Annotated in this window: 48 protein-coding genes (1 of these 48 only partly in view); 14 read left to right on the forward strand and 34 right to left on the reverse strand. The window is 63.8% G+C overall.

The genetic code is table 11. The annotated features are described in order from the left end of the window. Nucleotides 1–52 precede the first annotated feature (52 nt). The 3 genes from VN934_10015 to VN934_10025 are packed head-to-tail and all read right to left on the reverse strand — an operon-like array spanning nt 53 to nt 1,986. The gene (locus VN934_10015) at nt 53–481 is read right to left on the reverse strand and encodes a BlaI/MecI/CopY family transcriptional regulator (protein HXM19122.1); all 429 of its coding nucleotides are present in this window, start codon (nt 479–481) and stop codon (nt 53–55) included. A gap of 24 nt (nt 482–505) precedes the next feature. Continuing rightward, nucleotides 506–1,105, reverse strand: a complete 600-nt coding sequence (locus tag VN934_10020) for a hypothetical protein (GenBank protein ID HXM19123.1) — start codon at nt 1,103–1,105, stop codon at nt 506–508. A gap of 17 nt (nt 1,106–1,122) precedes the next feature. After that, on the reverse strand, nt 1,123–1,986 hold the full coding sequence (locus VN934_10025; protein HXM19124.1) for a hypothetical protein: 864 nt from the start codon (nt 1,984–1,986) through the stop codon (nt 1,123–1,125). Between the two features lie 62 nt (nt 1,987–2,048). On the opposite strand from VN934_10025, the gene VN934_10030 reads away from it, so the two are divergent. Continuing rightward, nucleotides 2,049–5,159, forward strand: a complete 3,111-nt coding sequence (locus tag VN934_10030; protein HXM19125.1) for an ATP-dependent DNA helicase — start codon at nt 2,049–2,051, stop codon at nt 5,157–5,159. Next, a complete protein-coding gene (locus tag VN934_10035) occupies nt 5,160–8,333 on the forward strand; it encodes an ATP-dependent DNA helicase (GenBank protein ID HXM19126.1) in 3,174 nt (1,057 codons plus the stop codon). It begins immediately after the preceding gene. Here VN934_10035 and VN934_10040 read toward each other — a convergent pair. The 8 genes from VN934_10040 to VN934_10075 all read right to left on the reverse strand — a co-directional run bounded on the left by VN934_10040 (nt 8,326) and on the right by VN934_10075 (nt 15,796). Then, the gene (locus VN934_10040; protein HXM19127.1) at nt 8,326–9,327 is read right to left on the reverse strand and encodes a DUF2891 domain-containing protein; all 1,002 of its coding nucleotides are present in this window, start codon (nt 9,325–9,327) and stop codon (nt 8,326–8,328) included. The two genes, VN934_10035 and VN934_10040, sit on opposite strands and share 8 nt — an antisense overlap. Nucleotides 9,328–9,338: 11 nt before the next feature. Further along, complete coding sequence (locus VN934_10045) at nt 9,339–9,752, reverse strand: hypothetical protein (protein HXM19128.1); 414 nt, start codon at nt 9,750–9,752, stop codon at nt 9,339–9,341. 45 nt (nt 9,753–9,797) lie between these two features. Beyond that, nucleotides 9,798–11,144: a cyclopropane-fatty-acyl-phospholipid synthase family protein gene (locus VN934_10050; GenBank protein ID HXM19129.1), complete on the reverse strand. Its 1,347-nt coding sequence runs from the start codon at nt 11,142–11,144 to the stop codon at nt 9,798–9,800. A gap of 29 nt (nt 11,145–11,173) precedes the next feature. After that, nucleotides 11,174–12,031, reverse strand: coding sequence for a fatty acid desaturase (locus tag VN934_10055; protein ID HXM19130.1), 858 nt, complete (start codon nt 12,029–12,031; stop codon nt 11,174–11,176). 112 nt (nt 12,032–12,143) lie between these two features. Further along, on the reverse strand, nt 12,144–12,599 hold the full coding sequence (locus VN934_10060) for a cupin domain-containing protein (protein HXM19131.1): 456 nt from the start codon (nt 12,597–12,599) through the stop codon (nt 12,144–12,146). Beyond that, complete coding sequence (locus tag VN934_10065) at nt 12,596–13,651, reverse strand: zinc-binding dehydrogenase (protein ID HXM19132.1); 1,056 nt, start codon at nt 13,649–13,651, stop codon at nt 12,596–12,598. The genes VN934_10060 and VN934_10065 overlap by 4 nt, the downstream gene beginning before the upstream one ends. 184 nt (nt 13,652–13,835) lie before the next feature. After that, nucleotides 13,836–14,882, reverse strand: a complete 1,047-nt coding sequence (locus VN934_10070) for an alcohol dehydrogenase catalytic domain-containing protein (GenBank protein ID HXM19133.1) — start codon at nt 14,880–14,882, stop codon at nt 13,836–13,838. A 23-nt stretch (nt 14,883–14,905) separates the two neighbouring features. Continuing rightward, nucleotides 14,906–15,796, reverse strand: a complete 891-nt coding sequence (locus tag VN934_10075) for an NAD(P)-dependent oxidoreductase (protein ID HXM19134.1) — start codon at nt 15,794–15,796, stop codon at nt 14,906–14,908. 144 nt (nt 15,797–15,940) lie between these two features. Here VN934_10075 and VN934_10080 point away from each other — a divergent pair, with 144 nt between their 5' ends. Further along, on the forward strand, nt 15,941–16,372 hold the full coding sequence (locus VN934_10080; GenBank protein HXM19135.1) for a hypothetical protein: 432 nt from the start codon (nt 15,941–15,943) through the stop codon (nt 16,370–16,372). Here VN934_10080 and VN934_10085 read toward each other — a convergent pair. Both VN934_10085 and VN934_10090 read right to left on the reverse strand, forming a co-directional pair. Continuing rightward, complete coding sequence (locus VN934_10085; GenBank protein ID HXM19136.1) at nt 16,369–16,974, reverse strand: TMEM175 family protein; 606 nt, start codon at nt 16,972–16,974, stop codon at nt 16,369–16,371. The genes VN934_10080 and VN934_10085 overlap by 4 nt on opposite strands. A 7-nt stretch (nt 16,975–16,981) precedes the next feature. Then, on the reverse strand, nt 16,982–19,276 hold the full coding sequence (locus VN934_10090) for a TonB-dependent receptor (GenBank protein HXM19137.1): 2,295 nt from the start codon (nt 19,274–19,276) through the stop codon (nt 16,982–16,984). A gap of 84 nt (nt 19,277–19,360) precedes the next feature. Between VN934_10090 and VN934_10095 the strand changes: the two genes are divergently transcribed. Next, nucleotides 19,361–20,260, forward strand: a complete 900-nt coding sequence (locus tag VN934_10095) for a DMT family transporter (protein ID HXM19138.1) — start codon at nt 19,361–19,363, stop codon at nt 20,258–20,260. A 42-nt stretch (nt 20,261–20,302) separates the two neighbouring features. Here VN934_10095 and VN934_10100 read toward each other — a convergent pair whose 3' ends face one another. Both VN934_10100 and dacB read right to left on the reverse strand, forming a co-directional pair. After that, the gene (locus VN934_10100; protein HXM19139.1) at nt 20,303–21,988 is read right to left on the reverse strand and encodes a hypothetical protein; all 1,686 of its coding nucleotides are present in this window, start codon (nt 21,986–21,988) and stop codon (nt 20,303–20,305) included. Nucleotides 21,989–22,052: 64 nt separating this feature from the next. Next, nucleotides 22,053–23,570, reverse strand: a complete 1,518-nt coding sequence (gene dacB, locus VN934_10105; protein ID HXM19140.1) for a D-alanyl-D-alanine carboxypeptidase/D-alanyl-D-alanine-endopeptidase — start codon at nt 23,568–23,570, stop codon at nt 22,053–22,055. 50 nt (nt 23,571–23,620) lie between these two features. Here dacB and pbpC point away from each other — a divergent pair, with 50 nt between their 5' ends. Both pbpC and VN934_10115 read left to right on the forward strand, forming a co-directional pair. After that, entirely contained in the window at nt 23,621–25,936 is a 2,316-nt protein-coding gene (gene pbpC, locus VN934_10110; GenBank protein ID HXM19141.1) for a penicillin-binding protein 1C, read from the forward strand. 560 nt (nt 25,937–26,496) lie between these two features. Then, complete coding sequence (locus tag VN934_10115) at nt 26,497–26,763, forward strand: hypothetical protein (protein ID HXM19142.1); 267 nt, start codon at nt 26,497–26,499, stop codon at nt 26,761–26,763. 14 nt (nt 26,764–26,777) lie between these two features. Here the strand turns inward: VN934_10115 and VN934_10120 are convergent, their stop codons facing one another. The 6 genes from VN934_10120 to VN934_10145 all read right to left on the reverse strand — a co-directional run bounded on the left by VN934_10120 (nt 26,778) and on the right by VN934_10145 (nt 39,471). Continuing rightward, complete coding sequence (locus VN934_10120) at nt 26,778–29,786, reverse strand: hypothetical protein (protein HXM19143.1); 3,009 nt, start codon at nt 29,784–29,786, stop codon at nt 26,778–26,780. Between the two features lie 101 nt (nt 29,787–29,887). Then, on the reverse strand, nt 29,888–35,635 hold the full coding sequence (locus VN934_10125; GenBank protein HXM19144.1) for an Ig-like domain-containing protein: 5,748 nt from the start codon (nt 35,633–35,635) through the stop codon (nt 29,888–29,890). A 147-nt stretch (nt 35,636–35,782) separates the two neighbouring features. Continuing rightward, nucleotides 35,783–37,210: a class II fumarate hydratase gene (locus VN934_10130; protein ID HXM19145.1), complete on the reverse strand. Its 1,428-nt coding sequence runs from the start codon at nt 37,208–37,210 to the stop codon at nt 35,783–35,785. Between the two features lie 151 nt (nt 37,211–37,361). After that, nucleotides 37,362–37,904: a hypothetical protein gene (locus VN934_10135; protein HXM19146.1), complete on the reverse strand. Its 543-nt coding sequence runs from the start codon at nt 37,902–37,904 to the stop codon at nt 37,362–37,364. A 98-nt stretch (nt 37,905–38,002) separates the two neighbouring features. Further along, the gene (locus VN934_10140; protein ID HXM19147.1) at nt 38,003–38,584 is read right to left on the reverse strand and encodes a hypothetical protein; all 582 of its coding nucleotides are present in this window, start codon (nt 38,582–38,584) and stop codon (nt 38,003–38,005) included. Then, nucleotides 38,581–39,471: a proline dehydrogenase family protein gene (locus VN934_10145; protein ID HXM19148.1), complete on the reverse strand. Its 891-nt coding sequence runs from the start codon at nt 39,469–39,471 to the stop codon at nt 38,581–38,583. The genes VN934_10140 and VN934_10145 overlap by 4 nt, the downstream gene beginning before the upstream one ends. A gap of 44 nt (nt 39,472–39,515) precedes the next feature. On the opposite strand from VN934_10145, the gene VN934_10150 reads away from it, so the two are divergent. Beyond that, nucleotides 39,516–41,438: a GMC family oxidoreductase gene (locus VN934_10150; protein ID HXM19149.1), complete on the forward strand. Its 1,923-nt coding sequence runs from the start codon at nt 39,516–39,518 to the stop codon at nt 41,436–41,438. A 38-nt stretch (nt 41,439–41,476) separates the two neighbouring features. Here VN934_10150 and VN934_10155 read toward each other — a convergent pair whose 3' ends face one another. From VN934_10155 to VN934_10170, 4 genes are all read right to left on the reverse strand, one after another. After that, entirely contained in the window at nt 41,477–42,025 is a 549-nt protein-coding gene (locus VN934_10155; GenBank protein ID HXM19150.1) for a hypothetical protein, read from the reverse strand. Between the two features lie 56 nt (nt 42,026–42,081). Next, nucleotides 42,082–42,462 (reverse strand): VOC family protein, encoded by a 381-nt coding sequence (locus VN934_10160; GenBank protein HXM19151.1) that lies wholly within the window; start codon nt 42,460–42,462, stop codon nt 42,082–42,084. A gap of 148 nt (nt 42,463–42,610) precedes the next feature. Continuing rightward, nucleotides 42,611–43,060 carry a hypothetical protein gene (locus VN934_10165; GenBank protein ID HXM19152.1) on the reverse strand — a complete coding sequence of 150 codons (450 nt, stop codon included), beginning with the start codon at nt 43,058–43,060 and terminating at the stop codon, nt 42,611–42,613. 12 nt (nt 43,061–43,072) lie between these two features. Continuing rightward, on the reverse strand, nt 43,073–43,750 hold the full coding sequence (locus tag VN934_10170; GenBank protein HXM19153.1) for a hypothetical protein: 678 nt from the start codon (nt 43,748–43,750) through the stop codon (nt 43,073–43,075). Nucleotides 43,751–43,752: 2 nt separating this feature from the next. On the opposite strand from VN934_10170, the gene VN934_10175 reads away from it, so the two are divergent. Further along, the gene (locus VN934_10175) at nt 43,753–45,867 is read left to right on the forward strand and encodes a hypothetical protein (GenBank protein HXM19154.1); all 2,115 of its coding nucleotides are present in this window, start codon (nt 43,753–43,755) and stop codon (nt 45,865–45,867) included. On the opposite strand, the gene VN934_10180 is transcribed toward VN934_10175, so the two are convergent. Genes VN934_10180 through VN934_10190 form a run of 3 tightly spaced genes read right to left on the reverse strand, consistent with a single transcriptional unit; the run spans nt 45,864 to nt 47,531 of the window. After that, nucleotides 45,864–46,301 (reverse strand): VOC family protein, encoded by a 438-nt coding sequence (locus VN934_10180; protein HXM19155.1) that lies wholly within the window; start codon nt 46,299–46,301, stop codon nt 45,864–45,866. The two genes, VN934_10175 and VN934_10180, sit on opposite strands and share 4 nt — an antisense overlap. Nucleotides 46,302–46,327: 26 nt before the next feature. Next, nucleotides 46,328–47,200, reverse strand: a complete 873-nt coding sequence (locus VN934_10185) for a hypothetical protein (protein ID HXM19156.1) — start codon at nt 47,198–47,200, stop codon at nt 46,328–46,330. A 19-nt stretch (nt 47,201–47,219) separates the two neighbouring features. Continuing rightward, the gene (locus VN934_10190; protein HXM19157.1) at nt 47,220–47,531 is read right to left on the reverse strand and encodes a cupredoxin family copper-binding protein; all 312 of its coding nucleotides are present in this window, start codon (nt 47,529–47,531) and stop codon (nt 47,220–47,222) included. A gap of 158 nt (nt 47,532–47,689) precedes the next feature. Here VN934_10190 and VN934_10195 point away from each other — a divergent pair, with 158 nt between their 5' ends. After that, on the forward strand, nt 47,690–49,309 hold the full coding sequence (locus VN934_10195; GenBank protein ID HXM19158.1) for a peptide ABC transporter substrate-binding protein: 1,620 nt from the start codon (nt 47,690–47,692) through the stop codon (nt 49,307–49,309). 102 nt (nt 49,310–49,411) lie between these two features. Here the strand turns inward: VN934_10195 and VN934_10200 are convergent, their stop codons facing one another. The 3 genes from VN934_10200 to VN934_10210 form a co-directional block, all read right to left on the reverse strand. Then, nucleotides 49,412–49,690 carry a hypothetical protein gene (locus VN934_10200; protein ID HXM19159.1) on the reverse strand — a complete coding sequence of 93 codons (279 nt, stop codon included), beginning with the start codon at nt 49,688–49,690 and terminating at the stop codon, nt 49,412–49,414. A 54-nt stretch (nt 49,691–49,744) separates the two neighbouring features. After that, nucleotides 49,745–50,155, reverse strand: coding sequence for a hypothetical protein (locus tag VN934_10205; GenBank protein HXM19160.1), 411 nt, complete (start codon nt 50,153–50,155; stop codon nt 49,745–49,747). Between the two features lie 317 nt (nt 50,156–50,472). Then, nucleotides 50,473–51,846 (reverse strand): TIGR01777 family oxidoreductase, encoded by a 1,374-nt coding sequence (locus tag VN934_10210; protein ID HXM19161.1) that lies wholly within the window; start codon nt 51,844–51,846, stop codon nt 50,473–50,475. 67 nt (nt 51,847–51,913) lie between these two features. Between VN934_10210 and VN934_10215 the strand changes: the two genes are divergently transcribed. Together VN934_10215 and VN934_10220 are read left to right on the forward strand one after the other, a co-directional pair. Continuing rightward, entirely contained in the window at nt 51,914–52,435 is a 522-nt protein-coding gene (locus VN934_10215) for a YbhB/YbcL family Raf kinase inhibitor-like protein (protein HXM19162.1), read from the forward strand. A 46-nt stretch (nt 52,436–52,481) separates the two neighbouring features. Beyond that, nucleotides 52,482–53,600 (forward strand): DUF4214 domain-containing protein, encoded by a 1,119-nt coding sequence (locus VN934_10220; GenBank protein HXM19163.1) that lies wholly within the window; start codon nt 52,482–52,484, stop codon nt 53,598–53,600. Here the strand turns inward: VN934_10220 and VN934_10225 are convergent. The 3 genes from VN934_10225 to VN934_10235 all read right to left on the reverse strand — a co-directional run bounded on the left by VN934_10225 (nt 53,565) and on the right by VN934_10235 (nt 54,979). Continuing rightward, nucleotides 53,565–54,080, reverse strand: coding sequence for a DoxX family membrane protein (locus VN934_10225; protein HXM19164.1), 516 nt, complete (start codon nt 54,078–54,080; stop codon nt 53,565–53,567). The two genes, VN934_10220 and VN934_10225, sit on opposite strands and share 36 nt — an antisense overlap. 147 nt (nt 54,081–54,227) lie before the next feature. Then, the gene (locus tag VN934_10230; GenBank protein HXM19165.1) at nt 54,228–54,611 is read right to left on the reverse strand and encodes a VOC family protein; all 384 of its coding nucleotides are present in this window, start codon (nt 54,609–54,611) and stop codon (nt 54,228–54,230) included. Between the two features lie 38 nt (nt 54,612–54,649). Next, on the reverse strand, nt 54,650–54,979 hold the full coding sequence (locus VN934_10235; protein ID HXM19166.1) for an STAS domain-containing protein: 330 nt from the start codon (nt 54,977–54,979) through the stop codon (nt 54,650–54,652). 111 nt (nt 54,980–55,090) lie between these two features. On the opposite strand from VN934_10235, the gene VN934_10240 reads away from it, so the two are divergent. The 3 genes from VN934_10240 to VN934_10250 all read left to right on the forward strand — a co-directional run. Next, nucleotides 55,091–55,768, forward strand: a complete 678-nt coding sequence (locus VN934_10240) for a helix-turn-helix domain-containing protein (GenBank protein HXM19167.1) — start codon at nt 55,091–55,093, stop codon at nt 55,766–55,768. A 118-nt stretch (nt 55,769–55,886) separates the two neighbouring features. After that, nucleotides 55,887–56,606 (forward strand): ABC transporter ATP-binding protein, encoded by a 720-nt coding sequence (locus tag VN934_10245; protein ID HXM19168.1) that lies wholly within the window; start codon nt 55,887–55,889, stop codon nt 56,604–56,606. Continuing rightward, nucleotides 56,603–57,671, forward strand: partial view of a putative ABC exporter domain-containing protein gene (locus VN934_10250; protein HXM19169.1) — the 5' portion only. It continues 557 nt past the right edge of the window; the window shows 1,069 of its 1,626 coding nt (coding positions 1–1,069); its start codon is at nt 56,603–56,605; the stop codon falls past the right edge of the window. The genes VN934_10245 and VN934_10250 overlap by 4 nt, the downstream gene beginning before the upstream one ends.

Genomic DNA, 57,671 nt, shown 5'->3' on the forward strand with positions numbered 1-57,671 from the left:
CGATCCCAGCAGCGTGCCCGATCTCAAACAGTCATTGAAAAAGCTCGCCGTCTCATGCATGTGAACGGCGGCCCTTCTTGCGATTTGACAGCAGCGCTTCAAACTCGGCAACGGCGGCGGGATCCGCTGCAAGTTCCTCTGCCATGTGCGCCAGCAATGGGTTGCGGTATTCGCGCATGAGGCTGGTGACGACGCCGCTCACGAGCTCGTTCTCGAACTGGACGCGCGTCAGGCGGGGCTCGAATTGATTAGCGCGACCAGCAGAGCGCTTAGAGAGATACTTTTTGAAGGCCAGATTGGTGAGGATCGTCTTTACGGTCGAGTACGCAGCCGCATTGCCGCGCCGTTCGAGCGCCTCCACGATCTCTGATACGGTGGCCGGGCGGCCGACAGACCAAAGACACTCCATGACCTCTCCTTCGAGAGGGCCGAGCGTTGCGGCGGGTCCGGTACGGCCAAGCTTGAAGACCCTTAATGGCATGTGCTAAGCATCTTAGCAGATTAGCTATTTGCCGGTCAAGCCTGCCGGCGCTGTTTTCTTCCCGACGCTGGGCAGAATACGGGCGACGCCCTTTGGATAGGCCGAACGCACTTCGGATATCCACTGCCGCGACAGCACGGTGAGGTACTCGAAGTCCTCCCAGGGTGCGTCGCTTTCAACGGCATCGCGGCGGATTTTCACCAACGGTTCGAGGCCATCCCACGCCATCACCACGAGGTTGGCGTACTGCTCGAGAAAAATGCGCTTGTCGGTCAGTCCGTTTCTGATCATGTTTCCGATGTTCTCCAGGTTCCTTCCCACCGTTAGCGCATCCGCGTAGGGCACGTCAAACCGCTCCTCGCTGGCTTGTGCGGAGCTGAGGTGGAATTCTCGAACGAATTTGCGGAACTCCGGATCTTTGAGCAAGGTTGGAATTTCGAAACGCACACGGCCCATGGCGTCCCAGAAAGCAGTGTCGAGCAAGACCTGTCGCAGCGCGAGTTGGCCCGCGATTTGATTGCTGGCGCGCAGGTGCCTCAATTGAACTATCGCGGCGATCGCCGTCGCGGCGATGACGAGCGTGGTCGTGATCGTGGCAAGCGTGTTCAGCAGCTCCAGTGACATGAGACGCTCCCTAAAGCCTAGTGGTGCTTGAATTTGCCCTTGTCGAAATACCAGTCCGGGACAAAGCTCGGAAAGCCGAATTCGCTGAACGTGTATTCGTAGTGCGCGCTGTCCCCTAGCAGGCGAATGCCGACGTGCCCTTCGCCGTCGGCAACCATGTGTTTGATGACCCAATATCCGCTCGCGGGTTCGAATTCGGAGACGGCGTCGATCGAGCCGGTCATGGCGCCCTTTGCGCCGTGTGCCATTACGTGCGCTTTCCAAACCTCGAACGTCACCACGTCGACCCACAGGTCTTTCAGGGGATGCTGGACTTCATCGGTCAAGGCGTGCATCGTCAGGTGGAACACGGGACGTCCGTTATAGATCTCGAGGCCGGCGACTTGCACCGAGTAGTAGCGATCCCCGATGACGGGTTGGGTGATCAGCACCGGCGGGGGCGTTTGGCCGGACGCGAGCGGCACCGGGCTTTCTGCCGGCGGCGGCGGTAGGGGAGCGGGCGTCGCATACAAGATGATGTTGGCGACCGGTTCGATCGGGAACGGCCGGCCGAAGTACGTCTCGGCTCTGCCGAAATGGTCCTTGCTGAGATTTTGCATGAGGCCTTGGCCGTCGCCCCGATACCACACCCGGTAGTCGTACTCGAAGCGTTGCCCGTGGTGGTCGAAAAGCTCGTGCATTTGATACGTGACGAAGGCGGGAAACGGGTGCTGCCGCGTCGTCTGCTGGGCTTTGATGAGGATCTCGTCGGCGCTGAGTTGGATCGGCTGCGGCGTCGGGGTCGCGGTCGGCGAAGGGGACGGTGACGGAGATGGACTAGCGGCACCGAGGCTTGCTGCAAGGACGGCCAGGCTTGCGATGATGGCGGCGTAGGATCTCACGATATGATAACGATTCGTGTCTTGCCGGGGTTGCGCCCGCCGTGGAGAGAAATGTCGGATTGATGGAACGCTTCGAACCCACCGCCGAGCAGTTGCGGGTCATCGCTCACCGAGGCAGCCACGCGCTGGTCTTCGCCGGGCCGGGTACCGGTAAGACCGAAACGCTGGCGCGCAGATTCGCTTCGCTGGTCGCCGACGACCACCTCGATCCTTCCGCCATTTTGGTCTTGACGTTCTCGCGGCGCGCCGCCGATCAGATGCTCGAGCGCATCGTTCAGCGGCTGGAAGAGCGCAGGGGCGCCGGACTTGCGGTCAGCGAGCTGTTCGTCAACACGTTTCATAGTTTCTGCGCCCGCTTGCTCGACGGCGACGGCCCGCGTTTCCGCGAGCGCAATCTCTTGACGCCGGTCAAGGAACGGCTGCTCTTCAAGCGCGTAGCGGAACGTGTGCCGCTGCGGTCATTCGATGAGGAGGTCCGCACGAGCCCAACGTTCGCCACCGACGCGCTCAACCTGATCGCTCAGCTCAAAGGGCAGGGCATGAAGCCTGCGGACGTCGACGCGGCGGCCGGCTCCGACCCGAGGCTGCGCGACATCGCCACAATGTATCATGCGATGAACGAGGACCGCGCGCGACTCGAGCTGTCCGACTTCCGCGATCTCGTGGCCGATGCGCTCGATGCGCTTCGCTCGCCTGACACCCCGGCCGCGCGCTGGCTGCGTGACCGCGGCGGGTTTCGGCACATCCTCGTGGATGAATTCCAAGACAGCGACATCTTGCAGCTCGAATTGTTGAAGATGCTCGCAGGGCCGGAACCGCAGCGCGAGCATCCAAACCCAGAGATCTGTTTCGTCGGCGATTTCAACCAATCGATCTATCGTTTTCGAGGCGCTGCGCCGGAGAATATCAGCTCGGCACAACGGATTTTCGCGTGCCGGGAGTTGGAACTCAGCACCAATCGCAGGTCGGCGCAGGCTATCTTGGATGTCGCCAACGCCACGCCGCAACTCGATCCGAAGTCGTTGACCACGGCGGAGGACCAGGCGGTACAGGGAAGCGTCGCGCTGGCACGGCCGGCCGACCCGGGCGCGGAAGTCGAGCTGATCTGCAACGAGATCGCCGCGCGCATCCATGCTGGAATACCTGCGCGCGAGATCGCCGTGTTGTTACGTGTGACCGAACCGTATCAGAGCGACATCGTCGCGGGCCTGGATGCGCGCGGCATTCCGGTCGCGGCACGACCGATCGCCGGTTTTCTCGCCGACCCGGTCATCGGCGCCGTGCTGACGGCGATGCGCCTGCTCGCTCTCGACGAGCCGACTCCCGAGCAGAACGAGCGCGACCGCGAAGTCGAACACGCGCTGTGGACGCGGCTTCTGACCAATCCCGTCATCGGATTTCGCGCGGTCGGCGTGCGCATGGCATTCGATGCCGCGCGGCGCGACCATCTCTCCGGCGCGTTGCCTGCTCTGCACCGCTATCCGCCCGATGGCGTGCGGCCCTTCCGCCAGTTCGCCCGCGCGTGGGAACGCGTGGTCAAAGACGCGCGCGACGCCGACGCAGCGAGCGTGCTCTTGGTCATTGCGCGTGAACTCGATCTGCTGCGCCCCGTGCGCGAAGAGACCGCGCCGGCGGGGTTCGACCTGCGCGCGTCGCCCGCGCGCCTTGGCGCGCTCGCTGAGGCCGCGCGCGACATGGTGGCCACGGAGCGCGCGTTGAGCGGCAAGGTGGTGGAACCGGCGCGCCTTATCGCCGACATCGCCGAGCTTTCCGGTCTGGTTGCGGATCCGGCCGAAGCTCCGCCGGCCGACGCGGATGGCGTCCACGTCATGTCGATCCACGCGGCCAAAGGCCTCGAGTTTGACTGCGTGATCGTACCTCAGGCACTTGACGGCACGCTGCCGCAACGCGAGCGAGGCCACGCGCTCTTGCCGCACGCATCGGTTCAGGCGCTTCGCCGGCACGGGTCGGCGCTGTTCGCCGAGCCGAGCGAAGTGAATCGCGAGGAGTGCTCATTGTGGTACGTCGCGCTCACGCGCGCGCGCCGCGAGGTGCTCGTCACGGCGGCTGCCGCGGATCGCGATGACATCGAATTAGCGCTTTCGCCGTTCGCGTATGGGATTCCGATGTCAATTCCCGGGGCTAAAGCCCCGGCACTACATGAGGAGTCAGCAGGAGCTAAAGCTCCCGCTCCACAGATCACAGAACCAGAAGTTCAGCCGCGTCGGCCGGTGCGGCGGGCGATCGAGCGGCTCTCGCCGTCGATGGTCTCAACGTTCCTGATCTGCCCACGCCGCTTCTTCTACCACTACGTGTTGCGATTGAAGCCCGAAATGGACAAAGAGGTCACGCTGCTCGGCAAGCTGCTGCACCGCACGCTCGCGGCCTTCCATCTCGACGAGCGAAGCTTTGCGGCACGCGATGACTTTGGCGCGCTGCGAGCCGCGTGGCGGACGAAACTCATCGATTTGCTTGAGCGCGAGATGCGGGAGGCGGCCGTCGAGCTCCGCTTGCCGCTAGATGCCGGTTTTCTTCGTTACACCCGTGCGGCGGCTGAGCGGCATCTGGATGAGTACGCGGCGTGGCTCGAGCAAGAAGCGCGCAGCAGACCGTTCACGGTTCAGGCGACCGAGCTGGAGCTAGACGGCGCGATTGCGGGGGTCGCTTTCCACGGGTTGGCCGATCGTGTCGACCGCCTGGAGTCCGGCGGTTTGGTCATCCGAGATTTCAAGGCCAGTCGCCGGCACGGGTTTCTTGCGAAAACTTTGAGACAAGCGTTCGAGCGGCTCGATACCGGCGAGCCCCTGGCGGGCGATGTGCCGACTGGGCTCAATCTACAACTGCCGCTTTACATGGCGCTCGCCGAAGAGAAATATGGCGAGCGCGTGGTAAGAGTGCAGTACGTCTATTTCCGCGGGAAGAGCAAACAAGAGGGGGCCTTACTCGTCGATGATGTGCAGGTGCTCGACGACGCAGAACGGGGGGCCGGTCTTGAGCCCGAGCTGTTCCTGACTCGCGCCGAGATCGCGCAAGCCGTGGACGCCATCGCGGCAGCCATCGCGCGCGACCTTGCGGCCGGCAGGCTCGAAGCGTTTGCGACGGCTTCGGACGAGTCCACATGCCGGTGGTGTGATTTCAAGGATGCCTGCACCGGCGCGGGCACGGTCGCCTGAATGGTCGAGCAGCGATGGGCCGATGTCTCCGACGAACAGCAAGCCGTCGTCGAGCATCCTGTGAACCAGCCGGCGATCGTGGATGCCGGCGCCGGCACGGGTAAGACCCATACCATCATCCACCGCGTCGCATACCTGCACCAGAAGGATCGCTGCGAGGCGAAGAACGTCTTGCTCCTCACCTTCGCTCGCAAAGCCGCCGCGGAACTACGCCGGCGCGTGCTCGAGCTGCTAGGCCCCGCGATCGATCCGCCGCATTGCTCGACCTTTCACGCGTTTGCGGCATCGGTGCTGGCCGACCACGCCTACGATCTCGGCGTGTCGCCCGACAGCACCGTCATCGAGGACCTCGATGCACGGCTGGAGTTCCTCACCGCGTTCGATGAAGTGATCTACGGCGTGGAGGCCGACGCTTCGGCGTTTCCCTTGCGCTCCGCGATGCGCGAGCAATTCGTACGCGAGCTTTTCGACGTCGCCCAAGATCTCAAGGAAGAGGCCATCGATGTCGAGACCTTTAGGAGCCACGCCATTGCCGCGACCGACGCAATCCAGAAGATCCCTTTCCGCAGCATTCAAAAGCGCGGAAAAAAGGGCGCTCCCCTCAAGGCTGAAGGGACGACGACCGACGACGAATTAGCGCAGGAGGCGGAGGAAGCGCGCGCCCGAGTGATAGCCGCCGCCGCGGTCTTCGCGCGCTACTATGCGCGTTTGCAGCAGCGCCACGCGCTGACCTACGCCGATCTGCTGCTGCTGGCTCGCAAGGGCATCGCGGAAAACCCGCGACTTGCTCAGGAGCTGCGCGGTCGGTATAAGCACTGCATCGTGGACGAATACCAGGACACCGATCTTGCCCAGCATCGTTTCTTGCAAACACTGTTCGGCGCGGGCCTCGAGTGCGTCACGGTTGTCGGCGATCCGCGCCAAAGCATCTTCGGGTTCCGTGGGGCCGTTCCGGATAACGTCCGCACGTTCGCCGCTCTACCGGGATGCGTTCCATTCGCGCTATCGGAGAACCGCCGATCACGCCAGGAGATCCTGGACCTCGCGCACGAGATCATCGCCCCTCAGACGGGCGATGCTCAAGCGCTCCGAGCGAACCGCGGCGGCGCGGGTTCCCCGATCGTGCACGTCCGCAGCAGCTGGGAAAGCGCCACGAATCCGCGCCCCAACGCGGAAGCCAATCGCCGGGCGCAAGCACGCTTTGCGGCGTCGCAGATCGCTGCGCTGCTCGAAAGTGGACGGGTCGCGCCGCGAGAGATCGCCATGCTGACCCGCAACAAGACGAACGTCCAACCGTTCACCGCAGCGCTGCTCGAAGCCGGCGTGCCATTTCGGCTGCTGGGCGGCGCGGGCTTCTACGAGACCAACGAGATACGCGATGCGCTGGCGTGGCTGCGCGTGCTGAGCGACCCGCTCGATGGCAAGGCTCTCGCGCGTCTGACCGCTTCTGAGGCGTGCGGGCTTAGCGATGCGACGCTCGCCGAGTTGACGCAGGACCTGGGCAGCGACCAGACCGGCTTTGCGCGTAGGATCCTTGTCGATGCGCTCAGCGAGACGCTCGATGAAGACACGCGCGAGCGCCTGACGCGACTGCGACATACGGTGGACGCGATCGAACCATTTTCTGGAGCCGGACTCGATGAGGCGCTTGCCGCGGTACTCGAGCACTCCGGACTGGCGCGCCGGTACGAGGCCCTCGGCGATGAGCAGGCGGTCGCCAACCTGCGCAAACTCGAGCGCTTGGCGCTGAGCTTCCTGGAGCGCAACCGCGAGGCGCGGGCCAGCGACTTCGTGCGCTACATCAACGAACTTGCGGCGATTGAATTCGACGATCGCGAGGCCGACCCGCCGTCGGACAACGCGGTGAGCATCATGACCGTGCACGCGGCGAAAGGACTCGAATGGCCGTATGTGTTCGTCATCGACGTGTGGCCTGCGGGCAAACCGTCGAGTCTCATCTGGCGCGACCCAGGCTCAGGAGCGTTGCTGTGCGCGGAGGGCCAAGATGGGAGCCTGCCTTTTCATGTCTTCGCCGCGCGCGCGCATCCCGATGCGGACGGCTGCTACAACCCCGCCGAAGGCGCCGCAAAGTTAGCACGCGATGCCGAGGAGCGGCGCCTCTTCTACGTGGCGCTCACACGCGCCCGCGACGAGCTGTTCATTCTGGGCGGGCGCCTCCACTACACCGACACCAACCCTCGCGGCACGCCTCACCAGTTCATCCGTGAGGCCGAGGATTGGGTCGCAAACCGAGGCTGGCCCCCAGACGAACCGCTGCCGGCGGCTGCAACTCGCGCGAACCTGAAGGCATCACTTCCGAGCTTCGCTCGGAACTCTACATCCGAGTTTCGCTCGGAACTCTACACCCGAGCTGGTGCTCGGGTCGCTACAGCAACGGTTGCGCTGCCGCCGCTCTCCTTCTCCACGCTGCAGGCCTTCGAGCGCTGCCCGCGCAGCGTCACGTATCGCACGGTGCTGCGCTTGCCCGACTTGTCGCCGCCCTCTGAAGATGTTTCCGGGGCTAAAGCCCCGGCACTACAAGACGAGGCACTACAAGTTCCGGCAGAGCCGACCTCGCTGCTTGCCGCGGGCGAATTCGGGCGGCTCGTGCACCGCGCGTTGGAGCGTTGGGCGCGCGACCGTCTCCAAGCCGCGCCCGCCCGCCCTCCACAGGCCTATTTGGAGGAGGCGACGGCCGATCTGAATCTGCACGTCAAGGCCGCTGACCGCAAGCGAGCTTCGGGCGCGGTGCACGAAGCGATCGCGAAGTTGGACGGCTGGCGCGTGATCGCGGCGGAAGCACCTTTTACGCTGCAAGTCGGTGACGTCGTCGTCACGGGGTTCATCGACCTCATCGCCGCTGATCCTGCGGGGAATGTCACGATTCTCGACTACAAGACCGGCAAAGCCGCTTCGGCTGAGCTGCAGCTCGGCATCTATCGCGAGGCTGCGCATCGGGTCTATTCTGTGGACAGGGCTGCGTGCGCGATCGGACGTTTCGAAAAAGACACGTTTACAATCGAAACGGTCGATCCACTGGCGTTCGACGAGGTCGTCACCCGTATCCAGCACATCGCAGCCGGCATGCGCGCCGCCGACGTTACGCCGAAACCCGGTGATTGGTGTCGGAGTTGCGCTTATCGGGCCGCTCCCTGCGATGCTTACCTCAAGTAACCCCGGACTTGGTTTCAAGATAGGTGGCATACGCGCCGAGCCAGTGCGTGAGCTCGTAGCGATCAGAAGACAGGGCTTGTAACCCCGCTCTTCGGTGCGCTGCAGCGGCACTTTGCAATGCGACGATACGCGCGTCGTGCGGCGGCAATCCCGAGGCGATGCCTTCCAACATCCACGCGCGGCTGATATTCAAGCCGTCCAGGTGCGCCAATCGGCCGTCGGCGCGATCGGGCGTGCGCACCGGCGTCATCCGAAGTTGGGGCAAGAACTTTGTTAGCCAGTGAGCGAACGGCCTCGGTTGTACAATGCGGCGCATGAGATCGGCCTCGCCGAGCGCGGGTGAGAGAAAGTCTTCGCCGCCGAGATCATAGGCAAGCGGCGCGTTTCGATCTTTCGCATAGAAGCGCTTTGCGGTCTTTATTAGCAGCCGCTCGAAACGCCGATCGCCGCGCGTGCGCGCGTAGTCCAGCATCAGTCCCATGCTGAACGCGGTCTGGTTGTGCGTTCCTGTGCGCATTGGGTGCGGCAGCTTCTTCAGCCAGACGGTCAGGTTCTTGACCGCTAGGCGCTCGAGTGGGCGTAATGCCGAGGACCATTTTCCGAGCTTCGCTCGGAACGCCACATCCGAGGTGTGGAGCTCGGCGGCGAGTTGGAGGAGCCATGCCAGGCCGTACGGGCGCTCGAAGCCGGGATGCGCCGCGACATAGCGCGCCTCCGCGGCGGTGCTCCCAGCCGCAAAGCTCTTGGAAAGCTCGCGCACGACGCGCGGAACGAACCGCGCCGTGGGAAAAAGCCGCGTCAGACGCACGAGCGACCAGTGCGTCTCGACGGACGAGTGCCAATCGAAGCAGCCGTAGAACGACGGGTGCAGATCGCGTTGCGAACGCCGGCTTTCACGTTTCGAACCGGCGACGTGCAAGATCGCGGCCGGAAACTCGCGTCTGATGTTGCGAAGCGCCAAAGCCGCAAGTTTCGTGGCGGTAGCCTGCGTCATGCTTAAAAACCTTACGGTTTGATCAGGAGCTCCCGCCGGTTTTTGTTGCTCAACTTCAAGGAAGTGCTGGCGCCTTCCGCCAGTATCTGCACGTAGGTCGGGTCAGATTCGCCGCCGAGAACCAGTGCCGCCCCTCGCTCCGTGGCAGCGAGCTTTACGTCGGGTCGGCCTTTTGAAATGATCAGCCGAAGGAGCACCGTCTCTGGATATCCGGTCGTGCCGTCGGGCATCTTCACGGCGGGATCTGCCGGCAGAACCGAGATGCTTGCGCGCACCCGCCCGCGGCCATCTACGATTTCAAGCGCGCGCCCACGCAGCACCGGTGCCACGTCTTGCGCAACGCCCGGACGCGGCTGAGCCAAGAAGAACATTAGCAGGATCATATTGACCAAGGTGAGGGCGATGAGAAGTCGTTGAGTCTTCATACGCTCCCCCGGGGCTAAAGCCCCGGCACTACATCCGAGCTACAATTACGTCCGAGCTTCGTAAATGTCTGCGCGGGTGGGCGGGAGATGCGAGCGGCCATCGGCGCTGCGTTTTGCGAGCAGCATCTGCACGAGGCCCAGACGGCCAGTCGCGAAGTTATGCGCCGAGCCCGACATGTAAAAGCGCCACGTGTTGTAGGTCGCGTCGCCGACCAATGCGCGGGCCTCGGACTCGTGCGCCTCCAGTCGCCGCACCCATTGGCGCAGCGTGCTCGCGTAGTGCTCGCGCAAGTTCTCGACGTCACGCACTTCAAAGCCCACGTCCTCGGCGGCTTCCGTCTCCTTGGCCAGACGCGGTATTTCGCCGTCGGGGAACACGTACTGTTCGATGAAGTTCGAGCGCTCGGGGAAAAAGCGCCCTGCGAGCGCGCGCAGCCCCGTGGGCTTCTCACGCTGCACCGTGATGCCGTGGTTGAGGAACAAGCCGCCCGGGCGCAGCGCGTCCAAGACGGAACGAAAATAAATCGGCAGCAGCGCTTCGCCCACGTGCTCGACCATGCCGACGCTGGCCGCCTTGTCGAACGCACCGAGCGCTTTGAGTTCGCGGTAGTCGAGCAATTCGATCGTGCACGCGCCCGCGAGGCCCTCCGCCGCGATGCGCTCGCGCGCGTAGTCCACCTGTCTCTGACTCAAAGTGATGCCGACGGCACGCGCGCCGTACTCACGAGCGGCGAAGCGGACGAGTCCGCCCCAGCCGCAGCCGACGTCAAGCAGCCGTTCGCCGCGCTGCAGGCGCAGCTTGCGGCAGATGTGCTCGAACTTGTGCTGCTGCGCGTCGTCGAGCGAATCGCCTTCATCGCGGAAATACGCGCACGAATAGGTCAGATCGCGATCGAGCCACAGCCGGTAGAAGTCGTTTGAGACGTCATAGTGATATGCGATCGCGGCGCGATCGCGCGCCAGCGTGTGCAGACGGCCGCGCAAACGCGCTGGCCCGCGACCCCCTGGTGAAGGCGTCGTTTCAGGAGAGCGGGGTAAGCGCGCGGACAGAGCTACGATTGCGAGCCAGTCGGTGGGAGAGCGTTCGGCGGCGACGGCGTCGATGGCTGCAAAAGCTCGCTCGGCGTCGCCGAGCACCGCGATGTCGCCGCGCACGAGCGCTTCGCCGGTCGCGAGATCCGACGAGCGGATCAGCAGTGCCCGCAGAACGCCCGGATGCCGGATGACGATCGTCGCGCTTGGCCGGTCAGCCGGCTCGTACAATCTCGTCCCGTCGCCCAGTTCGAGCGCGACGTCGGCGGCGGTATCTCTGAAGAGGCGCTGCACGACGTCGCGTGCGGTCTTCGCCGCGCCGGTTTGTGGTATGGGTCGGGCGTCCAGGCTTGTGGTCACGTCTTGCATCGGAGGCCCGACCTTTTAGTCTACGGTTCCGTTTGAACCTGCGAGCGCGGCATGGCGAGACGCTCTTGCATGGCTTGGGTGGGCAGCTTGACGTCGCGAACGAGCCGCACGAGCTTCAGCAATTTGATCGAGATCCATGTCGGATCGAACTCGAACCAGCGCAGGCCATGGCGCGCCGAGGATGGGAACGCGTGGTGGTTGTTGTGCCAGCCTTCGCCCCACGTCAGCAGCGCCACCCACCAGCAGTTGGTGGAGAGGTCGGTCGTTCGATACGTGCGGTAACCAAAGCGGTGTGCGGCGCTATTGACGAACCAGGTGATGTGATACACGAAGACGGTGCGCACGAAGAGGCCCCACACGACCCAGCCGATGCCGCCTACGGCGAACAGCACTAAGCCGAGCGCCACTTGGATCCATAGATAGTAGCGCTGCAGGAAGCGATAGTAGGGCTGTGCCCATAGGTCGGCGGCGTAGCGGCGCATCTCATCTTCGTTCGGCCGCGCGTCGTTCTTGCGATACAGCCAATCGATGTGCGACCACCATAGGCCGCGATGCGCGTCGTGCGGATCGCCTTCGGCATCGGCGTGGGCATGGTGGAGACGATGGGTGGCGACCCATTCAATGGGACCGCCCTGCAGCGCGAGCGTTCCGAACAGCGCCGTGAGGTATTCGAAGGGCCTGGGAAGGACCACGCTGCGATGCGTGAGCGTGCGGTGGAAACAGAGCGCGATGCCCATGGCTCCCGTGAACCACCAGAGCGCGATCGCGACGCCGAGGGCGCTCCACGAAAAGAATGCGGGAATCAGCGCCGCGAGAGCGCCAACGTGCAAGACGCCGAGTGCCAGCCCCACCGGCCACTGGAACTTTTTACGATTCATGGAACCACAAATATTCTAGGCGAGATTGTGCCACGCCACGTCCTTCATTACTGTCTACCCAGAGTGCTCGCTAACTATGCCGTGACGAGGCTCAATGGGTTTGCGGGACAGGTTAGCTGCGGACCTTGCCGGTGGTAGCGGCTCCGCGTTCGAGCGCCGCGACCTCTTCCGGGGTCGCCTTTTGGCCGCGATCGCGCGGCGAATCCACGATACACATGAAGCCGAACGGCTCGGGGCCGTCGTTCACGAACTGATGCAGGGTCATCGGGGCTACGTAGACGTGATCCAGATGGCGCAATGGATGGACATCGCTTCCGACCACCGCGTATCCCCGCCCGCGCACCACGGTCACCGAGTGGATGTGCTCATGCCGTTCGAGGCGCGTGTAGCCGCCGGGCTCGACCTCGAAATAGCGCACGACGAAGTTGCACGGCTCGCCGCGATCGCCCGAGATGACGTGCTTCGTCACGCCGCGGAAGCCGTCGCCTTCTGACTTGTTGTCAGCCTTGTAACCTTTCGGTTCGATGCCTTCCCAAGTATGGTCGGCCGGCTTGAATTCGTGTTTCATGTTTTGTTGGGGTACACGATGACTTTGAGCGCGTCCTGTGCCGCCGCCACCATGCGGTAGGCCTCGGCGACGGAGTCCAACCCGAATCGATGCGTGACCAGGGGTCCGACGGACAGGCCGTTGGCGAGCAAGTCGAGCGCTTCGCGCGTGTCGTTGGGCCCAGCCGAGTAGCTTGTCACGACGCTGACGTCTTTGAAATAGAAATCGTGCACCCGAAGGGGCCAGCGCTCGTGCGACTGCGTCGGCCCGAAGATCACGATCGTGCCGCCGGGCGCCACGCAGTGCGCCGCCGACTCAAGCGCGCTGACCGAACCGGGTCCGACGATCACGACGTCTGCTCCCTCGCCGCCGGTCGCCTCCGCGATCTGACGCGGCAGCGGTTCGTGCTGGACATCGAACGCGACATGCGCGCCGAAGTCTTTGGCGCGGGTGACTCGGGAGGCGACCCGGTCCGCGCCGATCACAAGCTGTGCGCCGCGTTCGCGCGCGAGCGCGATATGCAGCATTCCCATAACGCCCAGGCCTATGACGAGAACGCGGTCGCCTTCGCGCAAGCGCGCGCGCCGTAGCGACTTCACCACGGTTGCGAGGGGTTCGACCAGGGTTGCCCGATCGTCGTCTACTTCCGGGGGTATGCGCAGCACGTCCACGCGCACGCTTGGCGCGGGCACGATCGCATACTGCGACATGCCGCCGGGCTCCAGCCGCGTTTTGCGCCAGGTCTCGCACTGCACGTAGTCGCCGCGTTCGCAGCGCCGGCAAGTCATGCACGGCGCGTGGTGGTGGATGAAGACGCGCTCGCCCGGCTCGAACGGCTTGCCGTCCGCCGGCGCAGCTCCTTCGCCGCACGCTTCGATGACGGCGACGGGCTCGTGGCCGAGCACGAATGGCGCCTTGCGATCGTTGTACCACGGCGTCACTTCGCCGGGGCAAAGGCCGCACGCGGTGACGCGCACCAGCAGTTCTCCAGGCTGGGGCGCCGGTAGCGGGACTTCTTTCACCGAAACGTCGCCGCCGCGTTCGTAGACGGCGGCTCGAGTTGAGGTTGGCATGCTGTTGACTTTCATTTTCGACGCGCCGGACTAAAGTCCGGCATGCCACATCCGAGCTTCGCTCGGAACGCTACATTTTCCGGGGCTAAAGCCCCGGCACTACAACACGGACCTAAAGCTCCGTGGCTACGTTTTATGCACGGACCTAAAGGTCCGTGGCTACATATAATCGTGGCTACGATGGTCATGTCCATTCGGCGGGGGCGGGTTCGGGGATCAGCGCGTACTTGTAACCCTCGCGCCGATCGAGGCGCTCGAAGATATCCTTCAGATTGCCGAGCGGCGCGATGCCCGAGACGAGCGCGCGCAGTTCTAGCGAGCCGGCGACGAGCAGGTCGCGCGCCTCGCGCACGTCATCCGGCGTGAAATGGAACGCTCCGAGCATGGTGAGCTCGTCATAATGGAAGCGCGTGGCGTCGATCGACACTTCCGAGCCGGACGGCAGGCCGCCGAAGAGCAAAACCCGGCCGCCCGGGCGCACGATCGAGATCGCCTCGCGCCAGGCCTCGGCGGAGCCCGCGCACTCGATCACGGCGGCGAATTGCTGCGTCAGCAACCCCGACATCTTGGCCGACTCGCGCGCGTCGATCGTCTCGTGCGCGCCGAGCCGTGCCGCAAGCGCCAGCCGATCGCCTCGGCGCGCGATCACCGTGGTGCGGACGCGCGCGTGCACGGCGTAGAGCAAGTGCATCATGCCGATGGCGCCGGCTCCGATGATGGCGAGGTTGTGCGGCATCGGGCGTTCGGCGTTGGCGCGGCGCAGCACGCGCCAGCCGTGCACGATGCACGCCAGCGGCTCCAAGAACGCAGCTTCGATGTAACTGACGCCGACCGGTTTGCGAAAGACGTTGCGCCGCACGATATGCGGCGGCAGCATCATCATGTCGGCGTACGCTCCGAGCGCCGCGCTTTCCCACAAGCGCTCGCATAAGTTCTCGTACCCCGAGACGCAGCGCTGACACTCACCGCACGGCGCGGTCTGCACCCACATCACCGCGTCGCCGGGTTTGAAGTCCCTCACGTTGGGGCCCACGGCGATGACGTCGCCCGAAGCTTCGTGCCCGAACGGTCCGTACTTCATCTTCGGATGACCGCGCCGGTATGTCTTAAGATCGGTGCCGCAGGTGAGCGCCGCGCGTATGCGCACGAGGATCTCGCCCGACTGCGGATGCGGCGTGGGGGACTCGCGCCATTCGATGGTGCTCGGCGACGAGAGTTGCGCTTGACGCATGCGTGCCCTGAGGTTCTGGCTTCTTACGCGATCACGCGCACGCCTGCGGCGCGCTCGTACTGTTCCGCGACCACGCTGTAATCGAGTTTGCCGAAGCCTTCCGTCGAAGCGCCGTCGTACAGCTGCGCGGCAAGCGTTGAGGCGAGCATCGGGACCTGCATGTGTTTGCCGGCATCCAGCGCGGCGTGCAGATCCTTGCGCAGCAGATCCAGTGCGAAGCCGCCTTCGTGGCTTCCTTTGAACCACGTGTTGGGCAGCCACTTGTCGAGCAGGTAGTTCGAGCCGGTCGCCGTCGCGATGACTTTTCGCACGAGATCGATGTCGGCGCCGGATTTCTTGGCGAAGACCAGCGCCTCGACGTTGGCGAGCATGACGATCGAAATGATGATCTGATTGACGAGCTTGAAGGTCTCGCCCATCCCGTCTGGGCCGACCAGCGTCGGCTTGCCCATCGCCTGCAAGATCGGCTCGCACGCAGCGAACGTCTCCGGATCACCGCCCGCCATGATGGTGAGTTCACCGGTGGCGGCGCGCGCGGGTCCGCCCGAAACGGGCGCGTCGAGCATCTTGATGCCCTTTGCGGATAGGCGCGTGTGGAAATCACGCGAAGCCACGGGCGATATCGTGGACATGTCGATGACGTAGCCGCCCTTTTTCATGCCCGCCGCGACCCCGCGCGGCGCGAACAGCGCTTCTTCTACCTGCGGCGCGTCGGGGACCATGGTGATCACCGCGTCGCTGGCCTGCGCCACGGCAGCCGGATCGGGCGCTTCGGTCGCGCCTTGCGCGAGCAGCCGCTCGAGCCGCTCGCGAGACTTATGGGCGCACGCGCGCAACGTGAAGCCTGCGCGCATGAGCGATGCGCCCATCGGCTCGCCCATCGCGCCGACGCCGATCAGACCGATGTTTTTCATCTAACACTAATCGGCGGTCGAGCGGGCAAGGTCCTGGGTCTTTGCGCGTTTTCGGCGCGCTTTGGGCACTTTCCGCAAATCCTCATGCTTTGATGCTAAAGTGGAACAGGCGCAAACCCGTATGATGATGGAGACGACATTCGAATGATTCGCACAATCGCTTTGACTCTTGGAGCCCTGACCGCGGCGGCGGCGCTTGCCGCGCCGGCGGTCGCATCGGCTCAAGTCGCAATTCCGCTGACGACGTACACCACGAGCTTGACGCAGGTCGGCCCGCTTGCGTCTCCCGGCGCGTACACCGGAAAGTTGACGTTCACGGTATCGCCGGACGGTATCGTGCAGGGATGGTACGTGCCCGATGACGAGTCGACATATGTGCCGGTGAGCGGCGGCGAGAAAGACGGCAAACTGTGGCTCAACATCGGCGATCGCGGCAGCCTGCAGATCACGGCCGACGTGCTCGCTGACGGGAGTCTCTCGGGGTCCGGATTTGAGACCGCCGCAGCGCCGTCGAGCTACGACGCGCTTGATATTCCCACGACGTTTAGTTTTACGGCGACGCTGACGAAGGGTTAAGCGCCGTGGCGGCCGCGGCGGAGGGCGATCGTGATGCTGCTCGGCAGCGCGTAGAACACCGCGACGGCGGCGAAGAGGCCGATGCTCACGAGCGGGTTGTACCAACCGAGCGCGATCGCCGCGAGGTAACTCAGCAGACCGACCGTGGTCCACGGGTTCCATTGCGTCAGATAGCCGATGATGGCGGGCACGTCTGGGGGCGGATCCGCCGCGAAGAATAGGGCGCGATACGCAAGCGCGATCACCGTGAGCACGATTCCGTAGAACAAGATCGTGATCGGCGTCGGTCCGTAGTGCGCGAGCACCAACGTCGGGTACGGCAAGAACGAGATCGCCATCAGCAGCAAGAGATTGCTCATCAACAGCGCGTACGAAACTTTTTCGATGTTCTGGAAGATCGCGTGATGGTTGAGCCACATGATGCCGATCATCGCGAAGCTCACCGCGTAGACGAGGTATTGCGGCCATTGCGCCAGGAGCGCGGCCGCTAGGGCGCTGTCGCCCGTACCTTTAAGGTCGGGCACGCGCAGCTCGAGCACGAGCAGCGTGATCGCGATCGCGAAGACGCCGTCACTGAACGCTTCAAGCCTGCCTTTATTCACTTGTGCCTCACACGTGCTGCGTCACGGTCAGCGTGACGCTGCGTCCTTGCAGCGAGAAGGCGTCGGTGGTCACCGGCCCTATCGGCGTCGGATAGAGCGGCCCCGCCCTCGGCAGCGTGAACTTGTCGTCGAAGATGTTGGTGAGGTTGCGGCCGGTCAGCGCGACGTCCGTCTTGCGCAATCGCGTCCACACGCTCGCGTCAGCGCGGAAATATGCCGGCCTGTTGAGTTCGTTGTTCTGGCTCTCGTAGGACCCCGTCACGTTGAAGTTGAGGCCCTGACGCCCGTATCGCTCGAGTGCGAGCTGGCCTTTGTGCGGCGCGATGCCCTGGAACTGCTGATCGGGAACGACGTTCGGCGCAGTTGGATTGAATGCCAACGAGCCGCCTTGTTGGTACGCGACGTCGATACCGTAGTCCGCGCGGAGCAAGAGCGAATGCGGCAGCGGCTGCTCGTAGCGGAACTCGGCGCCCGTGTACACCACGTCGCCGAGATTCTCCAGCGTGAGCAACGCTCCGGTCGTCGGATCGACCGTGAAAAAGATCGTGTCGCGCAAGTTCGTCCGGTACGCGTTGATCGTGCCGCGACCGCCAAACGGGCCCGCGCCGACCCGCCGCTCGAGGCCGAGTTCGTATGCGGTCACACGTTCAGCGGTGAGATTCGGATTGAAGGCGAGTTCGGTGAGCAGCGGCGCGTTGAAGCCGGTTCCGATGGAGGCGCGCACCACGGTGTCGCCGTTCGGTGTCCAGACCACGGCGGCGCGCGGCGTGATGAGCGTGCCGAAGGTATCGAAGCGATTGTAGTACGCGGCGGCCGTGAAGTGAAGGTAGCGGTTCGCGCTCCATTCATAGCGCCCCACGAAGGAGCGCTGCGTCTCACCTTGCATCGTGGCGGGCGCCAGTGCATCCGGAGCGGTGAGGATCTCGTTTCGCACATCGGCGGCGAACGACAGCGTGCCGTTTTGCAGCGTCCGCTCGTACCGGATGGAATTGTCCTCAAGTTTGTCCGCGCTGTTGAGGAGATACGGATTGAGCGCGGGGTCGATGTTCTCGACCGATTGATTGGCCAAGCTGGTCATGTGCCTGACGGTGATGTTGGCGGGCGCAATGCCGGTTGCGCCGCGCGAGCCGACGGGCACACTCACGTCCACGTCGTACGCGGGCGAGTTGGTCCGGAGCGCTGCGCCGGCAAAGCTCGAGAACAACGCGCGCCGCCCTGTATTGTTGGGATCATCCGGCGTGCTCAAAGGACCTGACAAGTCGCGATACGCCGCAGTGTCGCGGTACGTCAGCTCGACGTAGCCGTCGGAGATCCCAAAGCCGTAGCGCAGTTTGGCCAGCGTCGTCGTCGAGAGAATACTGCTGCCTATGAGGTCGGTGAGACCGGTCGTGTCGTTGGTGATCGGAAAATTGTTGATCTCGCCTTGCGATGTGTAGCGATGATACGACAGCGCGTAGCCGATGCGCTGATCCGTGCCGGTCGCTTGCATCGTTTCGGCGTACGTGCCGAAGCTGCCGGCGGAAAAGCGAATGAGGCCTTGGTCGCGCGCGGTCGGGTCGATGGTGCGGAAATTGATGACGCCGCCTTCGGTGTTCGCGCTGACGAGGTCCGAAGGGCCCACGCCGTACACGATCTGCACGTCTGAATAGATGGACGGATCGAGGAGCTCGAGACCGGCGTCACCGGTGTTGTTGTTGTTGACAACGTGGCCATCGATCTCGATGAGCGTTTCCGTTGGGTCCGGCCCTCGCAGCGACGCTGATTGTGGAAGCCCCGGGGCGCCGCCGAGCTGCCGCGTCATCGTCAGCGCGATCTGCTGCGAGAGCACATCGCTGAGCTGTTGGATGCCCTGATCGGCCAGGTCTTGCGGTTGGAGTGAGGTGGTCGGCGCTGACGCGCGCGAGAGCGCCTGGCGGCCGTTGACGAGGACGGTTCCGAGCGTAGTGATGCTCGAGGCCGCCGCGGGCACGAAGGTGATCGACAGCGCGACCGTGGTGTCGGCTTGCACGCCGAACTGATGACGTGAGACCAACTGATAGCCCTTCGCCGATGCGACGAGTTCGTACACGCCTTCATCGACGTCGTCGATGCGAAACGCTCCGCCTTGATCGCTGACCGCCGCATAACGGCGCTCCGGCGAGATGATGCCGATCGCGGCGCCGGCTACGGGATTGCCGGACGAATCTTTGGTCGATCCGACCACGCTGCCCGTTCTGAGTTGAGCCGCAGGGGCGCTTGTACCCCAGGCCATCATCAAGAACGCGGCGGTCAGAGCAGCGAAGTTGGCCGAGGCGACGAGCATGGCGCTGGTTTTGGCGACGGAAAAGGTTTTGTCATTTGGCCAAACGTCGCCATTGTCCCGGTATGATATGATGTCCGTTGTGTCATGACGGAGAAGCGCAAACGCATCGAAGGACTCTGGCTGGGTATCATCGGGACAATCGCCTTCAGCTTAACCCTTCCCATTACACGCGCGGCGGTACCGGAACTCGGGGCAGGCTTCCTCGGGTTGTGCCGCGGACTGGCCGCCGCCATTCCTGCACTGCTCTTACTTCTGGTTCTGCGAGAGCCGCTGCCTGAGCGGAAGTATTGGCCGAGCCTATTTCTTGTGGCGGCCGGCGCGGGGATTGGATTTCCGCTCTTCTCGGCGATCGCGCTGCGCTCGCTGCCGTCGGCGCATAGCGCAGTGGTGGTCGGATTGCTTCCGGCCGCCACTGCTTTGTTCGCGGTGCTGCGAGGTCACGAGCGGCCGCGTTTGGGATTTTGGATCGCGTGCGCGGGAGGCGTTATCGCGGTACTCTTATTCGCTGCGGCCGAGGGATCCGGCCGGCCTCAGCTGCCCGATCTTCTTCTGCTCATCGCCGTGCTGGGCGGCGGCATCGCGTACGCCGAGGGCGGAAGGCTCGCGCGCGATATGGGCGGCTGGCGCGTGATTTCGTGGGCGCTTGTTTTCGGCGCTCCGTTTCTCGTGGTGCCGGCGATCATCGTCATCGCGCACACGCCGTTAGCGGCCGTGTCGCCCAAAGCATGGCTCGCGTTCGCTTACCTGGCGCTCATCCCGCAATTTGTCGCATTCTTTCCGTGGTATCGCGCCCTCATGCTTGCCGGCGTTGCGCGCACGAGCCAGATCCAACTCGCGCAGCCGGTGCTCACGCTCGGTTGGTCGGCGCTGCTGCTGCACGAGCACGTCTCGTTCCTGACGCTGCTTGCGTCACTGCTGGTTATTGCTGCGGCTGCGGCGACGCAGTTCACGCGCGTCGCGCCGAATACTTCCGAGCTCGCTTAGCTCGCTCGGAACACTACATTAGGTGAGCTCGGAACACTACATTTAGCGCGAGGCCACGAAGCCGTGCGACCAGCCGTCGGCGTCTTTGAAGGAACCCACGACGCGTCCCTTCGCGTCGATGCCGTACGCGTCGGTGCTATACGCGCCGGGAACGTCGATCTTCGTGAATTCGCCTTTCGAGCTGCGCAGAAAGCCCCAGCGCTTGTGCTCTGAAGTCACGTAAGAACCAACGATCTCCCCCGCGTCGTTGATCCCGTGAGCTTCGGTGAGAATCGAGCCGGCCGGATCGATCGTGGTGAGGGTCCCGCCGGCATCGCGGACCCACGCGTGCTGGACATGTTTAACAAAAGAGTAACCGACGATCTGCCCGGCAGCGTTGATGCCGTATGGACTCGTGCCCGTGGCACCCGCAAGGTCGATGGTGGTGACGCGACCGTCGGGGTTCCGCACGTAGCCGTGAGATCGATTGCGCGGGTCCATGTAATTCGGCAATTCCCAGTAGCTGCCGACGATCTGCCCGACGGCGTTGATGCCCTCAGCGTCGACATTCACTCCACCGGGGACCTCGATCTGGGTAACGACTCCGGCTGCGCTTCGCAGATAGTTTTGGAAGTTTCCCGGAGACACCACGATGCTGCCGACTACTTGCCCCACGGCATTCATGCCGCTGACGTCGGTCGCCACCCCACCCGGGATATCGAGAAGGGTGAACGTTCCGTCTGGGCGCTGCAAGAAGCCATGGTCGGGGTAAAGACCGACGCCACCTACGAGCAGCCCGCCTGGCGTGACCCCGTTCACTTGGGTGTTGCGCTCGCCGGGAACATCGAACGTCGTGAGTTTGAATCCGTTCGCAAGTGTCGGGGATTGCGTCGTGTAGCCGTGCAAGGTGCCGCCCGCGAGGTATTCGCCCACGATCTGTCCGCCATCGCTGATGGCTTCCGCGTAGGTGGATTTCGCGCCGGGTACGTCGAGTTGCGTCAGCGCGCCGCCGGCGCCGCGCACATAGCCGTGCCAGTTGCCCTTTGCGTCTCGAAACGATCCGACGCCTCGGCCATACGAGTCGAGTTTGCCGATGAGCGTTTCGGCCGCGCCCGGAAAGTCGATCGTCGTGAACGCACCCTTGTCGCTGCGCACGTAGCCATGTCTTTTGCCGGCCGCGTCTTGGAATGAACCGGCTATCGGACCATTATACTTGATGCTCTGAACGCCGGTGTCCGCCGCGTGGGGGACGTCGATGACCGTGAGCGCGCCATTCTCGCGGCGCAGGTAGCCGTGCAGCTTCCCACCGGCGACGAAGAACTCGCCGACGATCTTGCCTCCGGCGTCAATCCCTTGGGCTTCGGTGGCCTTGGCATAGGGGACGTCAAACTTGGTCAGCTCTCCCTTGGCGCTTCGCACATATGCGTGCGTCTTGCCGTCGGCGCCCACAAACGAGCCCGCCACCTGCCCCAAGGAGTTGATGCAAAGCGCCTGGGTGCTCTTCGATCCTGGCACGTCGATCCTTATGACCGTTCCGTCCGCGTTCCGCAGGAAGCCGTGGATTTTGCCGGCCCTATCGATGACGTCGCCGACGATAGTCCCGAGGACGTTGATCCCATAAGGGTACATAGCGGTCGCGCCGGGAGACGTGAGCGTGGTGACGGCAAGGCGATCGGCTTGGGCCGGAAGGGCGATGCTAGCGACCACAACGACGATCGCCGCGCCAAGAGAAAGTCGAAATAGTCGCATGGGTTGGCACTTCGAGCCCATTGCGCGCTCGTCTTGCTTCCGAGCTTCGCTCGGAACACTACACTTAGGGAAGATCGATGAGGTCCCTGACGATCTCGTCTTCGAGGTCGAAATACGGCACCGGTGGACCCGTCGCTTCGTCGATCATGACCGCGAAGAACACGCGGCCGTGGTGCAGCGTGTCGGCGTAACCCGCGAGCGCGATCGTGTGCTGCATGTAGCCGTCTTTGGCGCGTATGCGCCCCGCCGCGTCGGTACCCGCGAAGCGATAGGCGAGCGTGCCCTCCATGCCCGCGCGCGGCAGGGCGTTGATGAAGTCGTTGCCGTAGGGGCGCGCTGCCGCGTGCCGCAGGATAGAGACCAAACCTCGCGGCGTGATCTTGTCCGTCGAGGACAAGCCCGAACCGTCGTTGACGTCGATCGCGTCTCGGTCTATCCCCAAGCCGACGGCGAAGCGCTGTTCGACGGTCGCGCCGCCGATGAATGAGCCGCGCTGCTTCAGCTTGACGACGGCGAGCATCTTCAAGACGTGCTCGGCGGTGAAGTTGTCGCTCTTGGCCAGCATCGTTCGAAAGATGCCGATGAGCGGCGGCGAGTCGTGCGACCAGACGACTTGTGCGTTGGGATAGCGCTTCGCTATCGGCAGCGGGGCAGGACCCTGATCGATGACATCGTGCTCGTCGTTGGCCGGGCGCGGCCCGAGCGCCGTGGCCGCAACTCTCACGCCGGCGCTTTCGAGCGCTTGCCGGAAAACCGTCACGGCGCGCGCGCTCGAATCTTCTACCGCGCAGTGGAGCGTTTCGCCCGAGGCGCCGAGCGGCATGCGCCCGACGATGAGAATGCGCGTTGTGCCGGGCCGATGCGAACAGCGCTCGGGATCGTCGTCGGGGCTGGCCGACATGACCGCAATGGACGCGATGGTGTAGTCGGGTGAGGGCGATGCGAGCGCGGCGCCCACGCGGTCTCCGTCGCGCGCGCCCGGGGTGATGACGACGTCGATGGTGCCCTTGTCAATCGCGAGCGCCTGAATCGGCGCCTCGTAGTAGAACGGCATGCCATCCCACGACCAATTGGGTCCCCAGCGACGGCCCTCGTAAAGCGATTCGTCGGCGAGCACCGTGCCGCGAACTTCTCGAATGCCCGAGCGCGCCACGGCGATTGCGGCACCGGTCAGATCCGCGGCGGTCAGCGTCGGGTCGCCGCCGCCTACTAGGATGAGATCGCCGTCGAGCCGGTCGCCGGCCAGCGAACCCCGCGCGAGCAGCTGCGTCCGGAATCGGAATTGCGGGCCGAGCGTCTCCAGCGCGGTGACGGACAGCAGCACTTTGAAGGTGGAGGCCGGAGTGAACTCGCGATCGGCCTGATGCTGCGCCAGCGCGCGGCCGGTGGCGGCCTCGATTGCCAGCACGCCGAGCTGCGCGCGGTTCAACGGACTGCGCTCGGCGATGGCGTTGACTTGGGCCTGCAGGCTGTCGGCGGCGGCGGCAGGCCCAGAGGCGAGGACGAGCCAGACTAAAGTCTGGCATACCACACTTCCGAGCTTCGCTCGGAACGCTACATTTACGCGTGGATTCGGGGGCATGCGCGGCGCTTCGCGGGGGCGCGGGCTCGCCCCCCTCGAACCCAATCCTCGTGTCAAAGCGCTGGAAAGCGATCATCGCAACGCTGATCCTTGTCGTCGGCCTTTGCGTGGTCGTGCGCGTGCTGCCGTACTTGTGGCCGATCCGCGCGGCCGACATCGTTCAAGATCGCCAAGCCATCGACTTCACCGACCGCAACGGGCTGACGCTCGGCACGTTGCTCACGCGCGATCAAGAGCACACCGCCTCGGTGGCGCTCAACCAAGTGTCGCCCGACTTCTTGCACGCCATCATCGCCGCCGAAGATGCGAACTTCTATCGCCACGGGCCGCTCGAGGCGCGCGCGTTCGCCCGCTCGATCGCTGAAGCCGTACGCGCTCGCCACTTCGTCAGCGGCGCGTCTACCATCGACATGCAGCTCGCGCGCATGCTGCACCCGGTGTCGAGCACGATTCCCGGTAAACTGCGCCAGATCTGGGAGGCGTGGCGCGTCGGCGCCGGCATGAGCAAAGATCAGATCCTCGCAGCCTACGTCAATCGTCTGCCGATGGGGGGCAACATCTACGGCGTCGAGGCTGCGTCGCGTGCGTACTTTGGAATCCCGGCTGCGGAACTGAATTTGGCGCGGGCGAGCCTGCTCGCGGCGATCCCCAACGATCCGTCCTTCCTCAATCCATACGAGCACTGGAAAGCTTTGAAACTTCGCCAGACGTACGTGTTGGAGCGGATGGTCGTGCATGGCGACCTCACGCGCGCGCAAGCCGACCGCGCGTATGCGGAGCAGATCTTCTTGCAGCCGCGCCAGCAGGGCATCATCGCCGCACCGCACTTCTTGTTCTGGCTGGCGCAGACGTTGCCGCCCGGCACTGCGCGCGTGCGGACCACGATCGACCGGCCGTTGCAGCAGTTCGTCGAGACGCAAGTGCAGCAGGTGATCGGCGAGCTGAAATCGCGCAACGTGCATCACGCGGCGGCGCTGGTACTCGACAATCATAGCGGCGAAGTGCTCGCCTACGTCGGTTCACCGGATTATTTCTCCGACGTCCGCAATGGGCGCAACGACGGCGTGCAGGCGTTACGGCAGCCCGGCTCGACGCTCAAGCCGCTGCTCTATCAGTATGCGCTCGAGAACGATATCATACGGCCCAACACCATTTTAGCCGACGTGCCCGCGCACTACGCGATCCCGGGCGGGCTGCTCTATAGCCCGAGCGATTACAGCTCGACTTTCCAGGGGCCGGTGCGCGTGCGCATCGCCTTGGCCGACTCGCTCAACGTTCCGGCGATCCGCGTGCTCGAACGCGTCGGCGTGCCGCGTTTCCTTTCTCGTCTGCATGAGCTCGGCTTCAAGCATCTCACCAAGCCGCCGGAATTTTACGGCTTGGGGCTGACGTTGGGCGGAGGCGAAGTCAGTTTGTGGGAGCTGGCCCACGCGTATGTCACGATGGCGCGCGAGGGCGATGCGATTGCGCTGGTGACGCGATTGGATGAACCGGGGCTAAAGCCCCGGCACTACAACGTTGAGGGCGGAGAGCGCATCGGCACGCCCGTGACATGGCAGCTGGTGACCGACATCATCAGCGACAACTACGCGCGCGCCAAATCGTTCGGCGTGCAATCGGTGCTGGCGCTGCCCTTCGCGACGGCGGTGAAGACGGGAACGTCCTCGGATTTCCGTGACACTTGGACGGTCGGATATTCGACCGACTACACGGTCGCGGTGTGGGTCGGCAATTTTGACGGCGAGCCGATGCGCCGCGTGTCGGGCGTCGCCGGCGCCGCGCCGCTGTGGAACCGGATCATGCTGCACCTCCACGAGCAGCGCGAACCGGCGCCGTTCCCGCCGCCCGGCGACCTGGTCCGCCGGCCCATCTGCGCGACCACCGGATTGCGGCCGACGCCGGCGTGCGGCTCCGCCATCGTCTACGAATATTTCTTCCCGGCGGATATCGCGGAGTACGAACACAGAATGGAACTGCGTCCGCTGTCGCCCGAGTACGATGAGTGGCTTGCCGCGCAACATCAGGCTGTCGGAGCAGCACAAGGCTTTCGCATCCTCTCGCCGCACGACGGCGACTACTATCTGGTTTTTCCGGCGAGTTTGGACCCAGCGGCGCGCCAGCGTTTGGAGTTTCAGGCCGTCTCCATACCCGGGCAGGCCGTGGAATGGAAGCTGAACGGGCGGCGACTTGCGTCCACCTCACCGGACTCGGTTTTTTGGTCGCTGCGCGCGGGGCGGTGGACGCTCGAGGCCAAGAGTGGGCACTATAATGATAAGGTGACCTTTGAGGTCGCGCCGGCACGTCCCCACCTGGGAGCGAGAGGGTTTTCGTTTGCGACTGCGCCGCAGGGGAAGGGCACCAAATGATAAGACAAGCTCTCATCATTGGGTTTGTGGTTTCGATTCTTGCGACAAGTAGCCCGAGCCGATCCGACAGTGAGCTGCCTCGCGGTCCGATACAGCATCTTTATACGAGTGTCGTGAGTTTAAGTGGCAGGAACCTGAAGGCGTGGGAGGTTGCATACAACGCGCTCACGGCTCTACCCAACGTCCCATCCTATCAGCGTGAAGTTGATCACTATGAGGTTACGATCGGCGAATCTGACAAACTGGGAGGAATTTACATCGTTTCCTTTGAGCTCTTGAACTCGCATGGAAAGGTCGGCCCAGGACAGCCACGTCTAAAACACGGCTTTCCTGAGGTAGAATACTACGTTAGAAAGTCCGATTACAAGATCATCGGACAGTATTTTGCCGGCTTTTGGATATAAGTTGTTTTGGGCTGAGTGCAACAAGTGCCAGACTGAAGTCTGGCATACCACATTCTCAGTGACAGCGAGGCCAACGGCTCGCGCACCACATCCGGGGCTAAAGCCCCGGCACTACAAACCACATTCGCAATAAAATAGGGGGCTCAATTCATGTTCATGCGGTTAGTCTTACTCGCCGCGCTCGGCGGTGTAGCGTACTGGCTATACGGCTGGAAGATCGCGGCGATCGTCGTCGGCGGCTATATCGTCATCGTCATCGCAGCGCAGATCTGGGCGGCGCGCGCCAACCAGGCTCGCGCGGTGCAAATCCTCCAACGGCCTCTATCCGAGGATGAGAAGCATCACTACACCGACATCAGCAGCACGCAGGCCGCGCGCCAGAAGGCGCTCGAGAAACGCCCCAAAGAAGGCGGCTGGAGCTAGCCCCTTTTTTACCATCAAGGTAGTTCGAAAGCCTGGACGACCAATGAGATGGCCTGGATGACCGCATATCCGACCACCACGAATTCGATCGCGGCGGCCACAACGATCCAGACGTTCAGACACGACTCCTCGCTGCCGCATGCTCCGCCCCTGGGCGCACCAAAGTTGCCCTCGCCCGGGCGCGGAAGAGGCCTGGAGTTGTACGTGTTGGGATCTACTTGGTAGGTTCGCGGTATGTTTGAGCCGCCGCGCGGACCGGTCACGCGCCCATAGTTGCCCGGGTTCCAGACCCCCTTCGCCATGTTGAGATCGGGGCCAAGCACCGCGCGTGTATCTCCGCCGTTGTGGGCGATATCCCACCACCCCGCGAGACCTCCCTGAGACCCCGCTCGCGGCACGATGAGCACGTCGCCGTTCGAAAGCGCTGTGCTCATGCGAGCCGCCGTGTCTGCGTCAGATGTAATCGTCTGGACGTTTGAGCCGGGACGCACGACCACTGCTCCGTCGGACGACACGAGGCTGCTCGTGCTGGTCAGCACGGCTTGGGCGCCGGAGCCGCTGAGTTCCGAAGCCGTCGTCTCATGTTCGAGAGCACCCTCGACAGCGCCGAACCAAAGTTTATGCTTGATGACGCTTCCCATCCCTGACGCATCGCGACTAAGGCCGCGCAAGGTATCGCGCCGCAGGTCGGTCTGGCTGAAGTATCCCCCGCTCCCCTGCGGATCGAGGCCGAACCCGAACATCAGGATCCGCGGCGAATCTGCGTAGAAACGCAGGCCGGCTGAATCGTTGAGCGACGCCACAGCGAAGCGATCGCTCCAGAGAACCCAACCGAAGTCGCCGAGGGCAAGCGGCCAGGCCTGCTGCTCGAATGAGAGTTGAGGCGCCGGACTGGTATTGCCGGCTGAGCGCAGTCCATGCAGCAGTTGCGCCGCCGCCTCTGCATAGGCATACGTGTCGTGGCCGCCGGCGCTGAACCATACGTTGTAGATCGCCTGCGCTTCAAGCGGTACGCCTTGGGCATCGCGCTTGAGCGGGCGCAGCGCGCTGGGATCGTGCGTCGTGCTCGCGCGCCAGGCGGGTCCGGCGCGGTCGGTCAACACGCGGCGCGTTAGTTCCGTGCGCCCGCCCGGAAAACGGAGCTGGAATTCAAGCCAGTCGGCCACAAACGTCGTCGCCATGGGCGCGGCGGTACCGAACGCTGAGATCACGCCGCCTAACTTGCCCTGGGACTGCGCCTGCGTTTCCGAAAAGTCGATCGGCTTGCCGACGTGCTGGTCACCGGCGATGTCGATCATGGGGGCCAGCTTATCACTTGAGCCGAGCAAGCCTTTGAGTCCCGGCGGCGTGTACAGGAAGAATATTTGCTGATCGAGCAGCTGATAAACTGGGACCGTCACTTCGAGCGAAGTGTCGTGCGTCAGTGCGCCGTTTGCAAGCGTCTCGGTCACGACGCGCATCGTCACCAGCTGCATCATATCGCCAGTGGGCGCGTTGATCGTTTTGTCTGGAGCGCAGTACGCCTTGCCGGGCACCGCATCGGCGAACGAGGTGTCCAGGTCTGTCCAGTGCCCGCCCGCCTGCGCCTGCACCCACATATGCGATTGGATCTCTTTGATCACATCGTCGCGCGACGGACTGATGACGTCCGGCAGTTGGCCGTTCAGGGCGGTTTGGATGACCCCGAAGTCACGCCGAGCCCTCGCATAGACGCGTTCCTTGAGCGACGTTGCGTCGGAAAGACCGGCCGCGGTGGAGGGCGTCGCGGTGAGGGTTGTCTGCGGTTCAAATATGCGATCGTAGAGCTTGGCGGCGTCAGACTGCGCAAGTTGGCATGTGGCGAAGCGAACTGGAATGTTTTTCGCCGTGAGAACGTGCGCGAGCAGCAGCGAGCGATCGAACGCGTTCCCAGCTCGTGCGGCATAGGTGGCGGAGGGGCCCTTGAGGATGCCGGGATAGGATTCAAAGCGGATCTGGTCGCGAACGAACGAGAAGATTGTGTTGACATCCGACCCGAGCGTCGCCGCCCGTTCGTCGATCTCGTACGTCGCCGGCTGCATGGCTTGCACGACTTTGTCGAGTTTGGTGGCGAGCTGCTCGGGATCGGCCGCCGTCGCCGGCGGTGTCGACAGCGTTTGCGAGGCGGCCGATTGATAGTCGCCGGCAGCCGGCATGGCGAGCGCGACTTGCATCGCGCCCGTTTGCCCGGCCTGCATTTGGGTCGACCCCGTCGGGGTTGTGCCGGGCTGCGCCGTGGCTTGGGTCTGCGTCTGCGATTGACTATACGATGGGGCCCATGACGGCACTGCTGTGCGGGGTTCGAACGCCGGCAGCGCGGGTAGACCGGCGTTGACTGTTTCGAGTCCGCTCATCTGCGCGGCCAACACGAGCGTCAGGCCCCCGGCCGCGAGGCGCAGTGCTGCTCCTCCGCTACGGCGGGCTGCGAGGACGCCGGCAGTGACCAGCGCAGCCGCCCCCGCGATAGGCAAAATGATCGACGCACCGATGAACGCGCCGCGGATCCAGAACGGCTCCGTTGGGAACGGAGCGTTTGTCTGAAGCGCGGCGAGCAATCCCGCGCCGTGGATGAGCGACGCGATCAATGGGACCACTGCGTACAGCACGATGCACGCGACGATCGCGCGAAGCCACCAGGGCAGCTGCCGTACACACGCGACGGTGATCGCGATCGATGCGAGGATCAGCACCAGCAGCGCGGCTGCTGCGACGTCGGCCGATTGACCGAAGACCTTGACGCCGCCCGGCGCGGCGAGCGAGCCCGTGCGCCAACCCGAATATGCGAGGAGTCCGGCCAGCGCCGCAGCGGACATTTCCCACTTCAGGGTGACATCGGTCGCGCGCCACAGCAAGCCGACGAGCACGGCGTAGATGACGACCGTGCCCAGTATGACCGGCCATACCGGCGAGTGGTCCAGGACCGACTCGACGCCCACGGCGAGCAGGACGGCATACAGGGCGACGTTGAGCGCCCAAAGCCCGACGAGGCCGATTTTCTGAGGCATGACTGCGCGCAGCCCCCTTCTGCTGGGCCAAGTATAGCACCGGAGCCGTTTCGCCAGCGTCCGAACCGGGGCTAAAGCCCCGGCACTACAAAAGGGTTCGTTTACTCGGTGATCTGCAGCGTGGTCGAAGCCGAGCGGCCGAACTCCTCGGGCGCGTACTGCAGCCGCGCTTCGGCGCCCGGCCACGAGTAAGTCCCCGGCGTCACGGAGCGCGCTATGTAATGGAAGACGTAGACGCCGGCATCGAGGTGGCTCGCGTACGCCAGCACCCGGTCCTTGTAGATCGTCTGATAGTCCAGCGCCCAGGTGTTGTGCGGTTCGTAGTATTGGGTCGAGGTTTGGAACGTCGCATCGACCGCCTCGAGGCCGGCTGGCAGCGGGTCGATGATGAGCACCTGATCGACGGGGTGATCGGTGATGACCTCGAGCCCGATGTCGAAGACTTGACCGGCGGGCAGCGTCAAGTTTCCGGGCGGTGCAGCGGTCCCGAGCGCGAAGAGCAAGGACGGATCGTTGGCCTGATGCACCTGACGCGTGACGCGCAGGCCGTGCAGCACGCCGGGTTGCGGACCTGCCAGCCGATACGAAAACGCGACGACGTAGTGCAGCGTGCCGTTGCCCGTCTTCTGCAGCGCGATCGTGTTGGCGCCACGCGGCAGATCGGCCATCGCGACGTTGACTTCGCGCTGCGGATTTTTGTAGCCCACGAAGTGCGCGGACGCGATGCGTTTGCCTGCGAGATCGGCGCTCGCCGTGAAATCAGAATTCGGCGATTGCGTGCGGCTGTAATCCACGAGCGCGTTGAGCGCCTCGGCGTTCTCGTAATATTCGGGCCACGTCCCCTTTTGACGCTGCGCGATCAAGCCGCGCACGAGTTTGTCGAGCACCTCCGCCGGCCTATGTTGGGCCACGTAGAGCCGCAGCGCTTGGGATTGCACGGTCGTGTACGAGTCGAACCAGCGCCATTGCTGCGGCACGTTGACGGTCGACGTCCGCCCGGTCTCGTAGACCAGCTCGAGCATCTTGTCAGCCATCGCGGTGGATTGCGCTTGCCAGCCGGGCGAATCGTAAAGGTAGCTCGCCAGTTTTAGTTGCGAGACGAAGCTAATTTGATCGCGCTGATCGTAGACATCGGACAGGTAATCCGTACGCCGCTCGCCCAAGCCGGCCAAACCGAGCAGCGCGCCCAAGCGCAGCTCCGCTCGGCACGGCGCGGAGCTGTTGCACGCGAACTGACCCGGATCGGCGAGCAGCTTGTGCAGATAGCTCTTCAGCGCGGACACCATCGACGGATCCACTTGGAAGCCGGCGTCTATCGCGCGGCCGATCGCCTCCGCGGCATACGGCGTGACGAACGGATCGGATCGATCGGCGCCCGGATACCAGCCAAAGCCGCCGTCGGCTCGTTGTAGCCGCGCTAACTTACCGAGATTGTACGTCGCCGATTTTTGCGCGTTGAAGTCGGGGAAGACCTGGCCGTACTTGGTGGCGAGGACTTGCAGGTCGGCGGTGATCGCCAGTTGGCTTGCGATCGGTTCTTGGAACGGCAGATCTTCGTCTTCGCGGACGTCGCGGATGGCCGTCGAGGTGAATTCCGGCAATAGCAGGCTCGCGAGGAAGAAATCAAGACCGCCTGCGTCGTTGGACACGTTCTGCGCGATCTTGAGCGGCACGCTTGCCGCACTGGTGGTCGCGCCCGACTCCACGGCTTGCTCCATGATCGGCAGCGCGCGCAATTCCACCGGCAGCTCAAACGCATCGCTTTCCGGTCCTAGTTTGATGGTGAAGCGCACCTTCGCCGGACCAAGCGCGCTGACCGAGATCGGGAAGCGATAAGCCTTGGTGCCCGGCTCGGCTTGCCCGGCGAAAGTCGTGGTCAGCTCAGTTTGACGGCCGGACCCGAAGCGCAGCGGCCCTTGCGCGACGCCCTCGATCGAAAGCGGGCCGGTCTTGTTGTCGTTGTTGGTGATCGCCACACCGCCGTTGAAAATGTCGCCGGGCCGCGCGAATTGCGGCAGCACCGGGTTGCTCAGCAGCGGCTGGCTCGTGATGAAGGTGGCGTCGCTGTTGCCGAAGCGCAGTTCATCGCCGCTGCCCGCCGCCGACGAGCCGATGGCCACTGCCATGACGCGCCACGTCGTGAGATCGTCGGGCACTTTGAACGAGACTTGCGCGTGGCCGCCGCTGTCCGTAGTCACCGAACCGTTGTAGTACGCGAGCGGCTGGAAGTTCGTGCGCACGCGCGTGCCCGCCGCGCCTGCCAGGAAACCGCCGCCGTAGCCCCAGCCTTTGGCCAGCGGCGATGCCGGCTGCTGGAGCACCACCTGCGGACGATTGTCGGCGAAGCGCTGCGTGATGTCTTGCTGCGCCCACACGGTCGTCACAAGATCGGGCGGCCGGAATCCGGTGAGCTGCAGCACCGCTTCGTTGGCGACGATCACGGTGAATTGTCCCTGTTTGGGCTTGCCCTTGCTATCGCTCAGCGCGAGTTTGACGGTCTGCTGTCCGCCGGGGCGCACCTTCGCCTGCTGCGGCGCTATTTGCACTTTCAAATACTTGTCATCGAGGCTGGTCGAGAATGGAGCAAAGCCCACTTGCGCCAGTGTGGCCAGGCTGCCCGGCTCGGTCTGCGCCAGCGGCTTGCCCTGGCGCACGAGCACTGCTTGCACCGCGGCGTTGGGCATCATGTCGGGAGTCACGGTGAATTGGACCTTGGGCGCGCCGCCTTTGACGTGCTGAACGCTGCGATAGATGACGCCGGATCGGATGACCGCGAAGTACAGCTCCGCTTCTTGGTAGGGCGATTGGACGAGCGCGGTAGCGGTCTCGCCCGCTTTGTATTTGGTCTTGTCGAGCTTGATGCCGAGGTGATCCTTGTTGAGGTCGCCCCAATCCACGATCTCCTCGCCGGTCACCCAGATCGCCTGATCGGTCGCGGATGCGTCGCCGGCGGCGCCGACGAAGTTCGCGCGGATGCGGAAGATGCCGGAGTCTTTGGCCGTGAACGAAGCGCTTTGCGGCGTCGTGCCGGAGCGGACGTCGGCGCTATCCACGGTCTTGTATTCGACCGCGTGGCGCGTGGTCTGGCCGCCTTCGACTACTTGCGTCGCCGCGGCGAATTGCATCTTCTGCAGCTCGATGTGCACTCTTTCGCCGTCTTTGACGGCGCCGTCGGGCCCGGTGACGATCACCTGCACGCTGAACGGCTTGCCTTGATTCGCGACGTAGTCGCTTTGCAAGCCGATGAGACGCGTGTCGGGCAGCGCCGTGAAGCTCTTCGAATCCGCGACTGATAGGTTCGACACGTCGGTGGTCTGCATGTCGACGCGGTAGTTCATCGGATACGGAAGGTCGTTGGCCACCTTCACCGGCTGCGTAGCGTTGCCGCCGGCGTCGAGCGTGCCGCTCGTTTGCAGCACGTCGCTGGTCACCGACGGCGGCTGTTCCGGCCAGTACCATTGGCGGCCGAAGGTGAACTGGTCCCAACCTTTGGGAGTGAACGACGTCTGATCGCGCGTGACGAAGAACGTGTATTTGCCGCCGACCACCGGCGACCCGAACAGATAGCTGCTCTTCGCTGACGCTGCTACGGAGTCGCCCACGCCAGCGAATTCTTTGTCCAGCTTCAGCTCGACTTTGAAATTTGGGGGCTTGAACTCGGCGACGCGGAACTGACCTTGGATCGTGAGGCCGCGTCCGCCCGAGGCGCTCACCTGATAGTAGCCGAGCGGCTGATTGGGCTTCAGCGTGATCTGCTTAGCGAACGTGCCGTAGTCGTTGGTCGTGACGTCGCCGTAGGCCGTGTCCTTACCGCTGGGATCTTGGATCTTCAACGCATAGGTGGCGTGCCGGTCTTGGTGCAGCGCGTCGCTCTCCAAGTAATAGGCGACGCCGGTGAGCCAAACTTTTTCATTGGGCTGGTAGAGCTGGCGATCGGAGTAGATGATGCCGCGTGTTTGTGGACTGCCGTCCGACCAACTGGTTTCGATCCCGTAGCCGTACGCGCCGCTGTATGTGCTGGTCCGCGAATACGCCCAGTCCGCGCCGTCGTGGGCCACGACGAGCAGTTCGGGTCCTTCGGTGTGGCTGGACTGCGCGGCGTAACAGGAGCGCAGCGAATCGTACGACAAGCGCAGCGCTCCGGCTGCGTCGGTCGTGCCGCCCGCGCACGGCGACCCGCTCGCGATGCTCTTGTCGCTGACGCCCGAAACGTAGAGGTCCACCTGGCTGCCTTGGACCGGCGAGCCATCGGATAGATGGTGCACGCGGACCAGGCCCGAGCGCGGGAACCATTGCGCGAAGACGCCGAGGTTGGTGAGCTGCACCGCGCCAAAAATCGAAGGTACCCGGTCGTGCATCGTGCCTTGGTCTTCGTAGGAATAGGTGAAGCCGGTCACGCCGTACGCGAGCATGCCGGTCGCGCCGCCGAGTCGCTGCGCCAGCGGCACGGTGTAATTGGTCTGCGCGTTCTTCTTCTGTGCGATGAAGAGATCGCTCGCCTGGCTTAGATCCACTAGATCTTGCGGGCTATCGTGGTAGACCAGAGCTTGCGGCGTCACGCTCTTGAACGCGATCCGCAAGCCGCTGTTTTTCGGCAAGTTGACGGTTGACACGATGAGTTGAAGCCGCTTATCCGCTGGGAAGATGTTGAAGCCCGCCGGGGCCCAGATGTCCGCGGCGATGTCACCCGTGAGGAATCTCTCAGTCTGCGTCTTGCCGAACTCTTGCCCGAACTGGTCTTTCAGGCCCGGCGCAACCGTGATGGTGTAGTCGGTGTTGGGCATCAGCAGCCCCGGATTGATCGAGATGGTGCTCTCGCCGTCATACGCTTGCACGAGGTTCGCTGCATTCAATGGGGCGGGTGCGATGCTGATGTTCTTGGCGGCGGATGCGGCGTCGAGTCCGTTGTTGAAATCGAGCTGCGGCGAGCCCGTGGTGAAGCGGCCATACGCGCCGTCAGCGCCGGGTTGACCGTAAGCGCTCACGTCTTGGAGCGCGAGCGGTGAGAACGTATGAAACTCGCCGCTGAACGATTTGTCGCTCGGCAGGTTGCCGTGTTGCGGGATGAGACCCGGATCAAATGAGAGCGTGTAGGTCGTCGCCTTTTCGAGATCGCGCTGCGGCGTGACCGCATAGACGTACAGCCGCGCGGACGGATCGAATTTCTGATTCGCGGCCGCGTAGTCGTCCGGGCTGGGCGTGGCCTCCTTCTCGAGTTTGACGCTGATCGCGACCGGGCTGCCGTTTTTCGGCGTCAGCTGCACGTGCCTGTCGAGCGAACTCTGGTCCAACTCGAGATTGGATTGGATCTCAAGCGTCGGCTTGAGCGGCCGAGGTGCCTCACCCGTCGGCAGATTCGTCAGCTGGATGGGTTCGGTGGCGAAGGTCCACGCGAGGTCGTGCGCGAGTGTGTTACCTTTGAGATCGCTCAGGCCGGCTTTGAGCGTGACCCGAATGCGCGTGGCTTTGGGCAGCGCTCTGTCCGCTTGGAAGCCGACCATCTTGGGCGTGAGAAAACGGAAGTGTCCGGGCAGCGGCGGCTGGATGTCGAACATCGCGAGCTTCGACTGTTGGTCGGGACTTTCGATGGCCTCAAGCGGGATGAGATCGTCTTTGAAGCGGATGATGATCTGGGCCAGCGTGTCGACTTGGCCTTTGGGACCGATCTGCCGCACGAGCGACGGCAGCGCGGGGAACGGCAGCGGCGAGACTTCAGGCAGTGGGCCGTTGCCGGCGGCGATGTTGCCGATGCCGCCCTTGCAGCCGGCCAGCGCGGTTAGCGCTGCGAACGCGGCGAGGACAACGACAAAACTCCGCCAGGCTCTGACGGCCGTGCCGGTCCGTTGCATGTCGTGCCCTCCAGTGTGATACGAAGCCGCGCTTAGGGGGAGAGCAGTTTCAGCGCGCTTGTAGTGCCGGACCTTTAGGTCCGGATTCCGGGGCTAAAGCCCCGGCACTACATTAGTACCTCCGAGCTTCGCTCGGAACGCTACATTTTAGCCGCCGCCGGCGCCGACCCGGTCGGCGCTCGGTTCGACCATCAACGCAGGATTGAGGATCTTGTCGAGTTGCTTCTCGGACAGCTCGGTCTTCTCGCGCGCTACTTCGCGGATGCTTTTCCCCGTCTTGGCCGCTTCCTTGACGATGGCGGCCGCGGCGTCGTAGCCGATGATCGGCGCCAGGCTGGTGCCGATGGCCAGGCCGCGCTCGACCATCTCGGGGCCGCGCTCGGTGGCCTTCAACCCGTCGATGCACTGGGTCGCGAGGTTCTTGGCCGTCTTGGCCAACAGCGAAACGGATTGCAACAGGTCGTAGGCGACGATCGGCATGGTCAGGTTGATCTCGAAATTGCCGCTTTGCCCGCCAAGCGCGATGGTGGCGTCGTTGCCGATCACCTGGAAGCAAGCCATGATGGCCGACTCGGCGATGACCGGATTGACTTTGCCGGGCATGATCGAGGAGCCGGGCTGAACAGCCGGCAGGTCGAGCTCGCCGATGCCGGCGCGCGGACCGGACCCGAGCCAGCGCACGTCGTTGGCGATCTTGATGATCGAGACCGCGATCGTCTTGAGCGCGCCGCTTGCAGCCACGCAGTTGTCGAGCGTGGCTTGGGCCTGGAAATGATTGCTGGTTTCGTGGATCTGCAGCCCGGTCATGTGGGAGAGTCGGGCGCTCGCTTTTTTGGCAAACTCGGGGTGGGTGTTGATGCCCGTGCCGACGGCGGTGCCCCCGAGCGCCACCTCGCTCAGCTCCTCGAGCGCTTGGTTGGCGCGTTTGATGCCGCGCTCGATCTGGCCGGCGTAGCCGAGGAACTCCTGACCCAGGCGGATGGGCGTGGCGTCCTGCAGGTGCGTGCGCCCAGTCTTCACGATCTTCCAAAACTCTTTGGATTTCTTCTCGAGCGAGTGCTTCAGGGTTGCCAGCGCCGGGAGCAGATCTTCCTTTATAGCACTGGCCGCGGCGATGTGCGTGGCCGTGGGGATGACGTCGTTGCTCGATTGGCCGAAGTTCACATGATCGTTCGGGTGGATCTTCGTGGACGGCGGGCTGGCACCGACGAGGGACGCCGCGCGATGCGCGATGACTTCATTGGCGTTCATGTTGGTGGACGTGCCCGAGCCGGTCTGGAAGATGTCCAGCACGAAATGCTCGTCGAGTTTGCCGTCGACGACTTCTTGCGCGGCCTTGACGATCGGATCGGCGAACGCTTTGTCGAGCAGACCGAGTTCGGCGTTGGTCTGAGCCGCTGCGAGCTTCACTTGGCCGAGCGCCTTGATGAAGCGTCGCGGGTAGCGCAGATCGCTGATCGGGAAATTCAGCACAGCGCGCTGCGTGCTGGCGCCGTAGAGGGCTTGGCTGGGCACTTGCATTTCGCCCATGGAATCGCGCTCCGTCCGGGTGGGGACGTCGGGCTTGTTCTTCATGGGCGGGGTTTCGGCGAGGCGCTCCCGTGCGCCCTGGGCTGCGGCGACTAACGTCGCTTGCCCGCCTGGAATCAGCCGGGGCTAAAGCCCCGGCACTACATACACGGACCTAAAGGTCCGTGGCTACGTTCAACCGTGGTTACGTGGCTTCTTAGGGCTTTCCGATGATCATCAGGTGCGCGTACGGCGTGCCCTTGAACATGACGAACGTGCCAGCCGATTGAAAGGCCGACGGTAGTCCGGATGCCTTCGGGTCAAACGGCCACAAGATCATCCAGTGCGGCGGAGTCTTGTAGACCTGCTTGCCGGGTTTTGGCCAGGGATCCGTCATGCTGTAATCCGTACCGCCGGCAAACATGTAGGTGACGCCCGGTTTGGTGTTCGTCGGAGCCGGTTTGTGAGCCATCCAGTCGCTCGCCCACTGCATTGACTGCGCATCCAAGCACATGGGATCGTCGCCGACCATACCCGGGTGCCCGGGGATGCATGTAAAGCCGTTCGTGCCTTTGCGCAGCACGGTGGCCTTGCCTTTGTTCAAGTCTACCACGGTCGCGTTCGCAGCGATCGAAGCCGGGCCCGCCGACATCGCTCGGGCAATCTTTGTCTTCGCCGATTCGGCGGCGTGGCTCGTTGTCGCGGCCAAGACCAGCAACGCAGGCACCAATGCCAATACGGCAAATCGCAAGAACTTCATCAGATAGGTCCTCCTGTAGTGGTTGTCTTCCCGATTGCCGGACTAAAGTCCGGCATACCACATCCGGGGCTAAAGCCCCGGCACTACATAGGGTGGCGCTATGTTGGGTGGGGGCGGCCGAGGCGAAGAAACGTCACGACCTCGGTCCCGATGGGGAGACGCGGCCGGATGCTGCCGGCGATCTCCGCTCCCGCGAGCACCGGCGCGCTTGCACTTGCTGCCGCCGCTACTTCTTCGTAGTAGACACCGAAGTGCGGCAGCGCCCGCGAGCGCACGAACTCAGCAGCGCCGACGTCGTAATCGTCGTCGTCTGCGCCGCCGGCCTCAAGCGGCTGGCCTTCCCAATAGCTGGTATATGACCAATGGCCCTCCGCGTCGCTGTACGATAGCTGCAGCGTTTCGGTTTGGAGAACCTCGGACAGCCCTTCAGCGATCCCGCCGTCGTCAAACGCGTGGCCGTCCTCCAGCACCGCGATCCAACCATCTTCTTCCGGAAATATGGCAAAGCTTCGCACGCGTTTGGCCGCGATGCACGTGTCGGGGGTGGGCTCGAGACCGCGCTGCGTCGTGGGCTGGCGCTCGCTTTCCGCCATCAACTCTTCGAGCGCGGTCCTCACGCTCTGCAGCGTCGCGTCCTTCACGTAGACCGTTCCGAAATTGAAGCCAATTCCTAAACTCATCGGCTGAAGAAGCTCCGCAAGACGAAAAAGACGTTCTCTTTGCGCTCGGCGAGGCGGCGATAGAAATAGCTGGCCCAGTGCGACCCGAACGGCACGTAGACGCGCACCTTGTATCCTTGTTTGACCAGCGTGCGCTGCGCCCCGGGCCGGATGCCGTACAACATCTGGAATTCAAAGCTTTTTGGGGCGATCCCGTTGCGCGCGGCGTAGTCGCGCACGGCAGCGAGGATCTGCTCGTCGTGCGTGGCGATGCCGGGGTAGGCGCCCTCGCTCACGAGACGCTGCGCGAGTTGGATGTAATTGCGTCGGATGTCGGTCATCTTCTGGAAGGCGATATGCGCCGGCTCTTTGTATGCGCCCTTGCATAGCCGCACGCGCAACCCTCGTGCGATGCAGCGCTCGACGTCGTGAGCCGCGCATTTCAAGTAGGCTTGCACGACAGGACCGATGTTCGTGTAGCTCTCGAGCGCGCGATCGAGGATGCGGTAGGTCGAGTCGACCGTGCTCGAACCTTCCATATCCAAGCGCACGAACATGTCGAGCGGGCGCGCCTTGGCGGTGATGCGCTGCAGGTTTGCGACCGCGAGATCCTCGGAAATCGCTTGCCCGATGGCGCTGAGCTTGACCGACACGTTGCAATCCGCGCCGCTTGCCGCGATGCGATCGATCATCTCGAGGTACGTGTCGGTGGTGAGGGTCGCGTCGCGTTCGTTAGTGACGTCCTCGCCTAGGAAGTCGACCGTGCACGAGAGGCCGTCGGCGTTGAGGCGCTGCACGGCCGCGATGGCGGTTTCGGTCGTTTCGCCGGCGACGAAGCGTTTGGCGAGGAAGAACAGCCTGCGCTGGAGGCCGGGTCTGGAGTTGAGGACGTCTGCGATCGAGGTCATCGCAAGGGGTCTGCTACCACACGGGCTGAAGGCGGGCCTTCGTCATGGCTACCTTCTCGCTGCCGGCGCCGGAGCGTGCCGTCGTCGTGGAGCTCGTGGACACGTTTGCCCCGCCGGGCAGCGACGTTACGACGGTCGCGCGCACGGTGGAGTCGGCGCTTGGTCTTCTCGAGCCGCGCAAGCGCGATCAGCTTCGCGGATTGTTGCGCATGTTGGGCGGACGGTTGTTGAGCGCGCTGCTCATCGGACGACTCTCTTCTTTTCCGGGGCTGTCGCGCGAGGATCGCGAGCGGCTGCTGCTTGCGATGGGCGACTCCGGCTTGAGTGCGATGCGCTCGGGCTTTCAAGCCTTCAAGCGCCTGTGCTTGTTCGCGTCGTACGCGGCGGTAGATGAGCGGGGCCGCAATCCTTTGTGGCCGCTGATCGGTTATCCGGGTCCGCGCGCGGATCGGGTTGGTGCTGCAGGGCCGCTGCCCACGTCGCCGCTTCCGGTGGTGTCTGTGGATTCCGTGGTGTCTGCTGACGTCGTGGTCGTCGGTTCCGGAGCCGGCGGCGGCGTTGCTGCGGCGCTTTTCGCGCGCGCCGGCCGTCGTGTGGTGGTGCTCGAGGCCGGACCGAATCCCGATCCTGCGCACTTGTCGCAGCTCGAAGGCGAAGCGATGGCTTCCATGTATCTCGACCATGCCACCGCGGCCACTGAGGATGTTTCGGTCGTGCTGCTTGCGGGTGCGTGCGTCGGCGGCGGCACCACGATCAATTGGTGTACGAGTTTGCCGATCTCGGAAAAGGTCGCAGCGCAATGGAGCGATGCGAGCGGCGGCGTCGATTTCGCTGGGGCTTTTAAGCCGCACTACGATGCGGTCGTCGCGCGTTTGGAGATAGCGCCTTCGAGTATGCACAATGCCAACAACGCGGCGCTGCTGCGCGGGTGTCAGGCGCTGGGATGGCACGCGTCCGAGAATCCGCGCAATGCGGCGGGTTGCGGCGAAGGCTGCGGCTATTGCGGCTTCGGCTGCGCGTACGGCTGCAAACGCTCCACGCAGGCGACCTACTTGCGCGATGCTCTTGATGCGGGCGCCGCGATCGTGCCCGGAGCGCGCGTCGAGTATGTGCTGCTCGAAGATGGCGTGGTGCGCGGCGTCGAGGCGGTCGTGGACGGCGTGACTTCGGTGGTCAGGGCTCCGGTCGTGGTGATCGCGGCGGGCAGTCTGCGATCGCCGGGTATCTTGGCGCGCAGCGGCGTCGCTTCCGCACACGTGGGCCGACACTTACATCTGCATCCCACCACGGCGATCTTCGCAGGGTTCGACGAGCCCATCGAGACGTGGCGCGGCGGCATGCAGACCGTCTATTCGGATCAGTTCGGCGACATCGACGATGCATACGGCGTGACGATGGAAGTCGCGCCGGCCCATCCGGGATTGTCGGCCTTTGCTATTTCCTGGCGCGGGCGAGCGCCGCACTTCGAGGTCATGCGGGATTCGCGCAATGCGGCCGCGTTCATCGCGTTGACGCGCGATCGCGGTGAGGGCCGCGTGGATCTCAAGAACGACGGCGTCGACTACCGCCTGGACCCCTACGATGCGCGGCACATGCTCGCGGGCTTGCAGGGCACGGTGGAGGTGGCGTTCGCGGCGGGTGCTCGGCACGTGATCACGCTGCATTCCAAGCCGCTCGAGCTGCGCAGGGAGAACGCGTCTGCGGAGCGGCGGCGCGCGTTCGCCGAGGCGATCGCGCGCGCGAGCGTGGCGCCGAACCAGATCGGGCTGTTCTCAGCGCACCAGATGGGGACGTGCCGGATGCATCGCGATCCGGCTCAGGGCGTCGTAGATGAGTTCGGGGCGGTGCACGGCGTGCGAGGGTTGCTAGTGGCGGACGCTTCGGTGTTTCCGCTTGCGTCAGGCGTCAATCCGATGCTGACGATCATGGCGCTGGCGCATCGCTCGACGTCGCATCACGTCGCCTGACCGGCAGCCTCAAACGTCCGGTCCGAGCTGCGACGCTCTCAACTAATTAACTTGGACCTTGCTTCAGTTAATTCAGCACGCTCAGCTTCAGACAACTGTTTCTCCCAGGGCGTGAGGACGAAAACAAATCGTTCCCACTCGCCGCGAGTCTTCAAGAAGTTGGCGAGGGTCCGTGCTTGCACCAGACTGCGCCGTCTAGCGCCATCGTCTGACCTCGTTGTCGCCGATTCTAGGACCCCGTGAAAAAATGCTTGATCTCCAGAAAGTGCCGGCCCGCAGTAGTCCTTCACGTAGGCGGCAAGTCTGCGGACATCTTGCTCGATATCCCACGGTAAATAGGCCGACCTCGTTCGAACATCGATCCCCAAAGAAGCCATTATGTCGTAAATGCCAAAAACGCGAATCCCTTCATAGCCGTCCTGTGGACCGAGTTCAACGCCGACCTCTCTTGAAATTCTCCCATGATATATCTGGACGACCGCCTTGGAGGACTCGTACCGAACGAATTGATCAGCCGTCTTGACGACACGAAAACCTGATTCTTCCAGAAATTGGAAGTACCGGCGTGCCAGCTTTGAAAAATCCAAACCTCTTCATCCTGGCTTCCGGGGCTAAAGCCCCGGCACTACATCCGAGGTTCCCGTTAGCGCGGCTTTAGTTGATGGAGAATGAACTCGTTGCCCTCGCTGTCCAGAGCGAAAGCCAGAAAACAGCCGGGGGTCTCGTAAACTTTCGCATCGTCCTCGAATTTGATCCCGTTCGTCTTGCATGCCGCGACCGCCGCGTTGATGTCCTCGACGCCGAAATGAACTCCGCCTAACTTCTCCCACGGCGCGTTCGGCGGCTTAATGATGCCGAACGTCTCGCCGGTCGGAAAGGTCCATTCCACTCCAACGGGCTGGAAACTCAACGTCGGGGCAAAGCCCAGCAGGTCGGTGTAGAACTTCGTCGCCCGGTCGAGGTCCTTGACCAAGTACGAGGTCGTGTCTACGCCTCGGATTCCGATTTTGCTTGCAGTTGTCATGAGTTCACCTTTTTCCGGGGCTAAAGCCCCGGCACTACGTTCACGGACCTAAAGGTCCGTGGCTACATTCACACGCCTGAGCTTCGCTCGGGACGCTACATACTCCGGGGCTAAAGCCCCGGCACTACAATCGAGGTTAACACGACTATTAGCGCTTCAGGTAGCTTTTGCCGGAGGCGTCCACGAGTTCGGACGCTGTGGTCCACACCTCGGCGCCTTTGAGCTTGCCGCTCGTGACGTGCACGCGCACCTCGAAGTCCTCTCGGCCCAGATATTGAAACCGCTTCGTGTCCTCCACCGCGCCGCTCGTACCATTGGAAAGTACCGACACATGGTCTGCCATCGCGTCGAGTACGCTTTTCTCGGCCACGTACGCCTTCGGGCTGCCGGCTGCACTGATGGTGAATCGCAGCCACGCCTCGAGCCAGGGCTGCTCGAAATATGCCCACGCTTCTTTTTGCCCGCCGATGCTGCCGTCAAAGCGCACGTAGTCGCCGCGGCCGGGCGTGTGCGGGTACGGCGACTCACTCGCGCTTGCGGGCAAAGAGAGCGCTGCGGCGATGAGCACCGCCGCGATCGCAATGATGGAACGTCTCACTTCGTGGTCTCCCTACGGTCCGACGCGCGGCGTGACGGTCGCTGCGACACCGCCAGCCGGCGGTTGCGTGGGGCTGTAATCCGGCGGCGGTGAGGGCGACGCACCAGCCGCGTAGCCCGTCGGCACCGCGGTTGCGCGCGTCGACGCGCTCGGCGAGAGATCGCTGCCGCACAGCGTCGTCAGCGACTTGCGCGCCGCTGCGATCGAAGGCTGGCTTGCAAGCCTCGTGTATTGCGCCGACCACGCGAAGTCGCCATGGATCATCGTCATGTGCTCGACCACGAACGGTCGCCCATTCGATACGCCGCCGTACGAGAAGTAGTGGCCCGGGCCGCCGTAGCAGACGGCCGCGTCCGAAAACGAGCCCAGCTTGAATCCCGGCACGCCGCTTTGCAGCGCTTTGAGCTGCTGCGAATCGTAGGCCTGCGCCGTGAGACGCGTGGCGGCGCGCGCGACGACGATGTTCTGGCGGAACGAGGCGTTGCCGGGCAAGCGCCAGATCAAGACGCCGGCGTTGTTCCTGACGTACTGCCAGCCCGGCGGCGGGGTGAACGGAAGGTAGCCGGGTGCGGCGGACGCTGCCAGTGCTGAAATGATACCTGCGGCCGCGGCAACCGCCCCGAACCAGAGCGGCGAAGTCGTGCGGCGCGCAAAGATGCGCTCGGTCGCGTCGTGAACGGTAGTGCTCATAGATGTCTTGTGTATCGGCCTTCCCGCCGGAGAACGTTACGCGGCGCGCGGTCTTCCTTGCGCTCGCGGGCATGGCGCTTGCTTGGACGCCCGCGCAAGGCCTTGCGCAGCCGCGCCCGGATGTCGACTTGCAACTTCGTGACGGCCGTTACCTTCACTTGCTGCCCCTGCCGTTCGGCCAACTGCGGGGCGTGGTCGTCGGCGCTGCTCGCTTCGACGCCGCCGGCACGCGCGCCGTTTTGATCGCGACGTTCGCCGGCGCCGGCGTCAACGGCGATTGGCGCACGGCGTCGCCGACGCAGGCGTTTCTGGTCGACGCCGGCCGGCGCGCGCTCACCCAATTGAGCACCGATGGCCGCGCGACGTCGGTCGTATGGTCAGGACCGACAACGGTCCGCGTTTCGGACGGGGGTCAGCACCAGACCATCGACGTGGGCAGCGCGTCCGACGTCGGGGCGCCCTTCGCGCGCATCGCGTCCGACTCCGCGGTTTCTTCAGGCAGCTTCGTGTCGCCGAAAGCGACCGATCGCTTGTCGGTGTGGCGCCGCTCCGATGGCCGGTATGCGATCTCGCAAGTCGGCGCGCGCGCGCTGCGCATCGAAGGCGTCGCTGCGAACGGCGCGTTCGCGATCATCGGCGCTTTCGCCGCGTGGATCGACGGCCAGCGCAAGCCAGGACGCCTCTTCGATCGACTCGGCCCGGACAATGCGGCGCCACTGAATTTTTCCGGCTCGCCCTACGGCGATGCGCTTGTTCCCATCCTGCCGCTCGGCTCCCCCGTGTACCAAGGCGCGTATCGCAACGGCATGGCGTACTTCGCGTTTTCGTACGGGGTCGAGCGCATCGTCGCCGCGACGCCGGATTTCGTGAACTTCATCTTCCCGGTTCTGCCGCACGAGCCGATCTTCACGGTGGGCGACGGTCTTGGAGCCGGATCCGACGGTCGACTCTACTTCTTCCGGCCGGAAGAGGATCAGATGCTGTTCTGGCGCGGCGGTTCGTATCATCGCTACGCGATGAGCATCCCTGACGAAGCGCGCGACATGGCGCCGCTCGCGCGGGCGATGGCCGGTATCGTCAAAGGCGAGACGCTGTGGCCGCCGCTGCGGCCCTCGGAGGATGCGCTCGACGCCGCGATGCTCGAGTGGCGCTTTTATCCCGTCGGTCCTTTGACCGGCACGCGCTGGCTTGCCTCGCATCTCGGTCGTTTGCTGGCGGGCGACGCTTCGGGTAATTTTTCGGTCGTCGAATCGCCGCTGTTCCCGTTCGCCGTGCTCGGTCGCAGCGACGATGGACGCGTGTGGGGCGCGGCGCCGCTTGACCGGCAAGCCGCCGGCCCGCTGATCGCTGATTCGCATAGCGCGCTGTGGTGGACGCGCGACGGCAGGTCGTGGCATCATGAGGCGACGTTTGCGGGCGATGTCGGCGCCGTGGCCGTGGTCGACGGCGCTGAATGGGCCGCGTTCACGCGCAGTTCTCTGGGGCGCGCGATGATCTTCGTGGCGCGCCTCAGTGCGGACGGCTCGCCCGAAGCGCATGCCACCGGCGCGACCTACGGCGGCGAGCAGCTCTTCTTCGCGCCGGTTGCGACGGGCTTGTTCTTGGTGTGCGGCGCGACGCCGGGCCGGCGGCTCGCCGGCGAAGGCGGCACGTTAGTCGCGTATCGGCTCGATCTGGCGGCGCTGAGTATCAGCGACGTTCTCGGCGCCAACATGTTCTTGCGCGACCGGAGCTTGCCGCGCAGAGACGTTTCTCTTCCCGCGGAGCGCTACGACGTTGCGGACGCGAGCGCGATCCTGGAGCCGACGTTGCACTTGGCCTCCGCGCTCGGGCCGGGCCAGTGGCTGACGGTTCGAACCGACGTCGCTCCCGATGTGGATGTGCCGGGCAACGCGATCATCATGAGCATGGATCAAGAGCGTGCGTACGAATTGAAATACGCAGGCCGGCCATATCCGCTTGTGACGGTGACCACGACGCCAGAAGGCGACGATCTTGTGGTCACGCGCACGATCGAATACGGGGTGCTGAAAGGCAAGGGTTCGGTCGAGCTATGGACCCGCGCTGGAACCGGCGCGTGGCACCGGACCTCGGTCAGGTCCAGTTTTTCTTATTAAGCGTGCTCGTGTGCCTGCTGCAGCTTCTTGATGTCAAGTTTATCCATTTGAAGCATCGCCTGCATGACGCGCTCTGATTTCGCATCATCTTCGTCTTGCAGCAGGTCGCCTAAAACGGTAGGGATGACTTGCCACGACAGCCCGAACTTGTCTTTGAGCCAGCCGCATCTTCCCTTTTCTCCGCCTTCGGAAAGTTTTTCCCACAGCTCGTCTACTTCTTGCTGCGTTTCGACGTTCACAAAAAACGATATGGCCGGCGTGAAGGTGAATTGCGGACCGCCGTTCAGTGCCATGAATTCTTGCCCTTCGAGCTGGAATCTCGCGCTCTCGCGACTCACGCTTATGACCTTCGAGTTTCTAAAAACTGAGGTATAGAACTTCACCGCCTCTTGGACTTTGCCGTCGAACCACAAGAACGGGGTGATTTTTTGCACGTGCGTTTCTTCTTTCTTGTCTCGATTTACGTCCGCGTCGGCGATGGGTGCGGGGTGGGCGGCGCGAGCGTCGGCACCGGCAGCAGCGGCGAGGGCGCCGGGGTCGGCGTGATGGCCGGAGCGGGCGGCGGCGACAATTGCGTCGCTGCGGTCGGCGATGCATGCGGCGTCGGCGGCGCTAGCGTGGGCACGGGCAGCAGCGGCGAGGGTGCGGTGGTCGGCGTGAAAGTCGGAATGGGCGTCGGGGTCGCCGGCGGTACGCAATCCGGCGTCAAGATGTCGAGGTTCGGCTGACCCGGCGCGGGCGTCGGGGTCGGCGTCGGGCTGGGCGTGGGAGCCGGTGATGGCGATGGACTCGGCGTCGGCGTCGCGCGCGGCTGTCTCGGACCAAACGTCGGCGGCGGAAATTGCGGCTGGGTTGGGGGCGGCGTTGGACTCGGGCACGGCAGCGCCTCGGCGTAATAATGTTCCGTGAAGCCGCGAGCGATGTCCGCTCTCACCTGCTTGGCGAAAAACGACTTCGGAAAGCGCCGCACGATGATGTGCATGTAGTCCCAAGCTTTGTCTTGGAACTCCTTGGTCCAGATCTTGCGGAACGCCAACGTGCCGAGGTAATAGGAGCGTGAGAGTTGCGGATCGTTGGGATATTTTTGCTCCCAGTCGTGCAGCGCTTCATCGGCCGCGCCGACCGGCGTGATGATCATGCCGAGCGTCGTGTGCGCGCCGGCGCGCACCGCCTGGTCGCGGAACGTGTTGTTGATGCCCAGGTAGCTCAGCTTCTGGCGGCCGAAATATTCATCGGCAGGCGCCGACTTCATGGGCGGCGTTACGGCGCCGGTGGCGCTGATGACCAAGGCGGCGCCCAGCGCCGCGGTCACGATCCAAGCAGGGCCTCTCATGAAGCCTTGCTACGGGGTGTTACTGGCCGGAATCCTTCACGGTGATCGTGGCGCGCATGTTGGGGTGGTAGTTGCACACGTAGTCGTACGTGCCGGCTTTCGTGAACTTGAAGGTATAGCTCTGGCCTTGATCGAGGTTCCCGCTATCCCACGCACCTGTGAGCGAGGTCGCAGTATGCGCGGCGCTATCTTCGTTCTTCCATAAGACGGTCGTGCCGACGGGCACGGTGAGGCTTGACGGCTTGAATGCGAAGTCCCGGATAATGACGACGATCGGCGACGCGGCCGGGGCAGGCGAGGCCGAATAGTTCGGGTAAGCGCTTGCTGTCACTGCTACGAACAAGCCGAGTGCTAGGACCGAAAATATTGCGATAAGTAGGGAACCTCTTGTCATGGGGACCTCCGACGATTTTCCGAGCTAGCGCTCGGAACGCTACATTTACAATGTATACAACATAAACGTCGCAAGTCATTCGGACGGTTCACTTAATGCGCAAATTCTCATCGTTCTTTCAGCGCACGCTCCTCTGCCTGTGCGCGGCAAGCGTTCTCGCAGGTGCGGCGTGCGGGCGGAGCACCCAGCCCGGCGCAGCGCGCGACGTCATCACGTTCAACGTCTCCGAAGACCCGCACTCGCTCAACCCTATCCTCGCGCAAAGCGACGACGAGCGCCAGATCGCGCATCTCGCGTTCGATATGCTGCTCGACGTCGATCCGAGCGGTCGGCAGATCCCGGCGCTCGCGCGCGAGGTGCCTACGACCGCGAATGGCGGCGTGAGCGCGGACGGCCGCACGATCACGTATCATCTCCGACGCGGCGTGTACTGGCAGGACGGCGTGGCGTTCACCTCGCGCGACGTGCGCTTCACCTGGCACGCGATCGTCGAGCCGCGCAACGACGTGCCGAGCACGCACGGATACGATCTCATCGCGGCCGTCGACACGCCGGACGACTACACCGCCGTGGTCCATCTCAAGAGAGCCTGGGGACCTGCCGTGCAGACGCTCTTCACCTACGGCGTGCACCCGATGCCCATTCTTCCCGCGCATCTGTTGGAGGGCCGCGGACAGTTGCGCGACGCGCCGTTCAACCTGCATCCGGTGGGCACCGGCGCGTTCATCCTCGACTCGTGGGATCGCGGCGCGCGGTTGTTTTACCGCGCCAATCCTCATTATTATCGCGGCGCGCCGCGCGCGCGCACGCTCGTGGTGGAAGAAGTGCCCGACATCAACACCGATCTGACCCTGCTGCGCAGCGGCGAACTGGACTGGTCGCTGCTCTCGCCCGCCCAGCGCCTGTCGCTCGGCACTCCGGCGACGCTGACCGTTGATTTCGCGCCCTTTGCCGGCTTCGGCGCGTTGACGTTCAACTGTCGCCGGCCGCCCTTCGACGACGTGCGCATGCGCCGCGCGTTGACGCAGGCGATCGATCGACGCAAGCTGAGCAGCGCGATCACGCAAGGCCAGTATCCGGTGACGGATAGCGATCAGCCGCCATTTTCGTGGGCGTATGACCCGGGCGCGCGTTTACCCGCGTACGATCCCGCAGCGGCCGATGCTGCGCTTGATGCGCTAGGATATGCGCGCGGCCCCGATGGCATGCGCGCGCGCGGCGGGCGGCCGCTCGAAATCGGCATTGCCGTGTTCCCCGAGGGCGACACCGCCGTTCGCACCGCCGAGTACGTGCAGGCCATGCTGCATGCGCGCGGCATCGCCGTGACTATCAAGAAGGTGACGCTCGCGCATTTCTATCTGCCCAAGTCGGTGGGCGGCTTGCTGATGAGCGGCAAGTTCGACATGGCGTACTTCGCCTGGCGCGCGGGCGAGGATCCCGACGATTCGGATATCGTCACGTGCGCGGGTCCGCAGAATTACGCCGGCTACTGCGATCCGGCGCTGGATCGCTTGGAGAATCTCGCGCTAACGCGCACGGACAGGCGCGAGCGGCAAGCGCTGTACTCGCGCGTCCAGCGGCAGCTCGCGAGCGAGGTCCCGTACGTCTTCTTGTACGCGCCGCGCTATGGCTACGCGCGCGTCAAAAATCTACGCGGCTTTGCACCCACGCCGTTCTCTCCGACCTGGAATGCGTGGCAATGGTATAAGAAGTAATCCGAGCTTCGCTCGGAACGCTACACGGACCTAAAGGTCCGTGGCTACATTTCGATTATTCCGGGGCTAAAGCCCCGGCATTACAAACCGTGGCTACGGATTTCACGCGGGTTTCTTGTAGACGTCGCCAGAGTCGTCGGCCTTCACCAGCAATCCGGCATCGGCCAGCGCTTCGAACAGTTGCCGTGTTCTCTTGCGATCGTGTTTGTTGGGCATTCCCATCCAGAGCATCGCGATCTGCGACACCGTGACCGGCGACGCGGACGACAGCACGCGCTCCGCGACGAACGAGCGCTTGAAACCGAGTTTGTCGAGGAGAGCGAGGAGATCGTCGCCGCGGCCGGAGGCGGCCAGAAGGTCGACGAGCTCTTGTTCCGTCATGGATGGAAAATGAAGGACCGGCTTACGCCGGTCCTCCTTGCTCTAGCGGGTTCCTTACTTGAACTGGCCGCAGGCCACGTACTTGGCTAGGTTCTTGGCCGACTGGTGGAGGTTGATGGCCGTGCCCTTGGACTTGATCGTGCTCAACGATGCGTTGACCCAGGTCGTCGACGTGCCGCCCACGACGTTGGTCAGCGGATAGACCACGCCGCCGAGCTTCGCGCAGGTTCCGGTGTGGATGTGGGCGGGCTGACTGGCGCCGGCCGGCTCGCCTTTGATGCTGATCACGACTTTGGTCTTGGCGCCTGCAGCGGTAAGGGTGGCCTTGCCGGTCTCGTATGAATCGTTTTGGGCCGCGATCTTGACGTTCATCGTCTTGCCGCTGCTCATCATCGGGCCTGCAAGGGCGATGCTCGCCCACGCGGCAACAGCCACGAGTGCGACCAACGCAATAAGTTTCTTCATGGTTCCTCCAGAGTATTGAAAGAAGACAACGCCGGCAAAATATGATTGCGCGAGGTGGCGTCGTCGATGGGGGTTACTCGCTCTTAAGCTTCTAGACGTCTGCCGGACACGCCTGTCCCGAACCCGGTTGAACAAGGTAATGAAACCTTCTGCACCCGGCCCAGTATACGTCTATGAAAACGTAATGCGACCGCCGGACGTTCCGGCTAAAGGAGCGGGACCATGATTTTCCTCAAAGGACTGAGCGCCGATCACCCGACGATAATCCTTCCGCCTAGCGCGGCGAGCGACTTCCAGGGCTGGGGCGTCCGCATAGGCTAAGGCGTCCCGCCCTCCTCCAGCCGGCTTTTGCGATACGAAAACATGTTCGCGAGGTCGGCCCGCACCAACGGCAACGCCAGCCCGCTGAGCGGCGCCAACGGCAACGAATACTCGACTAGATCGTCCACCCGCACGCCATCTTCTTCTTCCGAAAACCGGTGACGGTGCCGCCACAACGCATACGGCCCGCGCAATTGGTAATCCACGAACTCCACACCCGGCTTCCATTCCGCGATCAACGACTTCCAGCGCAGCGCTGCGCCCCAGACGTGCAGGCGATATTCGATGGTGGTCCCGCGACGCATTGCGATCGGCTGCGGCGTGAGAATCTTCAATCCATATTTCGGCTGCGTGATGCGTTCGAGGTTTGCCGGGTTGGAAAAATATTCGAAGACTCGGCTGATGTCTCCGTGGACGAGCGTCGTAGAGGTGAGTTCGTGCGTCGCGGGTTTCTTTTTTGAGCCGGGCGCCAGAAGCTCGAGCAGCGCGGCTTCCAGACGGTCGTGTTTGAACGTGAACCCCTCATCGCTTGCGCGCGCCGGCAGCACGAGTTGGCTTGCGAGCAGCGAGTCGGCGAATTCCCCGAGCAGCGCATGCAGCGCGAATCCCGGCGCGTAGGCGAGCGCAGGCCTGGTCAGCGCGTGCCCGATGGCGGCCGCGACGCGCGCGTTGTTCGCGATGTCGGGCGCGACGGCGTTGACCGCGCCGGCTATGTTAGGATGTTCCAGGGCCCACACGAACAGCGCTATGTCGTCCTCGAGGTGGATCCAGGGGAACCACTGCGTGCCGTTGCCGAGCGGACCGCCCGCAAACCAGCGAAAAGGCGGCAACATCTCCTGCAGCGCGCCGCCTCCGGTTCCGAAGACGATCGCTTGGCGCATGAGCACGACGCGGGTGCCGTGCTGCGCCGCTCGCTTTGCCTCTTTTTCCCACTCGGCGCACACCTCGGCGAGAAATCCGGTGCCCGGCGAGGCCCATTCTTCGAGCGGCTCGTCGCCGCGTGAACCGTAGTAGCCGACCGCGGAGGCGCTGACCAGCGTCCTTGGCTTTTGCGTGCACGCGGCAAGCGATGCGACGAGATTGCGCGTGCCCACGACGCGCGACTCCCTTATCGCTTGTTTTTTCTGCGCCGTCCAGCGCCCCGACACGGATTCGCCGGCCAGGTGGACGACCGCGTCTTGACCCTCGAACGGCTCGGGGTTGGGGTGTGGATCGAGCGGATCAAAGCGCGCCACGCGGACGCCTGGAGGGATCTTTGCTTTCGCGGGGTCGCGCGAGAGCGCGGTGACCGCGTCGCCCCGGCTCAAGAGGGCCGCCACCAGCGCCTTGCCGATGAACCCGGACGCTCCGGTGACGACCACGCTTTGCATGACGAGGCGTTCGCGCGGTCGAAACCCGCGCCTCTAGCAAGAAGAGTCCCCACGAGGAGCCATCCGCATGTTATTGCCGATCCTTGCCGCAGCCACGACGTTTGTATTAGCCAGTCACGCGATCCCACACGAAGGCGCCACGCTGCCCGCGACATCCGTGTACCACGGTTACAATTGCACCGGCGCCAACATGTCGCCCGATCTCGAGTGGAGCGGCGCCCGAAAAGCGACCAAGAGTTTCGCGCTGACGATGTTCGATCCGGATGCTCCCGTGAACGGCGGCTGGTGGCATTGGATCGTGTTCAACATCCCCGCCGGCTGGAGCGGACTCAAGGAAAACGCTGGCGCCGCCAGCGGTAAGTTGACTGCCGGCGCGATGATCCAAGGCATGACGAGCTTCGGTTCGCCGGCCTATGGCGGGCCGTGCCCGCCCCCCGGCCCGGCGCATCATTATGTCTTCACGCTGTACGCCCTCGACGTCGCGAAGGTTGACGGCGCGGGTGCGAGCACCACCGGCCCCGATCTCTTGAAACTCATCGAGAAGCACACCTTGGCCAAAACCACGCTCACCGGCCGATATGGCCGGTAGGGGACGTTCGGCCGCCAAAATCCGTTCTTATAGCGAGGTGAAATTCATGAATCGAACGCTCTTTTCGGCGGCCCTCGCCGCGTTGGCAGTCGTCTTTACGGCCATCCCGGCCCTGAGCGCGCCAAGCCACGAACAGAACATGGCGTACGTCGCCGCGCTCTATCGCGACGTGCTCCAGCGCTCGCCCGGCTACGACGGGTTGGCGGCCTGGGTGCCGGGCTTGGATAGCGGCTCGAAGTCGCGCGTGGATGTCGCCCGCGAGTTCATCAAGAGCGACGAGTATCGCAGGCTCCGCGTGCGTGACATGTTCTCGGCCTATATGCACCGCGGCATGACGGACGCCGATCTGGCGAACTTCGTCCGGAACGGCGGGTCGCTGCGCAGCCTGCGCGTGTCGCTGCTGGCCTCGCAGGAATACTTCTCGCTGCACGGCTCCAACGCGCGCGGCTGGCTCAACGGTCTGTTCCGAGACATGCTTGGCCGCAGCCCGGGTTACGGCGGCGTGGAGACTTGGGTGCAGCAGATCAACCAGGGTAAGAATCGAACCGAGATCGTGAATGAGATCTACGGGAGTCCTGAGGCCCTCGGGCGCATCGTCGACTCGCTGTACGGCGCGTTTCTCAAGCGTGCAGCCGACCCGTCGGGCAAAGCGCAGAACGTTCAAGCGATGCAGCGCGGCACGACCGAAGAGGATATCGCGGTCGGGCTTCTGACGACGGCTGAGTACTACAATCGCAACCAGACCGGCAATGGGGTCGTCGGCCCGCCGTTCGGTTTCGGCGGGGGCAACAACCCTGGCAATTACGGATTACAGCAAGGTGACGCCGCTCAGTTCGTCAATCAAAACGTGCCCAACGGCATGATCGCCGGACAGACGTACTATGTCTCGGTCAGCATGCGCAATACGGGCAGAACGCAATGGGATCCGAACAGCTACGCGCTCAACGTGTATCCGGACGGCACGCCCACGTGGTCGACGATCGCTATCCCGATGCCGGCGCCGGTCAACCCGGGTAACGCCGTGACCTTCACCTTCAACGTGATCGCACCGCAGTCGCCGGGGACTTACGATTTCCGCTGGCAGCTGCGCCGCGCAGGCTTCGGTTTCTTCGGAGATGTCACGCAGGACCTATCGGTGACGGTGAGCGCGGGGCGGACGTATTAGCGGCTGATTGCGGCGTAGCATCCCGAAGAGTCCTTCGCCAGGGCGGGTTTTCGGAATCTGCGCCGCCACCGCGAACCCTGCGGTCAGCAGCACGAGATTCTTGACCACGAACTCGCCCGTCATGGTCAGTGCGAACGGATTGCCTTGCTGAAACGAGAGCTCCGGTTTGAGCACGAGAACCACGAACGTGCCCGCCATCTGCAGCGCGAAGAGCAACAGCGTGAGCCGGGCGGCCAAACCGGTGATCAGACCGACGCCGATCGCGATCTCGAGTATGCCGAGTGAAAGAACGGCGGTGTGCGCCGGCACAAAGGTGAGCACGCTGGCGACCAACTCAGCAGCCGGACTGATGCCGAGCACCTTGAGCGCGCCGAACCAGATGAAGATTATTCCCAGCGCCAGGCGCAGCAGCCACAGACCGTATTTTTCGGCGAAGCCGATGATGCCGTAGTCGACGGCGCGAAGCCAAAGATTAGGCACGATTTCAGCATACCCGAATCTCGCCTCAAAAGCAAAGCGGACCGATAAGGTCCGCTGCTACTCCCAGGACTATGCCGGACTATAACAGTCCGGCACACCATAGTAAACTCCAAGCTTCGCTCGGAACGCTACATCTAGGCTCCATTGCTATATTTGCACGAGCCCGATGACGTGTTCCTCGGGATCGGCGAACATGGCAATCGTGGGACCTCCGCCCGGCACGACGTCGGGACCCATCAAGCGCTTGCCGCCGAGAGTCTCGATCTTGCCGAGCGCGGCCTTGATGTCGGGAACCGCTACGTAGAACGTGACGTGGCCTGCATAGCCCTCCGGTGAGTCGCCGATGCCGCCGTTGATGCCGTCGATGCCGCCTTTGGTGCTGCCGTTCTGAGGATGCACAAGCGAATAGTTCGGAACGTTGACACCGGCGACGGGCGGCTCGAACTGCCAATCAAATGCTTGCTTATAGAAGCTCTGAAGCGCTTTCGCGTCTTTTCCCATGACTTCGAAATGAACGACCGGGTTACCCATTGTACATCTCCTTTAGTGTTTGAGTGTTTGAATACGCCCTAGGCTGCCAGTCCTGGGGATGCTAAGCGAAAGACCCGCGACAGTCCGGTGAGTTCCATGACTCGGCGGATATGCGGCTGCGTCGCTTGCACCCTCACGTCGCCGCCACGTTCGCGGGCGAGCCGCAAGGTGGCGATCAGCGCGGCTAGGCCGCCGGAGTTGAGCGCGCCGACGCGGTCGAGGTCGATCAAAAGATTGATCTTGCCCGATTTCACGGCGCTTGCAAGCTCCGCACGGGCGAGCTTGCCGCCGGCGTCGTCCAGATCGCCGACCAAAGCGACCCGCGCATCGGTCTGATTATTGCCGAGGTCTGCGACTGAGATTTTCATGGTTCTTCCCCTATCCGGCGGCCTATTCTGGCTGGCTTTCCCAGCATTATAACCCCACTACTTGCAAAAAGCAAGTAGATTCTTGATTGGCAAGTATGGTATAAAGGGAGCATGAAGACTCGGGCCTACGGCCAGTTCTGCGGGCTCGCGAGGGCCCTTGAGGTCGTCGGCGAGCGCTGGGCCGTGCTCATCGTGCGCGACCTTCTCGTGGGTCCAAGGCGCTTTACCGACCTGCACCGCGGGCTGCCGAAGATCCCGACCAACGTGCTAACGGCGAGGCTCAAGGAGCTCGAGGCCGCAGGCGTGGTGCGGCGGCGCGTGCTGCCGCGCCCCTCGGGCTCGGTGATCTACGAGTTGACCGAGTACGGCGCGGAGCTCGAGGATGTGTTGATCCGGCTCGGCCGCTGGGGCGCGAAACTGCTCGACGAACCCCGGTCGGAAGAGATCATCACCGTCGACTCGATGGTCATGGCGATGCGATCCACATTCCACCCCGAGGCCGCTCGCGGACTGCATGCGGGGTTCGAGCTGCATTTCGGCGACATCGTCATCCACGCTCGCGTCGATAACGGCAAAGTCCTAGCCGCGGCCGGAGCGCTGCCGGCGCCAGACTTGATCATTGAAGCAGGACCTGCGATCAAGGAGTTGATGACCGGCGCGATCAGCCCCACCGAAGCGATCAAGAGCGGAAGCGTGCACCTCAAGGGCAATGCGAAGCTGCTGACGCGCTTCGCCGAGATTTTCCGCATCGAGCCGATGCCTGAGAGCGTCGGCGCTGTCGCGAGCTAGCGCTTCTTTCCGGGGCTAAAGCCCCGGCACTACATCCGAGCTTCGCTCGGAACGCTACATAGCACACGAACGGACCTAAAGGTCCGTTGCTACAAGCCCGACGTAGATATGTACTAGGATGAACGCTTCCGGGCTTGCGGTCGACAACCTCACACGCCGCTTCGGAAAGCTCGTCGCCGTCGACGGGCTTTCGTTTTCCGCGCAGCGTGGCGAGATCGTCGGACTGCTCGGCCCCAACGGCGCAGGCAAAACGACGACGCTTTTGTGCCTGGCCGGGCTACTGCGCCCCAATGCGGGAAGCATCGCCTTAGATGGCCGCAAGCTCGGGCCCGATCGCGCGCGCCTGATCGCGCTGGTCCCCGAAACGCCGGAAGTGTATCCGATGTTGACCGTCTGGGAGCATTTGGTCTTCGTCGCCAAGAGCTGCCGCCTCGACGGCGCGTGGGAAGACCGCGCGCAAGGGCTCATCACGCGCCTCGATCTCTTGGACAAGCGCGACGAGCTCGGCGAATCGCTTTCGAAGGGCATGCGCCAAAAGACGCTCATCGCGTGCACGGTGCTCGCGGACTCACCGGTGGTCATGCTGGACGAACCGATGATCGGTCTCGATCCCAAGGGCCAGCGCGAACTGCGCGGCATCCTCAAAGATCTGCGCGAGCAAGGCCGCACGATCATCATGAGCACGCATCTGCTCGAGTCGGCGGAGAGCATGTGCGATCGCGTCATCATCATGAAGGCCGGCCGCGCGCTGGCCACGGGCCCGGTCGCCGAATTGCGCAGTCGTGGCAGCCGCGCAGACGAGACGCTCGAAGACATCTTCTTGGAATTGACCCGATGAACGCGCTGGCCGCGCTCGGCGCGCTTGCGTACCTCGAATGGCGCTTGGCGGTCAATCGCCTGAAGGTCGTCCTGCACCAGCCCGGTCGGCTCGTGGTGTGGGGGCTCTTCGCGCTCTGGGTTTTGTACGTCACGATCGGCCGCGTCTCGCGGGGCAGCTACGTCGGCACCGCGGTGTTCGCGCTGCCGCACGAAATCGCGGCCACGGCGCTCGCGTTGTTCCCTGCGCTGTACCTTGCGCTGATGGGGTTCACGATGGCGCGCTCGACGTTGCGCCCTCCCGCCGCCTTCGCGTATCCCGCCGATTCGCGTTTCCTGTGCGGCTCGGCGTTGCCGCAGCAAGCGGTCGCGTTTTGGCTGCAGTGGCGGGAGTTCATCGGTTCGGGTCAGCGCTACATCTTCGCCATTATCGCGATGGGCGTCGGCTTTCGCGGCGCCGGAGCGTCGCTGATCCTCATCGTGTTGACCGTCGTCGTCGGGGCCGGGATCTTGCAGATGCTGCGGCTTCCGGTATTTTTGGTGGCGCAGCGCTATCCGAAGGCGCGCGTGGGATTGATCGGCGGCGTTTTGCTGATCGGGGGCGCGGCTGCACTCGCCTATCCGATCTACGCAGCCTGGCCGAACGAAGGCGCGTTATTGAAGTCGATACCGCTGCACGCGTTCGCGCTGCCGCCGGGCAGTTGGCTGGTCGGAACCGCGCTTGGTCAGTGGCCATCCATGCTCGCGCTCTTCATCACGGCGCTCGCGCTGGCGGGTCTTGCCGCCGTGGCCGCTGGGGATTGCTATCCCGAGCTATGGGAATCATCCGTGCGTCAGTACGCGCAGCGTGTGCGCTTGCGGTCGCGGCTACTCGGCACGCGCGCAGAATCTGCGCTACCGGATGCCGGCGCCGGGCTGCGCGTGCGCCCGGTCGAACTCTCGCTTGCGCGCGTTCCCGCGGGACCGTGGCCGATTTTTTGGAAGGACTGGCTGGCGCTGCGGCGTTCACCGGAAGCCTCGCGCGGCGCGATCGGATTTATCCTGGTCGCGATCGGCATCGGCGCCGTGTTCGGGTTCATCGCTCGGG

The organism is Candidatus Tumulicola sp. (genome assembly GCA_035601835.1).
Taxonomy (GTDB): Bacteria; Vulcanimicrobiota; Vulcanimicrobiia; order Eremiobacterales; family Eremiobacteraceae; genus DATNNM01.

What these genes read in the sequence shown, in the direction of transcription:
- VN934_10185 (HXM19156.1), bottom strand. Translation starts at nt 47,200, where the DNA reads ATGAGAGGCCCTGCTTGGATCGTGACCGCGGCGCTGGGCGCCGCCTTG.
- VN934_10100 (HXM19139.1), bottom strand. Translation starts at nt 21,988, where the DNA reads ATGCGACTATTTCGACTTTCTCTTGGCGCGGCGATCGTCGTTGTGGTC.
- VN934_10120 (HXM19143.1), bottom strand. Translation starts at nt 29,786, where the DNA reads ATGCCTCAGAAAATCGGCCTCGTCGGGCTTTGGGCGCTCAACGTCGCC.
- VN934_10215 (HXM19162.1), top strand. Translation starts at nt 51,914, where the DNA reads ATGTTATTGCCGATCCTTGCCGCAGCCACGACGTTTGTATTAGCCAGT.
- VN934_10125 (HXM19144.1), bottom strand. Translation starts at nt 35,635, where the DNA reads ATGCAACGGACCGGCACGGCCGTCAGAGCCTGGCGGAGTTTTGTCGTT.
- VN934_10030 (HXM19125.1), top strand. Translation starts at nt 2,049, where the DNA reads ATGGAACGCTTCGAACCCACCGCCGAGCAGTTGCGGGTCATCGCTCAC.
- VN934_10055 (HXM19130.1), bottom strand. Translation starts at nt 12,031, where the DNA reads ATGAATCGTAAAAAGTTCCAGTGGCCGGTGGGGCTGGCACTCGGCGTC.
- VN934_10235 (HXM19166.1), bottom strand. Translation starts at nt 54,979, where the DNA reads ATGAAAATCTCAGTCGCAGACCTCGGCAATAATCAGACCGATGCGCGG.
- VN934_10200 (HXM19159.1), bottom strand. Translation starts at nt 49,690, where the DNA reads ATGACGGAACAAGAGCTCGTCGACCTTCTGGCCGCCTCCGGCCGCGGC.
- VN934_10130 (HXM19145.1), bottom strand. Translation starts at nt 37,210, where the DNA reads ATGAAGAACAAGCCCGACGTCCCCACCCGGACGGAGCGCGATTCCATG.
- VN934_10175 (HXM19154.1), top strand. Translation starts at nt 43,753, where the DNA reads ATGTCTTGTGTATCGGCCTTCCCGCCGGAGAACGTTACGCGGCGCGCG.
- VN934_10195 (HXM19158.1), top strand. Translation starts at nt 47,690, where the DNA reads ATGCGCAAATTCTCATCGTTCTTTCAGCGCACGCTCCTCTGCCTGTGC.
- VN934_10170 (HXM19153.1), bottom strand. Translation starts at nt 43,750, where the DNA reads ATGAGCACTACCGTTCACGACGCGACCGAGCGCATCTTTGCGCGCCGC.
- VN934_10145 (HXM19148.1), bottom strand. Translation starts at nt 39,471, where the DNA reads ATGACCTCGATCGCAGACGTCCTCAACTCCAGACCCGGCCTCCAGCGC.
- VN934_10245 (HXM19168.1), top strand. Translation starts at nt 55,887, where the DNA reads ATGAACGCTTCCGGGCTTGCGGTCGACAACCTCACACGCCGCTTCGGA.
- VN934_10150 (HXM19149.1), top strand. Translation starts at nt 39,516, where the DNA reads ATGGCTACCTTCTCGCTGCCGGCGCCGGAGCGTGCCGTCGTCGTGGAG.
- VN934_10090 (HXM19137.1), bottom strand. Translation starts at nt 19,276, where the DNA reads ATGCTCGTCGCCTCGGCCAACTTCGCTGCTCTGACCGCCGCGTTCTTG.
- VN934_10240 (HXM19167.1), top strand. Translation starts at nt 55,091, where the DNA reads ATGAAGACTCGGGCCTACGGCCAGTTCTGCGGGCTCGCGAGGGCCCTT.
- VN934_10220 (HXM19163.1), top strand. Translation starts at nt 52,482, where the DNA reads ATGAATCGAACGCTCTTTTCGGCGGCCCTCGCCGCGTTGGCAGTCGTC.
- VN934_10160 (HXM19151.1), bottom strand. Translation starts at nt 42,462, where the DNA reads ATGACAACTGCAAGCAAAATCGGAATCCGAGGCGTAGACACGACCTCG.
- dacB (HXM19140.1), bottom strand. Translation starts at nt 23,570, where the DNA reads ATGCCCCCGAATCCACGCGTAAATGTAGCGTTCCGAGCGAAGCTCGGA.
- VN934_10070 (HXM19133.1), bottom strand. Translation starts at nt 14,882, where the DNA reads ATGCGTCAAGCGCAACTCTCGTCGCCGAGCACCATCGAATGGCGCGAG.
- VN934_10045 (HXM19128.1), bottom strand. Translation starts at nt 9,752, where the DNA reads ATGAAGACTCAACGACTTCTCATCGCCCTCACCTTGGTCAATATGATC.
- VN934_10230 (HXM19165.1), bottom strand. Translation starts at nt 54,611, where the DNA reads ATGGGTAACCCGGTCGTTCATTTCGAAGTCATGGGAAAAGACGCGAAA.
- VN934_10020 (HXM19123.1), bottom strand. Translation starts at nt 1,105, where the DNA reads ATGTCACTGGAGCTGCTGAACACGCTTGCCACGATCACGACCACGCTC.
- VN934_10035 (HXM19126.1), top strand. Translation starts at nt 5,160, where the DNA reads ATGGTCGAGCAGCGATGGGCCGATGTCTCCGACGAACAGCAAGCCGTC.
- VN934_10135 (HXM19146.1), bottom strand. Translation starts at nt 37,904, where the DNA reads ATGAAGTTCTTGCGATTTGCCGTATTGGCATTGGTGCCTGCGTTGCTG.
- VN934_10095 (HXM19138.1), top strand. Translation starts at nt 19,361, where the DNA reads ATGACGGAGAAGCGCAAACGCATCGAAGGACTCTGGCTGGGTATCATC.
- VN934_10065 (HXM19132.1), bottom strand. Translation starts at nt 13,651, where the DNA reads ATGCCAACCTCAACTCGAGCCGCCGTCTACGAACGCGGCGGCGACGTT.
- VN934_10080 (HXM19135.1), top strand. Translation starts at nt 15,941, where the DNA reads ATGATTCGCACAATCGCTTTGACTCTTGGAGCCCTGACCGCGGCGGCG.
- VN934_10205 (HXM19160.1), bottom strand. Translation starts at nt 50,155, where the DNA reads ATGAAGAAACTTATTGCGTTGGTCGCACTCGTGGCTGTTGCCGCGTGG.
- VN934_10210 (HXM19161.1), bottom strand. Translation starts at nt 51,846, where the DNA reads ATGCAAAGCGTGGTCGTCACCGGAGCGTCCGGGTTCATCGGCAAGGCG.
- VN934_10115 (HXM19142.1), top strand. Translation starts at nt 26,497, where the DNA reads ATGCGGTTAGTCTTACTCGCCGCGCTCGGCGGTGTAGCGTACTGGCTA.
- VN934_10040 (HXM19127.1), bottom strand. Translation starts at nt 9,327, where the DNA reads ATGACGCAGGCTACCGCCACGAAACTTGCGGCTTTGGCGCTTCGCAAC.
- VN934_10140 (HXM19147.1), bottom strand. Translation starts at nt 38,584, where the DNA reads ATGAGTTTAGGAATTGGCTTCAATTTCGGAACGGTCTACGTGAAGGAC.
- VN934_10060 (HXM19131.1), bottom strand. Translation starts at nt 12,599, where the DNA reads ATGAAACACGAATTCAAGCCGGCCGACCATACTTGGGAAGGCATCGAA.
- VN934_10015 (HXM19122.1), bottom strand. Translation starts at nt 481, where the DNA reads ATGCCATTAAGGGTCTTCAAGCTTGGCCGTACCGGACCCGCCGCAACG.
- VN934_10075 (HXM19134.1), bottom strand. Translation starts at nt 15,796, where the DNA reads ATGAAAAACATCGGTCTGATCGGCGTCGGCGCGATGGGCGAGCCGATG.